Genomic DNA, 57,671 nt, shown 5'->3' with positions numbered 1-57,671 from the left:
GCTGGCCCCGACCGACCCGGTGCTGGCGGGCGACGTCGGCGTGCCGCACCCCGACGTCGAGCCGGATCTGGCCCGCAACAACGAAATCCGGTTCACGCTCACCACGGAGGCCGGGCTCAACGACGGCCTGACCATGCCGTTCGTCCTGCTCGGCCTGGCCGTGGCGGGCAGCAGGCCGAACCTGGACGTCTCCTGGGTGCTGGTGGACCTCCTGCTGCCCGTCGCGATCGGCGTGCTGGTCGGCCTGCTGGCCGGCCGCGGCCTCGGCTGGGCGATCTTCCACACCGCGTCGGACCGGTTGCGGCTGGCCGAGTACGGCGACGGCCTCGTCCTGCTGGCGTTGGCGTTCCTGCCGTACGCGCTGGCGGAAGTGGCCCACGGCAACGGGTTCGCCGCCGTGTTCGTCGCGGCCGTGGTCGTGCGCAAGCTGGAGCGGGAGCACGACTACCACGGCGTCCTGCACGCCTTCGGCCACCAGCTGGAACGGCTGTTCGTGCCGCTGGCGCTGCTGGGGCTCGGGCTGGCGATCGGCGACGGGCTGCTGCGCGGCCTGCGCGTGCTCGAAGTGGTGCTCGCCGTCGTCGCGGTCCTGGTCGTGCGGCCGGTGCTCGGCTGGCTTTCGCTGCTCGGCGGCTCCGCCGGACGGCCGGCCACCGCGGCGATCGCGTTCTTCGGCGTCCGCGGCATCGGCACGCTGTACTACCTGGCCTACGCGCTCAACCGGCTCCCGGTGCCGCAGCAGGACGTGCTCTGGCGGGTCGGCGCGCTCGCCGTCGCCGTGTCGGTGCTCGTGCACGGCATCCTCGCGGAGCCGGCGATCCAGCGGATCGAACGGATGGGCGGCCACTTGCCGTCGACCTGATGTGTAGACCCGCGACGGCCGGGTAACCGCCCGGCAAGGCCCTTTTGGCGACTGGCCGATCCGGAAATGTCGCCGCGACGGAAGGTGCACCCCGATGAACGACAAGTTCGAGAACAAGGGCGAAGAGCTCAAGGGCCGGGCCAAGGAAGCCGTCGGCAACGCCACGGACAACGAGCAGTGGCAGGCCGAGGGCAAGTCCGAACAGGCCAAGGGCTCGCTGAAGCAGGCGGGCGAGAAGATCAAGGACGCCGTGAAGGGCGTCACGAACAAGGACTGACCGGTTCTTCCGCGGCCGCACCCCCTGCCCGGGGTGCGGCCGCCTTTCGCGCTGGGGGCGATTCATGTTCGACGGCTTCACGCTCGACCACGTCGACGTCGGCGACGTCACGCTGCGAGTGCGCCACGGCGGCTCGGGCCCGCCGGTCCTGCTGCTGCACGGGCACCCGCGCACGCACACGACGTGGCACCGGGTGGCGCCTCGGCTCGCGGAGCGGTTCACGGTGGTGTGCCCGGACACGCGCGGCTACGGCCGCTCGACGAAACCACCGACCGACGCCCAGCACACGCCGTACAGCAAGCGCGTCATGGCGGCCGACTGCGTCGCCTTGATGGCGCACCTGGGGCATCCCCGGTTCTTCGTGGCGGGGCACGACCGCGGCGCGTACGTGGCGACGCGGCTGGCGCTCGACCACCCGTCGGTGATCCGCGGCGCGGCGATCCTGGACGCCGTCCCGATCGGCGAGGCCCTCGCCCGCTGCGACGCGCGGTTCGCGCGCGAGTGGTACCACTGGTTCTTCTTCGCCCAGCCGGAAAAACCCGAACGAGTGATCACCGCCGACCCGGACGCCTGGTACAACGTCGCCACCAAGAACACGCCCGAGCGCCTCGGCGCCGGGAACTTCGCCGACTTCCACCACGCGATCCACGACCCGGCGACGGTCACCGCGATGCTCGAGGACTACCGCGCGGGCCTGGGCGTCGACCGTGCCCACGACGACGCGGACCAGGCGGCCGGACGGCGGATCACCTGCCCGGCCCTGGTGCTGTGGTCGAGCGACGACGACCTGGAGGATCTCTACGGCGACGTCCTCGGTGTCTGGCGGTCCTGGACGACGGACCTGCGCGGGCACGCGATCAAGTCGGGGCACCACATGGCCGAGGAGAACCCCGAAGCACTGGCGACCGCGCTCGGCGACTTCTTCGGCGGGATTTAGCGGCTCCTGGACAGAGGTCCGGCACTGCGCCCCAAGGTGGCCTTGGTTGCGTCTGACGCACCGAAGGCCGCCTTGGGTGCGTCAGACGCACCGAAGGCCACATTGGGGCGCTCGTCCCGAGCGTCGATTTAGCGCAGGCGGCGGGTCCCGTCGCCGAGGGGTTCGGTGCGGCCCGCCGCGTCGAGGCGTTCCAGCAGCGGGATCATCACCCGCCGGGTGCTGTCGAGGGCTTTGCGCGCCTCGGAAACCGTGAACGGTCCCGGCAGGCGCCGCAGCCCGGCGACCGCGCGCTCCTCCGCGTCCGGGCCGAGCACGACCCCTTCGGCGAGGGCGGTCAAGCGCCCGAGCCGGACCGCCGCCGCCAGCTCGCGCCTGCCCAGGCCCAGCGCCCGCAGCTCGTCCGCCTCCGGCGCGCGGAACGGGTGCTCCGCGAGCCGCTTCAGCACCGTCTCCAGCGCCTCTTCGACCGCGGGGGCGAGACCGGCGCCGGGACGGCGGACGAGCCCGCCGGCCACCTCGAACCCGGTGCCCTCGAGCACGGGGACGACGAGTTCCGGCGCGGGCAGGCCGAGCCGCTGCCGCAGCGCCTCCACCGGCACGCCCGCCGCGGTCCGGTCCCAGCCGCCCACGACGTCGGCCGCCTCCGCGCGCAGGGCCGCGAACCGCTCCTGGTCCGCGCGCCAGCCGCCCAGGCGCTCGCCCGTCTCCGGCAGGCCCATCGCGGCGAAGTCCGCCGCGCGGACGAAACCGTGGCGGCGCAGGTACGTCCGGGCGAGGTCGGGGTCGGTCAGCTCGCGGCCGCGGTCCCGGGCCGCGCCGCGGCGGGACAGCGGGGGCGGGCGGACGTCCAGGACGTCGAACCCGGCGGCGATCCGGTGCTGCCCCGGGTCGCGCAGCAGGCCCCGGTCGCCGACGCGCAACGGCAGCGCGGTGCTCGTGGTGAGCCGCGCGGTGTCCGTCCCCAGTGGACGGACGCGCACCGGCCGCGCCACCGTGCCCAGGTGCAGCACCAGGTTCCGGTGCAGGTCGGCGGCGGCCGCGCCGCGCAGCCGGACGTCGAACTCGGCCGTGGCGCGCCAGCGGCCGGGCGTGAGCAGGACATCGCCGCGGCCGACGTCGCCCCGCGCGGTGCCGCGGAGGTTGACCGCCACCCTGGCCACGGCGGTGACCCGGTCGCGGGGCTCGCCGAGCGCCTGCAGCCCGCGGACCTTCACCGGCGTCGAGCCCAGCCGCAGTTCGTCGCCCACCGCTATCGTCCCGGCGGCCAGCGTGCCCGTCACGACCGTGCCCGCGCCGGACACCGTGAAGGCGCGGTCGATCCACAGCCGGACGTCGGCGTCCGGGTCGGGCGCGGGCAGGCCGGCCGTCAGCTCGGTGATCGCCGCCCGCAGCTCGTCGAAGCCCGCGCCCGTCCGGCCGCTGACCGCGACGCTCGGCACGGTGCCCAGCGACGTCCCGGCGATCTCGTGCAACGCGGCTTCGGTGGCGGCGGCCGGGTCGGCGCGGTCGGCCTTGGTGACGACCAGCAGGCCGCGGCGGACACCGAACGCGTCCAGCGCGGCGAGGTGCTCGGCCGACTGCGGCATCCAGCCCTCGTCCGCGGCGACGACGAACAGCACGGCCGGCGCGGGCCCGGCGCCGGCGAGCATGTTCGGGACGAACCGTTCGTGGCCCGGCACGTCGACGAACGCGACGTCCTCGCCGCCGAGCCGGGTCCACGCGAACCCGAGGTCGATGGTGAGGCCGCGGCGGCGCTCCTCGGCCCACCGGTCCGGCTCCATCCCGGTCAGCCGCCGCACCAGCGTGGACTTCCCGTGGTCGACGTGGCCGGCGGTGACGATCACCCGCATCGGCGCACGGCTTCCCGCAGCTTCGCGTCCTCGTCCGGCCGCACGGTCCGCAGGTCGAGCAGGCAGCGGTCGCGCACGACCCGGCCGACGACCGGCGGCTCGCCCGTCCGCAGGGCCACCGCGAACCGCGCGGGCAGGCTGACCGCGGCGCTGGGCAGCTCGACGCCGGGCGCTCCCCCGCCACCGACCGCCGCGGTCGACGCGACCGCTTCGGCGCCGAACTCCCGCAGGCTCTCGGCCAGGGTTTCGGCGCGGCGCCGCAAGTCCTCGACGGACGCTTCGAGCGCGGCGCGCACCGGCGGGAGGGGCCCGCGCAGCGTCGCTTCGAGGGCGGCGAGGGTGAGCTTGTCAACGCGCAGGGCCCGGGCCGCGGGGTGCCGCCGCAGCCGTTCGACGACGTCCTTCTCGCCGAAGATCAGCCCGGCCTGCGGGCCGCCCAGGAGCTTGTCCCCGCTGGCCGTGACGACCGCGGCGCCCGCTCGCAGCGCGGTCGCCGCGTCCGGTTCGCCGGGCAGGAGGGGGTGCGGGGCGAGCAGGCCGGAGCCGATGTCGGCGACGACCGGCACGCCGAGCTGGGCGAGTTCCTCGAGCGACGCCTCCGCCGTGAAGCCGGTGACGCGGTAGTTCGACGGGTGGACCTTGAGCACGAACCCGGTGTCCGGGCCCAGCGCGGCGGCGTAGTCGGCGGCCGTCGTCCGGTTCGTGGTGCCGACTTCCCGCAGCCGGGACCCGGTCGAGGCGAGGAGGTCCGGGATGCGGAAGCCGTCGCCGATCTCGACCAGCTCGCCCCGGCTGACGACGATCTCGCGGCCCGGCGCCATGGCGAGCGCGCAGAGCAGGAGCGCGGCGGCGTTGTTGTTGACGACGTGCACCGCGCCGGCGTCCGGCACGGCGGCGGCCAGCGCGGACAGGGCGCTCCGGCCGCGGCGGGCCCGGTCGCCGGTCGCGAGGTCGAACTCGACGTCGGTGGCGCCACCGGCCGCCACGAGCGCGTCGAGCGCGGCGGCCGAGAGCGGGGCGCGGCCGAGGTTGGTGTGCACGACGACGCCGGTCGCGTTGAGCACCGGCCGCAGAGAGGACGCGCTCCCGGGCAGCCGCGCGAGCACGGTGGCGGCGACGTCGGCCGGGGCGAGTTCCCCGGCGCGGGCGGCGCGCTGGACATCCTGGACGACGGATTTCACCAGGTCACGGCCGAGTTCCGCGGCGGCTTTCGCGATCCCGGGCTCGGCCAGGAGCGCGTCGGTGCGCGGGATCGCGCGGCGCGGGTCAGGCATGGCGGAGGCGGACGGGAATCGAACCCGCCAGCGGCAGGACCTGCCGCTCGGCGATTTTGAAGATCGCGCCGGTCACCAGGCCGGATACGCCTCCCTGCACCATGGCAGCCATCCTGCCAAGGACGCGGCGGACGGGCACGATGAACCCGTGGGTTACCGACTGACGCAGTACGCGCACGGCGGCGGCTGCGCGTGCAAGATCCCGCCGGGCGAACTCGAAGCGGCCGTCCGCGGCCTCACCGGCGCCGCCCCCGTCGATCCCCCGGGCGAGCTGCTCGTCGGCCTCGACACCGGCGACGACGCGGCCGCGGTCCGGATCTCCGGGGACACCGCGCTCATCGCGACGACGGACTTCTTCACGCCGGTGGTCGACGACGCCTACGACTGGGGCCGGATCGCGGCGGCGAACGCCCTTTCGGACGTCTACGCCATGGGCGGCACGCCGGTGGTGGCGGTCAACCTGCTGGGCTGGCCGCGCGAGACGCTGCCGTTCGAGCTGGCCGCCGAAGTGCTGCGCGGCGGCCTCGACGTCTGCGGCAAGGCGGGCTGCCACCTCGCCGGTGGGCACAGCATCGACGACCCGGAACCGAAGTACGGCCTGGCCGTCACCGGCGTGGCGAACCCGTCGCGGCTGCTGCGCAACGACGCCGGCCGCGCGGGGCTGCCGCTGACGCTGACCAAGCCGCTCGGTATCGGCGTGCTGAATTCGCGGCACAAGGCGACCGGGGAACGGTTCGAGCAGGCGATCGACGTCATGACCACGCTGAACGCTCCGGCCGCGCGTGCGGCGGTCGACGCCGGGGCCACGTGCGCCACCGACGTCACCGGGTTCGGCCTGCTGGGTCACCTGCACAAGCTGGCGCGGGCCAGCGGCGTCACGGCCCGGATCGACCCGGCGGCGGTGCCGTACCTCGACGGCGCGCGGGCGGCGTTGCGCGACGGCTACGTCAGCGGCGGCACTCGGCGCAACCTCGACTGGGTCGCGCCGCACGCCGACCTCGCGGTCCCCGCGGACGAGGCGTTGCTGCTGGCCGACGCGCAGACGTCCGGCGGGCTGCTGGTGGCCGGGGAGCTGCCGGGGTACCCGGTGATCGGGGAGCTGGTGCCGCGCGGGGCGCACACGATCGTCGTGGGCTGAGTTTCGGGCCGGGTGCGGCGGGTACGCGACGGGTATGTCCGCACCGGAACGAACCAGCCTCGAACACCACCTGGCCGAGACGCGGTACCCGTGCGGCCGCGACGAGCTCCTGCGCCGCGCGGCGGCGTCCGGCGGCGGTGACTCGGTGCTCGGCCCCCTCGGCGGCCTGCCCGACGGCGACCGGTACGACGACTTCGATGCCGTGTGGGAGGCCGTGTCGGCCAAGCACATCGGCGGGGCGCCGTAGGGGTTCAGCCGAGGCGCTCGACGGCGTCCTTGGCGTCTTTGAGGCCGGCGCCGGTGCGTTCGCGGTAGACCTTGATCGCCTGGATCTTCCGGCCCTCCCGCACCAGCGCGACGACCTCGTCGAGTCCCGGCTCCTCGACGGCGACCCCGAGCTTCGCGGCGATGGCGTCGAGCTTGGTCTCCACCCGGGCGAGCCGCCGATCGACCCGCGCCAGCCGCCGATCGGTGGCCGACGACCCGAGCGCGACGACCGCGACCAGCACGACCACACCCAGCAACAGCATCCCGTAGTCCATGGCGGGCCATGCTACTTCCGGAAATTGTCGGTGGTGGTGGCTATCGTTCCGCTCATGACCACATTGACCGACCGCACGAAGACCGCCCTGCTCGTCGTCGACGTCCAGAACGGGGTGATGTCCTCGGCCCACGACCGCTCGTCGGTGCTGGCCAACATCGTCACCCTGGTGGACAAGGCCCGCGCGGCAGGCACGGAAGTGGTGTGGGTGCAGCACACCAGCGCCGAGCTGCCGCGCGACAGCGAGCAGTGGGCATACGTCCCCGAACTCGCGAGGCGCGAGGCGGAACCGCTGGTGCACAAGGAGTACGGCGACTCGTTCGAGGCAACGAACCTGGAGGCGGTGCTGGCCGAGCGCGGCGTGGGCTCGCTGGTGGTGGCGGGCGCGCAGACGGACGCGTGCATCCGGTCCACGCTGCACGGGGCGTTGGCGCGGGGGTACGACGCGATGCTGGTGTCGGACGCGCACACGACGGAGGACCTGTCGGCGTACGGTGCGCCGCCGCCGGGTCAGGTGATCGCGCACACGAACATGTACTGGCAGTACCAGACGGCACCGGGCCGGACGGCGGGCACGTTGACCACGGAGGAGGTGGAGTTCGGGGTGACGACACCGGCTTGAGGGTGAGTGTTGGGCTGCCGGGCGCGGTCGCGGCGGGGTGGTGCGGTCCGGCGGCGGCCGGGATCGGCGGGCCGCCGGGTCTGGGCCAACGGCCGGGCTGCCGGCGAGGTTGATTCCGGGCTGGGTGAAATCGGCGGCGGGCGCCGTCCGGCGGCGCTCGACCGGCTGGATCGCGGGACGCAAGTCCGGTAGCCCGGCCCGCTGAGCCGCTGGGCGCGGCCCGGCCGGCAGGGCGCAGGGACCGGTCCGGCAACGCTCGTCCTCCCGCGGCCGCGGGCCGCCCGCTCGCGACCCCGCGGGATCACCGGGATGCGGTCAGGGGCCAAGCCCGGCAGGACCGCTCGGCGCGTCCCGGCCGCTCGGCGCGTCCCGGCCGCCGGGCGCAACTGACCACCGAGAGCCGCAGGCCGCGGGGCGCGGTCGGTGCGCGGCAACCCCGCGCGCGGCAAGCTCACCCGAGCCGTGCGGCCAGCTACTCCTGCCGCACGAAGCCGTAAGCGCGCTCCACCCTCGCCACCTCGATGTGGTAGTTCGCGTACCACGCCTCCCGCCCCCGCCGCTGCGCCTCCAAGTGCTCCGGGTGCTGCTTCCAAGCCGCGATCGACTCGGCATTCTGGTAATACAGCACCGTCAGCTCCCGCCCATCCGCGGCAGTACGCGACTCCCGGCCCAGATACCCCGGCTGAGCGCGCCCCAGCTCGGCCATCCGCTCGTCCATCGCCGCATACCCGTCCAGGTTCGACTCGTCCAAGGCGCTCGTGATGATGACCGCGTAGTACGGCGGTTCCGGTCTCGTGAAGGACACCGGCGGAGCCTAAGCCGACGGAAACCGGTGCCCCAAGCGGTTTTCTCACGCGCCGCGGAGGTGGTCGCGCAGGGCTCGGGCGACGCGGGACATCAGGACGTCCGCCTCCGGCTGGACGGCCGCCGGGACGCGGGATTCCGTCAGGGCCACCACGGCGAACACACCGCCGTCCGCGTGCTCGACCACGCCCGCCTCGTGGCGCATGTTCAGCAGCGTTCCCGTTTTCGACGACCACTTCGCCGCGTCGGAGGCGAAGTCCGGGGTCAGGCGGTGGCGGATCACGTTGTTCGCCATCAGGTCGCGGACACCCGCCGCCACCACCGGGTCGATCTTCGACGGGGTCCACAGCGCCTGCAGCAGCTCCAGCAGCGCCCGGGCGGACGCCGTGTTCGCGCGCGACACGTCGAGCTGGGCCAGGCGGTGGCCCTGGCCCGCCGTTCCCGCGCTGATCGCCAGCGCGTGGGCCAGGTCGGCCTCGGCCGCGTCGAAGCGCTCGGCCGGGGTGTCCACCAGGTCGCGCAGCTCGTGCCGCAGCGCGATGCCGGTCAGGCCCCAGCCGGTCAGCAGCGCCGCCACCTCGGCCGGGGGCGTCAGGCCGAACAGGACGTCGGCCGCCTGGCCGTCGCTGAGGCACGTGCTCAGGTACAGCAGGTCTTCGACCGCGATGCGGGCCGGGTGGCGGAAGCGGGTCACGCCGATCGGGCCGGGGGTGGTGACGCGGCCGGGCGGGACGTCCAGCTGGGTTGCGCCGTCGAGCTCGCCGCGGCGAATGCGCTCCAGCGTCGCCGCCGCCAGCGGGACCTTGACCAGGGACGCGATCGGGTACTCGCGGTCCGGGTCGATCCCGATCTCGGCGCCCGTCCGCAGGTCGCGCACCAGGAACGAGCCGCGCAGGCCGCCCTCGGCCAGCTCCGCCCGCAGGTCGCGCACCAGCGCTTCGGTACTCACGAGGCAGCCCCCAGACAACGCCCGACGGCCGCGTGCAGCACCGTGCGCAGCCGCTCGGCGTCTTCACCCAACGTCGCCGCCACACCGTAGCCGCGTGCCAGGTCGAGCTCGCCGATCGGCCGCCAGTGCAGGCCGAGCTCGCCGGCCTGCGCGACCGAGCAGAGCAGCAGGTCCGCCGACGCGAACACCTCCGCGGCCGCCGCCGTCAGCGAGCCGGCCACCGCGACCTGCGCCGGCTGGAGCCCGACGGCGTCGCGGACCCGCAGCACCCGGTCGCGGAGGTGCGGGACGTCGTCCTCGGGCTGGATCCACACGCGCCGGCGCGGACCGCCGGACCGGCCCGCCCGCAGCGTCTCCAGGTGCACGACCCGCGCCCGCGGCGGCGCCACCCCGGCGACGCCGAGCGGCACCGCCCACACGCCCTCCTCGGCCGGGACGGCGGCGAGCGCGGCCCGCACCTCGCTCGTGCGGACGAGTTCGGCCCGCTCCCCCGGCTCCGCGGCGCGGAACTCCAGGTGCACCTCGAGCGCGCGGGCTTCGGCGGCCAGCTCGGCGAGCTCCCGCACCCCGCTGGTACCCGGCACGGCCACGCGCATCGGCCGCAGCCGCGCGCGCTGGGCGTCGTGCTCCAGCGAGTCGGCCAGCCGGACAAGCCGCTGCGCCGCGGGCAGCACGTCGCGCCCGAACGCGGTCAGCCGCGCGCGGCGGGTGGTGCGGTCGAAGAGCCGCTCGCCGAAGTGCCGCTCGAGCGCGGCGATCCGCCGGCTCGCGACCGGCTGGGGAATGCGCGCGAGCGCGGCGCCCGCCGTGAAGCTCCCCGTCTCGCTCACGCTCACGAACGCCCTGCAGCCGCCGACCAGGTCCACGACCTCACCCTATGCGATTCCGGCATCAATCGGCGCGTTTCCGTCTTGGACAGCATGAGCGAACGCGGTGAGACTGCGGATGTCGATCAAGACCGGAAGGAAGCACCGTGCCGTTCCCCCACGTCCGGTGGGCCGCGCTCGCCGCGCTGGCCCTCGTCCCGCTCACCGCGTGCGCCGCGGAACCGCCGGCCGCGCCACCGGCGCCGGCACCGTCGTCGACGTCCTCGGTCGCGCTGCCCGACTTCGCGCCGCTCGAACGCGAATTCGACGCCCGCCTGGGCGTGTACGCGATCGACACCGGCTCCGGCCGCGAGATCGCCCACCGGGCCGACGAGCGGTTCGGCTACGCGTCGACGCACAAGGCGTTCTCCACCGCGGCCGTCCTCCAGCGCACGAGCATGGCGGGGCTGGCGAAGGTGCTGCCCTACACCAGCGCCGACGTCCAGCCGAACTCGCCGGTCGGCGAAAAGCACGTCGGCACCGGGCTGTCCCTGCGCGACGCGATCGACGCGGCGTTGCGCTACAGCGACAACACCGCCGCGAACCTGCTGTTCCGCGAGCTGGGCGGCCCGGCGGGGCTGGCCGCCGCGTTGCGCGGGATCGGCGACACGACCACGCACGTCGACCGGATCGAGCCGGGCCTCAACGACCTGGCCCCGGGCGACATCCGCGACACGAGCACCCCGCGCGCGATGGCGGCCGACCTGCGCGCGTTCGCCCTCGGCACGGCGCTGCCCGCCGAGCAGCGGACGTTCTACACGGACACGATGCGCGCCAACCGCACCGGCGACGCGGTGATCCGCGCGGGCACCCCGGCCGGCTGGACGGTCGCCGACAAGACCGGCACGGGCGCCTACGCGACGCGCAACGACATCGCGGTCGTCTGGCCGCCGGGGCGCGCGCCGATCGTGCTGGCGGTGATGTCCGACCGCAAGACCGCGGACGCCGAGCACGACGACCGCCTGATCGCGCAGGCGGCGAAGCTCACCCTCGACACCTACCGCTGACCGCCCGCAAGTCCGGGTGTCAGGACTCGGCAACGTCGAGCCGGCGCGGCGGCGCGCTTGAGCGGCCGTGCCACCGGTGTCGATCAGGTGTGGCGGCGGATCGCCCGCAACGGCCAACTCGGCGACCGGAACGGCCAACACACCGGAGACCCGGACGTGTTGGCCACTCCGGTCGGCGCGAACCCCGAATCGCCAACAGCATCGCCTGAGGAGATGAAAGGGTCGTTCATGGCGTCTGGCGACATGAACGACCCTTTCATGACATCCCCGCGGCGCCCGGCAGACCACGCGGCCAGGAGTCCGGGTGTGGTGACCGGCCAGAAGAGCCGCGCCACCTCCGCGTCGACCTCGTCGAGCCACGCCGCGCGGGTCTCGGCACCGGCGTCGGCCACCACCCGCAGCACAAGCCGCCGCACCTCCGGCTCGCCGAGGTACGGGGCGAGACACCGCCGCCAGATCGCGTCGAGCGGGTCGCCGAACAGCGTCCGCTCGCGCTCCTCTGTCGTGTCCGAAGTGTTCACCACCAGCAGCCGCCGCAGCGACAGCAGCGACTCGGGCGCGCCACCGGCGGAGGAGAGCCGGTACGCCACACCCGGGACGAGGATCCGGTCGAGCCAGCCGCTGAGGATCGCCGGCGGCTTGCCCCACCAGTTCGGGTGGATCGCGACGAGCCCGGCCGCGTCGCGCAGCTCCTCGCGGTGGCGCCGCACCAGCGGGTCCGGTTCGGCGGCGAGGAAGTCCTCCGCCCGGGTCCCGCTGGTGTAGGCCTCGTCCGCGGTCAGCACCGGGTCGAAGCCTTCGGCGTACAGGTCGTGGAACCGCACCGGCACCCCGGCCCGCTCCAGCGCCGCGACGACCCGGTCGGCCAGCGCGTGGTTGAAGCTCCCGGGCCGCGGGTGCGCGAGCAGCACGACGACCGGTGCGGTCATCCCGTCATCGCCACCAGGATGCGCCGCTTGCCGGTGAACGGCTCGCGGCCGTGGGCCATCAGCATGTTGTTGATCACCATGATGTCCCCGCTCTGCCACGGGAACGCGTAGCTGACCTCGTCGTAGACCTCGCGGACCTTCTCGAGGTCCTCGACCGGGATCGGGCTGCCGTCGGCGAAGTAGGCGTTGCGCGGCAGGTCGGCCTCCGGGTACAGCTCCAGCAGCGCCTCGCTGACCTCCTCGCCCAGGCTCGAGACGTGGAACAGGTTGGCCTGGTTGAACCACACGGTGTCCCCGGTGTGCTCTTCCACCACGAACGACGGCCGGACGTGCCGGGTGCGCAGCCCGTCCTCGGTCCACTCGAACGTCTGGCCGTTGCGCGCGCAGTAGTCCTCGACGACCGCGCGGTCCTCGGTCTGGAACGCCTCCTGCCACGTCAGCCCGAGACCCTCCCGGAACGCCCGCGTGTACGTGACGCCGCCGGCGAACCGCTCGCGGAGGTCCGCCGGCAGCAGCCGGAACATCGCCCGGCTGTCCGCGATCGGCGTGGCCCCGCCGGTTTCGGCGGCGGTGTCGCACAGGAAGAACAGGCGCGCGGGCCAGCTCGCCGAGTACGAGTTCTCGTTGTGCATCGGGATCGACTCGGCCGGCGGGTACTCCGTCGAGGTGTAGATGTTGCCCGCCACGTTCGAGCGCGGCGTCGACCGCTCGGTGTAGGTCAGCAGCGCGCCGCCGATCGTCTCGGTGACCCGGTTGAACAGGTCGAGGTCGGCGGGCAGGCCGCGCAGCAGGATCGCGCCGTGGTCGCGCAGGTGGTCCCGCACCGCCGGCAGCTGCGCCTCCACGGCCGCGAAGTCCGCGGCGGCGAAGACGGCGATCTTGGTGTGCTCGTTGCCCTGCAGCTGCCCCAGCGGCGCCGCGAGATCGGCGGTCATGCTTCCTCCAGTTCGAATCGGACAAGCTTCGCGGCTTCGGCGTGCAGCGCGGCCAGGTCGTCGAGGTCGGCGAACCCGGCGACGAGGACGTTGACGGCGTAGATCTCCTGGTCGTCGCTGAGCACCTGGCCGGGGGAAACGATGGTGACGACGTCGAGGACCTCCGGCAGGTCCGCGACTTCCGCGGTGCCCTCGACGCGCACCAGCCGCCCGGTGCCTTCGGCGTAGACGATCAGGTAGCCGACCGGCACGGGCAGCCCGGTCCCGCGCGCGGGCGGCGGGGTCCCCAGCGCCAGGGACACGGCTTCGGCGGTGACGTCGATGCCAGTCGCCAGCCGCAGCAGGGCCGGTTGCGCGCCCCCGGCGGGACGGCCGGCGTTGACCTCGACGACCACCGGCCCGAGCGCGGCGTCGTCGATCACTTCGACGTGCGCGCACGTCGAGTCCAGGCCCAGGGCCAGCACGGCCGCGGTCGCCGCCTCGGTGATCAGCCCGGCTCGCTCGCCGGAGAGCCCGAACGGCGGGCAGACCATGCCCAGCTCGAACTTCCGCTCGTCGATCAGCGGCTTGCCGACCACGGTGACGGGTTCGGCCACGCCGTCGCGGACGAGCACGTCCACCGCGTACTCCGGGCCGTCGAGCAGGCTCTCGACCAGGAAGACCCGCAGCGGGTCGAGCGGGCCCGGCAGCACCCGGTGGTAGCGCGCGTCGGAGTTCTCCGGCAGCCGGGTGGCCAGCAGGTGGTACGCCGCGACCAGCTCGTCCACAGTGGACACGGTGCGGACGAGGGTGCTCGCCGCGCCGTTGACCGGCTTGACGATCGCCGGGAGGCCGACCTCCGCGGCGATCCGCGGTGCCTCGGCCGGGTCGGCGAAGAGCGCGGCCCGCGGTCCCGGCAGCCCGGCCGCGGCCAGTGCCTGCCGGACGGCGAACTTGTTGTGCGCCCGGGTGAACACCGCCGCCGGGCAACGCGCGACGCCGAGCAGCTCGGCGATGCGGGCGGTGCTCGCGATGATCCCTTCCGCGGCGGTCAGCACCGCGTCCGGCTGCCGGTCCCGGAGCGCTTCGGCCACCGCGGGAGCGTCCCGGACGTCGTCGACCACGACGAAGCCGTCGACCAGCGACCCCAGCTCGGCCCGCTCGCCGTCGGCCAGGGGCTCGGTGACCAGCTCGGCCCGCCACCCGGCGGCGCGGACGGCGGCCGCGAAGTCGCCGATCCACTGCCCGCGCGTCTCGCGGACGATGAACGCGGTTTTCACGCGACCTCCAGGCGGATGAGCTTGCTGGCTTCGGCGTGCAGGGCGGCGAGGTCCTCGTGGTCGGCGAACCCGGCGACGACCAGGTTGACCGCGTACGTCTCCTGCTCGTCGGTGAGCACCTGACCGGGCGAGACCGTCGTGACGACGTCGACGACCTCCGGCAGCGCGGCGACCTCGTCGAGGCCGCCGATGCCGGTCAGCGTGCCGGACCCGGCCGCGTAGAGGATCAGCATGGCCAGCGGGATCGGCAGCTTCGCCGGTTCCCGCGCGGGTGGCGGGGCGCCGAGGGCGAGGGCGGTCAGCTCGGCGAAGACGTCGACGCCGGTGCGGAGCTTGGCCAGCAGCGGCATGATCGAACCCGCCGGGCGGCCCGCGTTGACCTCGACGATCGTCGGGCCGCGCCGCTCGTCGTCGATCACCTCGACGTGCGCGATCGTGTTGTCCAGGCCCAGCGCGAGCACCGCCGACGACGCTGCCGAAGCCACCAGCTCAGCCCGTTCGCCGGAAAGCCCGGCCGGCGGGCACGACAGGACCAGCTCGAACTTGCGCTCGTCGATCAGCGGCTTGTCGAGGATCTCGACCGGCTCGGCGACGCCGTCGCGGACCAGCACGTCGACCGCGTACTCCGGGCCCCGCAACAGGCTCTCGACGAGGAACGTCGCGGCCGGGTCGATCGTCCCCAGTGGACGGTGGTAGCGCGGATCCGCGGACTCGGGCAGCCGCGCCGCCAGCAGCTCGTACGCGGCCGCCAGCTCGTCCACAGTGGACACCGTGCGCACGAGGTTGCTCCCGGCGCCGTTGACCGGCTTGACGATCGCGGGCAGCCCGACCCGTTCGGCGACGGAGGCCGCTTCGGACGCCGAGGAGATCAGCGCCGCCGCGGGACCCGGCAGCCCGGCCGCCGCCAGCGCTTCCCGGACCGCGAACTTGTCCGCGCACAGGGCGAACACCGACGCCGGGCACCGCGCGACGCCGAGCAGCTCGGCGACCCGGGCGGTGCTCGCGATCGCCCCGTCGGAACCGGTCAGCACGGCGGCGGGCACCCCGACCGCCGAGCGGATCCGGGCGGCGACCGCTTCCGCGTCGTAGACGTCGTCGACCGCGATCACCTCGTCCACTACCCCGGCCAACGACGCCTCGTCCACCGGCGGCGCGAGCAGCACCGCGCGGTGCCCGGCGGCGTGCACCGCGGCGGCGACTTCGCCGACCCAGTGCCCGCGGGCTTCCCTGATCAGCACGACGTCGCTCACGCGGCCTCCTTCCCGGCGAGCTTGCGCTCCCGTTCCTGCGCGCCGACGAGGTCGTCCGGCAGCGAGTCCGGCACCTCGGTGTCGAAGCGGCGCAACAGCTTCACGGCGAACCCGCCGGCGTTGATCAGCAGCAGGATCAGCGCGTAGACGACGTACGCGAGCCCGACCCCGCGGCCCTCGCCGGTGCCCAAGACCGTGCCGACGGACCCGGCGAGCGCGCCGCCGGGGGCGAGCAGCGGCGAGAACCAGCCGACCGCGAGCGGGGCGAGCACGGCGAACCCGATCGGCAGCGTGGACCAGGTGATCGTCTGGTTGATGGCGAACACCCGGCCGTGGTAGCGCTGCGGCACCTTGACCTGCACCAGCGTCGCGTAGATCCCCTGCGACACCGCCATCGCCGCGGCCAGCAGGAACACGCCCGCGGCGACCACGACCAGCGACGGCCGCAGCCCCATCACGAGGCTGCCGAGCGCGATGCCGACGTTGCCCACGAGCACCCCGACCATGCGCCGCCTGCGCGGGCCGCCCCACAGCGCCATGCCGATCCCGCCGGCCACCGCGCCGACCGCTTCGGCGAGCGCGACCTGAGCGACGTCGGTGACCGTGCCGAAGGACAGCACCAGCGGCGAGACGAGGACCAGCGCGGGGGCCAGGAAGACGTTGGCCAGCGCGAAGTACAGCAGCATCGTGCGGAAGCCGCGGTGGTTCCACGAGTACTTCAGCCCGCCCGCGATCGCCGTCAGCAGCGGCTCGCGCGGGCGCCAGCCGAGCAGGTCGGGGAACCGGACGAACAGCAGGCTGACGATGGCGAACACGTAGCTCGCCATGTCGAGGATCAGGATGCCGCGCAGCTGGATCGCCGCCAGCAGCCCGGCGGCGATCACCGGCATCAGCAGCTGCGCGAAGCCGTTGGACAGCTGGGCGAGGCCCATCGCGTGGCCCAGGTACTGCTTGGGCACGAGCTGCGCCACCGACGACTGGTAGGCGATGCGCTGGATCGAGCCCGCGACCGAGCCGAGCGGGATCAGCACGTAGAGCCACCAGAGCTGGAGGTTCCCGACGGTCAGCAGCAGCGCGAGCGCGAGCTGGATGACGCCGGCGATCGCGCTGGCCGCGATCATGATCTTCCGCCGGTCGCCGCGGTCGACGAGCGCGCCCGCCACCGGCAGGACCAGCACCCCGCACAGCAGCGCCAGCGCCCAGAGCAGGCCGAGGTCGGTGACCGAGCCGGTCCGGGTGTAGAGCCAGATCGGGACTGCGAACGACGTCAGCGCCGAGCCGGTCGAGGACACCAGCTGGCCGATCGTGACCGTGACGAACCGGCCCATGCTCGGCTTCACCGCGGGCTTCTCGTCCACTTCGGACCGGTGGGTGTCGTGCACCGCCCAGCCCGCCGACTCCTCGCGCGCCGAAACGTGCAGGCCGCCGGGTTCGTCCAGGACGGGGTGCACCCGGGTGAGGATTTCCGCCAGCTCTTCCGCGCGGTAGCGGAGGAAGAAGTGCCCGGCCTGGTCCAGCACCACGAGCCCGGTGCGGTCGGTGAGGAACTCCCACTCGCGGTAGCGCTCGGCGTAGTAGTCGGTGACCGGGTCCTCCGAGCCGACGACCGAGATGATCGGCGCGCGCAGCTTGGCGACGCGGGCGTCGAGCAGGCCGCTGAAGTACTCCTCGGCGGCGCGGCTGTCGGCGCGCATGTTGCTGATGATCCGGTCGGCCTGCGCCGGGTCGAGGTCGTCGGTGTCGACGCCCATGCCCTTGAGCCAGTTCGCGTAGTACCGGTTGCTGCGCAGCTTCTCCAGCCGCGTCCGCAGCGTCCCGACCGCGCCCTTGATCCGCGCGAACGGGAAGATCGCGCCGATGTGCACGACCTCCAGCTCGCGGCCGCGCTCCTCGAGCCGCCGGGAGACGCCGACGGCGAGGGCGTTGCCGACCCCGCAGTGGCCGTAGATCGCCAGCGGCCCGTCGATCCGCTCGAGGACCTCGTCCGCGAGCCGCTCGACCAGTTCGTCGAAGGGCACGGCTTCTTCGGACAGGCCGACGTCGTGGCCGGGGATGGCGACCGAGAACAGCGAATACCCGCTGGGCAGCGCGTCCGCGAGGGGCTGGTAGACGATCGCGCTGCCACCACCGTACGGGAAGCAGACGTAGGTGAGCGTCGGCTTCGCGACCGGCTTGGTCAGCTCGTACAGCAGGTGGCCCGAGTCGTCGCGGTCGCCGTCGAGGAACACCGCCAGTTCGCGGATCGTGCGGTGCTGGAACAGGTCCATCACGCCGGCCTGGTGCCCGGCCTTTGCGATCCTCGCGACCACCTGCGTGGCGAGCATCGAATGGCCGCCGAGGTCGAAGAAGTCGTCGTCGACGCCGAGTTCTTCGACCTTGAGGACGTCCCGCCAGATGTCCGCGAGCAGGACTTCGAGCGGCGTGGACGGCTCGACCAGCGCGGTGCTAGCGTCCCGGCCGGCGACCGGCGCGGGCAGCGCCTTGCGGTCGAGCTTCCCGTTCGGCGTCAGCGGCAGCGCGTCGAGGGTGAGGAAGGACGGCGGCACCATGTAGTCCGGCAGCGTCTCCTTCAACGCGGTCCGCAGGCCGTCCGCGTCGCCGATCACGTAGCCGACCAGGCGCTTGTCCCCCGGCGTGTCCTCGCGGACGAGCACGACGGCGTCGGCCACGCCGGGTTGCTCCCGCATCCGGGCTTCGATTTCGCCGAGTTCGATGCGGAGGCCGCGCAGCTTGACCTGGTGGTCCAGGCGGCCGAGGAACGCGATCGTGCCGTCGGCCCGCCAGTGCGCAAGGTCACCGGTGCGGTACATCCGGCCGCCGTGGAACGGATCGGCGACGAACCGCTCCGCCGTCAGCTCCGGCCGGTTGTGGTAGCCGAGCGCGAGCCCGGCGCCGGCGATGTGGAGCTCACCGGGCACGCCGACCGGGCACGGGTTGCCGCGCTGGTCGAGGACGTAGATCCGGAGGTTGCGGATCGGCGCCCCGATCGGCACGGACGCGACGTCGGAGAGCGCTTCGGCGGTGCAGTGCCAGGCGGTGACGTCGATCGCGGCTTCGGTCGGGCCGTACAGGTTGTGCAGTTCGCAGTGCGGCAGCCGCCGGACGAACTCGCGGGCGGTGTCGAGCGGGAGTTCCTCGCCGCTGCAGACCACCCGGCGCAGCGCCGTCACCGACTCGATGCCGGGCTCCGCGAGGAACAACGTCAGCATCGACGGCACGAAGTGCGCGGTCGTGATCCCCTCGGTGTCGAGGAGTTCACGCAGGTACGCCGCGTCCTTGTGCCCGCCGGGTTCGGCCAGCACCAGCCGGGCACCGGTCATGAGCGGCCAGAAGAACTCCCACACGGAGACGTCGAAGCTCGCCGGCGTCTTCTGCAGCACCGCGTCCGAGCCGTCGAGCCCGTACTCGCGCTGCATCCAGTCGAGCCGGTTGACGATGCCGCGGTGCCCGTTCGGCACGCCCTTCGGCCGCCCGGTGGACCCCGAGGTGTAGATGACGTACGCGGGATCGTCCGCGCTCGCCAGGGGTTCCACCGGCTCGGCCGGACCGCTGATGTCGTCGAGGACGACGACGGTGGCGGCGCTCGGCGGGAGGCTCTCCCGGAGCGCGGCCTGGGTCAGGACGACCGGCGCGGCCGCGTCTTCGAGCATGAACGCGAGCCGGTCCGCGGGGTACTCCGGGTCGAGCGGAACGTAGGCGCCGCCCGCCTTCAGCACGCCGAGCAGGCCGGTGACCAGCTCGAACGAGCGGTTCGCGAAGACGCCGACCAGCGTGCCCGGTCCGACGCCCAGCTCACGCAGGCGGTGCGCCACGCCGTTGGCGCGGGCGTCGAGGTCCCGGTAGGACAGTGAGTCACCGCGGAACGTCAGCGCGGGCGCGTCCGGCGTGCGGGCCGCCTGCGCTTCGACGAGCGAGTGGAGCGTGCCCGGCGGGATCTCCCCCGCCGTGTCGTTCCAGCGGTTGAGGACCAGGTCGCGCTGGTCCCCCAGGATGTCCAGTTCGGACACCGGTCGTGTGGGGTCGGCGGTGATCGAGCGCAGCAGCGTGACCAGGCGCCCGGCCATCCCGGCGACGGTCTCCGCGCCGAACAGCGCGGTGTTGTACACGAACTTGGCGATCAGCCCGGACTCGACCTCGATGGCGTGGAACTCGAAGTCGAACCGCGTTGCGGGCAGGTCCATCGGCAGCCAGCGGAAGTCCACTTCGGACTTACCGGCCGTGCCCAGCCGGCCCATCTCGTAGTTCTGCAGCACGAACATCGCCTGGAACACCGGCGAACGGCTCACGTCCCGCGGGACGCCGAGGGCGTTCACCAGGCGTTCGAACGGGACGTCGGCGTGGTCGAACGCGTCGAGCACGTGCCGCCGGGTCCGCGTCAGCAGCTCGGTGAAGCCCGGGTCGCCGTCGAGCTGGGCGCGCAGCGGCAGCATGTTGATGAACATGCCGACCACGCCTTCCAGCTCGGGCAGCCCGCGCCCGGCCGACGACGAGCCGACGGCGAAGTCCTCCTGACCGGAGTACCGGGACAGCAGGACCTGGTAGGCGGCCAGCAGCGTCATGAACAGCGTGACGCCGTGCTCGCGGCTCAGGTCGCCGAGCGCCCCCACGAGGTCCTTTTCGACGAAGAACTCGTGGATCGCGCCGTCGAACGCCTGCGTCGCCGGCCGCGGCCGGTCGGTGGGCAGCTCCAGGGGTTCGACGCCGCGGAGGGTTTCCTGCCAGTGGTCGAGCTGCCGGTCCAGTTCGGCGCCGGTCAGCGTCCGGCGCTGCCAGTGCGCGAAGTCGCCGTAGCCGATGGACAGCGCGGGCAGCGCGGCCGCCGTCCCGTGGTAGGCCGCCGCGAGGTCGCGCAGCAGCAGGTCGACCGACCAGCCGTCGCCGACGATGTGGTGCGTGCACACGGCGAGGAGGTGCTCGTCGTCGCTCACGCGCACCAGGGTCGCGCGCAGCAGCGGGCCGGAAGCCAGGTCGAACGGCTCGGCCGCGGCGGCGTCGACCGCGGCACGGGCGGCCTCCTCGGAACCCGCGTCCACAATGGACAAGGGAACCGTGACGACCGGTTCCAGGCGGACGGACGGCTGGCCGTCGTCCCCGGCCGGGAACCGCATGCGGAGAGCTTCGTGCCGGGCCGGGAGACTGTCCAAAGCGGACTGCAGGACGCCGACGTCGAGCCGTCCGGTGAGCCGGATCGGCACCGGGATGTGGTACGACGTGGTCCCGGGCGCGAACTGCTCCATGAACCAGACGCGTTCCTGCTGGTACGACAGCGGGACGGGGTCGCCGTCCGGCCGCGGGGTGATGGTCGCGGCGGGCTCGGCGCGCCGCCGCAGCCGCCGTTCCAGCAGCGCCCGGCGCGCGGCCGCGCTGCTGGTCTCGTCGATCGTCGTCACGCCTGCTCACCTTCGGCCAGCTGGGCCCGGACCTCTTCGTCGCTGAGCTGCTCGAGGTCGGCTTCCAGGCGGCGTTCGACCTCGGCGGCGAGCCCGGCCACCGTGGTGAACGAGAACAAGCCGCGGACCGGCAGCTCGACGCCGACCTGCTTGCGGATCCGGGCCATCGCGCGGATCGCGAGGAGCGAATTGCCGCCGTGGGCGAAGAAGTCGTCGTGCACGCCGAGCTTCTCGATGCCCAGCAGTTCGCCCAGCACCTCGGCGACCAGCTCTTCGGCCGCGGTGCTCGGGGCCACGTACTCCGTTTCACCACCGAGTTGCGGATCCGGCAGCGCGGCCCGGTCGAGCTTGCCGCTCGCCGCCACGGGCAGCGCTTCCAGCGTGACGAACACGGTCGGGACCAGGTAGTCCGGCAGCGTGGCCCGCAGCGCTTCGGCCGCGCCGTCCGCGTTGCCGACGACGTACCCGACGAGGGCGCCCTCGCGGACCACCACCGCCGCGTCCCGGATCTCCGGCAGCTCGCGCAGCGCCGCTTCCACCTCGCCCGGCTCGATCCGGAAGCCGCGCAGCTTGACCTGGTCGTCGGTCCGGCCGAGGTACTCGAGGGTGCCGTCCCGGCGCCAGCGGGCGAGGTCTCCGGTGGCGTACATCCGCCCGTACGGGCCCTCCGGGAACCGCTCGGCGGTCAGTTCGGGCAGTCCCAGGTAGCCGTGCGCGAGCTGCGCCCCGGCCAGGTGGAGCTGGCCCGCGACGCCCGGCGGCACCGGCCGCAGGCGCTCGTCGAGGACATAAGCCCTGGTGCCGGGAATCGGGCGGCCGATCGGGACCGGCCCGTCGACCGGGCCGTCCAGGCGGTGCGCGACACAGCCGACGGTCGCCTCGGTCGGCCCGTACTCGTTGGTGACGGAGATCCCCGCGAACGGCCGCACGGCCTCACCCATCAGCGCTTCCCCGCCGAGCACCAGGTCCCCGGTGGGGTACGACTCCTCCGGCAGCACGGCGAGGTGCGTCGGGGTGGCCTTGACGAAGTCCGGCCGTCCGGTGTCCACGATGGAGCCACCGGCGGTGAGCGGGCCGAGCAGCGTCGTGACGGTCAGGTCGAACGACGCCGACGTGTGCAGCAGCGCGCGTCCCGCGAGACTCGGGTACGCCTCGCGCGCCCAGCCCAGGTAGGTGGCGAGCGCCCGGTGGCCGATCTGCACGCCCTTGGGGCGGCCGGTCGAGCCGGAGGTGTAGATGACGTAGGCGACGTCGTCGGCGCCCGGCTGGGCGGGGTTCTCGTCTGACGACTCCGCCCACACCGCCGGATCGTCGAGGGCGAGGGTGTCGGCGGCCAGGGTCACGGCACCCGCGGTCAGCACCACGCGCGCCCCGGCGTCGGCCAGGACGAGTTCCTGCCGCGCGGCCGGGTTGGCCGGGTCGAGCGGGACGTAGGCGGCGCCGCTCTTGAGCGCGCCGAGGATGCCCACGACGAGGTCCGCGGAGTTCGGCGCGCACACACCGACCACACCACCGCTCCCCACGCGGTGCGCGACCCGGTTGGCCCGCGCGTTCAGCTCGGCGTACGTCAGGACCGTGCCGCCGAGATCCACCGCGACGGCGTCCGGCGTCGCGCGAACCTGGTCCTCGAAGCGCGCCAAGAACAACGGCGCGTCCGAAGTGGACGAGCCGCTCCACGATTCCACCTGGGCGCGCTCGGCTTCCGACAGCAGCGGCAGGTCCGCCACGGCGATCGAGGCGTCCTCCACCGCGGCCACCAGCACCCGCAGGAACCGGTCCACCATGGACTCCGCCGTCTCGCGGTCGAACAGGTCGGTGCGGTAGAGCAGCCGGCCGCCGGTCGCGGTGAGGTCGATGGCGACGTCGTCCTTGGCGGTGGCGTAGCGGACCGGCTCGATGCCCGAGTCGGGGATGAAGTTGAAGCCGAGCTGGTAGAGCGCCTGCACCGCCGGGTCGCGTTCCGGGCGGACCTCGTCGGCGACCAGCTGGAACGGCACGCGGCCGTGCTCGATGGCGTCGAGCACCGCGGTGCGGACCCGGCCGACCAGCTCGGCGAACGCGGGGTCGCCACCGCAGTCGACGCGGATCGCGAGCTGGTTGACGAACATGCCGATCAGCGGCGCGAGCTCGGGCAGGTCACGGCCGGCGACCGGCACCCCGACGACGATGTCGTCCACTCCGGACAGTCGCGAAAGGAGTGCGGTGTACCCGGCGAGCAGCACCATGAACGGGGACGCCGACAGCTCGCGGCCGACTTCGGCGACCCGGTCGAGCAGGCCGTCCGGCAGGGTGAAGTCGACCTGGCCGCCGTCGAACCCGAAGTCCGCGGGCCGCGGCCGGTCGGTGGGCAGGCTGTGCACCGGCGGGAGCCCGGCGAGCCGCTCGCGCCAGTAGTCCAGCTGCGCGCGCACGACCGGGAGCTGGCCACGCTGCCACGCCGAGTAGTCCGCGTACTGGATGGCCAGTTCGGGCAGCTTGGGCAGCCGCCCTTCCGCCACCGCGTTGCAGGCTTCGTTCAGCTCGTTCGCCAGCACCAGCACGGATCCGGCGTCGAACACCGCGTGGTGCACGACGAAGGTCAGCAGCCAGTCGGCGTCGCCGAGCCGGCAGAGCTGGGCTCGCCACGGCGGCGCCGCGTCCAGCGGGATCGCGCGGCGGGCGATCGCCTCGGCCAGCTCGGCCGCCCTGGCTTCAGGCGCGGCGACGTCACGCAGGTCGTGCACCTCGACGTCGATCGGGACGTCGGCGTGCACCACCTGGACGAGCTCGCCGCCGTCCATCCGGAACGCCGTGCGCAGCGCCTCGTGCCGTCCGACGACCACGCCGAGCGCGGCCCGCCACTGCCCCTCGGTGAGCGGCAGGTCCTGCCGCACCTGGCAGGGCAGGTTGTACACCGGGGACGCCGGGGCGAGCTGGTTCGACAGCCAGATCCGCTCCTGCCCGAACGAGGCCGGGAACGTCCATTCCTTCGTGTCGGTCATGTCTCCTGCTTCAGCGCTCGAGCTTGGGGATGGTGGTTTCGGCCGCCCTTTCACGTGAAAGTGCGGCGTCGCGCAGCTCTTCGATGCGCTCGACGAGGGCGGCCACCGTGGAGGATTCGAACAGCGTCTTCATGGCCAGCCGGGCGCCGGTGGTCTTGCGGACCTGGGCGATGAGCTGGATGGCGACCAGGGAATTGCCGCCGAGGGCGAAGAAGTCGTCGTGGACGCCGATACGCTCGACCCCGAGCACCTCGGCCCACTGCCTCGCGATCTCGGCTTCGAGGTCGGTCCGCGGCGCGACGTAGTCGTCCTGGGACTGCGGCTGGACGACCTCCGCGACCTCTTCGGTTTCTTCGAGGGCTTCGGCGGTGACCCGGCGGGCGAACAGGTCGCGCACCGGGCGCGTGCTGATCACCACTTGGCCGCCCAGCCCCGGCGTCAACGCCCGGAGGAACGCCTCGGCGCCGTCGACCGGCCGGATGCCACTGGAGTCCACAGTGGACCGGGAAGCGGGCGCCGTGAGCCCGCCGCTGACCGCGCCCTCGTCGACCTGGCGGAGCACGAAGTCCTCGATCTCGACGAGGACGCGGCCGTCGTCGGCGCACAGCGTCAGGTCCGCGGCGATGACCTGGTCACCGCCGGAGTCGCGGTAGCGCAGGTGGCTGTGGAAGCTCGCCGGGAGCGCGTCGTGCACGACCACCCGGCCGTAGCTCATCGGCAGGTACGTGCCGCTCCCCCGGCCGCGGCCGAACGCGGTCGCGACGTCGAGCAGCGCCGGGTGCAGCCCCCAGCCGGGGTCGAAGACCGGCGCGACGAGCGACGCCAGCTCCTCGTGCGTGCCGACGTGGTGGGTGCGCAGCGCCGCCCACCGCGGGCCGAAGGTGACCATGCTGGTCCGGCCGGTGCCGAAGGCGTTGCCGTCGTCGAGCACGCTCGTCCTGGCCCGCACCGCGTCGAGGTCCACAGTGGACGCCGCGGGTGCCGGGACCCAGCCCGCCGAGCCGCGGACGTGCGTCTTCGTCACCCCGCCGGCGCGGCTGGTCACGGCGAACCCGTCACCGTCGAAGCCGACCCGGTACTCCGCGACCGTGCCTTCCGGCACCGAGAACGGCTCCAGGAAAGCGACATCGCGCAACTCGACGACGTGGCCGTCACCCGGCTTCGGCAGCGCCGCCTCGACGGCCGCCCGCACGGTCTCCAGGTGCCCGGTGCCCGGGACGACCGGGACGCCGGCGATGCGGTGCTCGTCGAGCAGCCAGTGCGCGGCCGCCGAGACCAGGCCGTGGCAGTCCTCGCCGGTGCGCGTGGTGAGCACCGGGTGCGCGATCGGGCCGTCCGCCTTCGTGCGGGTGGAGCGGATCGTGGTCGGCGCGGCCACTTCGGCGGCCATGCCGACCTCGTCCCAGCCACCCCAGTTGTGCGAGACGACCCGCGCCCGCCAGCCGTGGTCGCCGCGGGCGTAGGCGTCGAGGAAGTTGTTGGCCGCGCAGTAGTCGACCTGCCCGAAGTCGCCGGAGACCGCCGTGACCGACGAGCAGAGCGCGACGAAGTCCATCGGCAGGTCGGCGAACGCCGAGGCCAGCGCCAGCGTCCCGCCGATCTTCGGGGCCAGCACGGCTTCCGCGGCCGCCCGCTCCTTTACCTCCGCCACCCCGCCGCCGGGGAGCCCGGCCGCGTGCACGATGCCGTCGAGCCCGCCGAACTCCCGTTCGGCCAGCTCCCGGACCTCCCGCAGCCGCGCCGGGTCGGTGACGTCGGCGGCGACGACGTGCACCACCGAACCGGCCGCCTCCATCCGCCGGATCGCCCGGATCGCGCGCGCGGTCCGGTCGGTTCCGTCGCGGGTGTCCCACTCCTCGCGCGGCGGCAGTCCGGTGCGGGTCAGCAGGATCAGCTTCGCCCGGACGCGCAGGGCGAAGTCCTCGGCGAGGGTGACGCCGATGCCGCCGGTACCGCCGGTGATCAGGTACCGGCCGCCCTCGCGCAGCACCGGCGCCGCTTCGGGCACGGTGACCTGCGTGTGCTCCAGGACCCAGCGCCGGCCCCGCCGCAGGGCGACCTCGGCGTCGGCCGGGCGGAACAGCTCGGCGACGACCTCCTCAGTCACGGCCTCGACGTCGATCCGCCGCACGACCGTGCCGGGGACCTCCAGCGGCAGCACCCGCGCGATGCCCGCGAGGGTCGCGTGCTCGGGCCGGGTCAGGTCGGTGCCGGTGACGTCGGCGGTGCCGGTGCTCAGCACGTCGAGCCGCACCGGCTCGCCCCAGGCCTGGACCAGGTTGAGGACGCTGAAGAACCCGCGCTCCTGGGCGGCCATCCCGGTTTCGCCGCCGCCGAGGGCCCACGCGTGGACCACTCGCTCCGGCCGCTCGCCGAGGGCGGTGACCAGCTCGTCGTAGTCCGCCCGCACGCCCGGCCGCAGGGTGAACCCCGTCGAGGTGACGGCGAACTCGGCACCGGGCCGGACCTCGGTGACCACGACCCCGGCATCCCGCAGGAGACCGGGCAGGACGTCGTCGTCCACGAACGCGAGGCAGGACGCGAACGGCTCCCGCCGCAGGTCCGGACCGGCCTGGCGCCAGGACGGGACCGCGAACCACTCGTCGAGGGGCAGCGGTCCGCTCGGCTCCGCCGGCTGGACGACCGTCCCCTTCGGATCCGGGTCGACCCAGTACCGCTTGCGTGCGTAGGGATAGCCGGGCAGCGGGACGCGGTACCCGGACGTCGTGGGCTCGACGGGCACCCCGTGTGTCCACAGCAGACCGGCCGCGGCGTACAGGGTTTCGACGTCGCCCTCGCGGTCGGTGCGGCCGGGCAGGCTCGGCTGCGGTGCGGGCAGGCCCTTCGGCACCTGGCCGCGGGCGAGCCCGGCCAGCTGGTGGCCAGGGCCGCATTCGACGAGCGCCCACCGCTCGCCGCCGCCGACCAGCGTCCGCACGCAGTCGCCGAACCGGACCGCCTGGCGCAGGTGCGCCGCCCAGTACGCCGGATCCGTGGCCTGCTCGGCGGTGATCCAGCCACCGGTCAGGTTCGACAGGAACGGCAGCGACGGCGCCGACCGCGGCACGGCGGCCACGGCTTCGGTGAACTCGGCCAGGATCGGGTCCATCATCGGCGAGTGGAACGCGTGCGAGGTCACCAGTTCCCGGCACTGCACGTCACTCGACTTCAGCAGCGACGCGAAGTCCGCGACGGCGGCGGACGGCCCGGCGACGACGCACGTCCCCGGCCCGTTGACCCCGGCGATGGACAGCCCGTCCGGCAGCCGCTTCGCGACCGATTCTTCGTCGAGCTGGACGGCGAGCATCGCGCCGGCGGGCATCGACTGCATCAGCTCGCCGCGCCGCACGACCAGCCGCATCGCGTCGGCGAGGGTGAACACCCCGGCCACGGTCGCGGCGACGTACTCCCCGACCGAGTGCCCGAGCATCGCGCCCGGCCGCACACCCCAGCTGAGCCACAGCCGGGCCAGCGCGTACTCGACGGCGAACAGGGCGGGCTGGGTGTACCGCGTCTCGCGCAGTTCGGCGTCCCCGCCGCGGCCGAGGACCAGTTCCTTCAGGCCGGGCAGGCCGGAAAGCTCGCAGCACTCGTCGAACGCGGTCGCGAAGACGGGCTCGCTGCGGTACAGCTCGGCGCCCATCCCGGCGTACTGCGAACCCTGCCCGGAGAACAGGAACGCCACCTTGAGTTCGCCGGCCTGGCCGGTGGCGAGCCGACGGGGATCGCGCAGCCCGTCGACCGCGTCTTCGACGTCGCGCGCGACGACCACCGCGCGGTGCGGGTACTCGGTCCGACCCGCGGCGAGGGTGTGCGCGACGTCGGCGAGGTCGAGGTCGACGTCCCCGGCCAGCCGGTCGGCGAGCCGCTCGACGGCGGTGGCCAGGGTTTCCGGTGTCTTCGCCGACACCCGCAGCAGGTGGGCCGGGTGCGGGCGGCGGTGCCGCCGCGGCGCGGGCGCTTCCTCCAGCACGACGTGCGCGTTGGTGCCGCCGACGCCGAAGGAGCTGACCCCCGCCCGGCGCGGGGTGTCCGCGGCCTCCCACTTGGTCACGGTGGTGGCCGGGTGGAAGGGGCTGTTCGGGAAGTCGATGCCCGGGTTGGGTTCTTCGTAGTTGATGGTCGGCGGGATCAGCCCGTGCTCCATCGCGAGCACGGTCTTGATCAGCGCCACGACGCCGGCCGCCTGGGACAGGTGGCCGATGTTCGACTTCACCGAGCCGATCGCGCACCAGCCGGTGTCCGGCACGCCGTGGCCGTACACAGTGGACAGCGAGGTGATCTCGATCGGGTCGCCCAGCGCGGTTCCGGTGCCGTGCGCCTCGACGTAGCCGATCGTGCGCGGGTCCACCCCGGCCATGCCGACCGCCTGCGCGATGGCCTCGGTCTGCCCGGCGACGCTCGGCGCGGAGAAGCCGACCTTGGTGGCGCCGTCGTTGTTGATCGCGTTGCCGAGCACGACCGCGCGGATGTGGTCGCCGTCCTCCAGCGCCTGGGACAGCCGCTTGACCAGGACCACGCCGACGCCGCTGCTCCACACCGTGCCGTTGGCGCCGGCGTCGAACGCGCGCACGTGCCCGTCCGGGGAGGTGAAGCCGTCGACGCCCATGTACCCGATGCCGTGCGGCATCTCCAGGTTCACCCCGCCGGCCAGCGCGAGGTCGCACTCGCCGTTGCGCAGGGCCTCGCACGCCAGGTGCACCGCGACCAGCGACGTCGAGCACGCCGTGTGGATCGCGAGGCTCGGGCCGCGCAGGTTCAGCTTGTAGGACACCGACGTCGTCAGGTAGCTGGGCTGGTTGCCGGTGGACATCCCGATGCCGCCGTGCTGCGAGGCCATCACGCGCTCGTTGCGCAGCAGGTTTTCGATCAGGTAGCCGGTCCGCCCGGTGCCGCCGTAGACGCCGATCGCGCCGCCGTAGCGGGCCGGGTCGTAGCCGCCGTCGGTCAGCGCCGAGTGGCACGCTTCGAGGAAGACCCGGTGCTGCGGGTCGGTGATCTCGGCTTCGCGGCTGGTCATGCCGAACAGGTCGGCGTCGAACTCGTCGAAGCCCTCGACCACCGTGGTCGCGTTGACCCAGCTGGGATCGTCCAAAGTGGCCGGATCGGCACCGCGGGCGAGCAGTTCCTCGCGGGTGGCGGGCTTGATGGACTCGACCCCGTCGACGAGGTTGCGCCAGAACTGCCGGAGATCGCCGGCGCCGGGGACCCGGGCGGCCATCCCGACGATGGCGATGGGTTCGGCACCCGGTTCGAGGTCGTTCGTCACTGCGGTCGCTCCTGTTCGTGGCCGGTCGTGCCGGCACTGCGGCGGGGTCTTCTGGACGGGGTGCGCCCCCGGCGGGCGGCGACCCGCTCGGCGGCCCTGGCGAGTTCCGGGCTGGGCGCGGCCCCCGCGTGGAGGTGGGTGGCGAGGGCGCGGACGGTGGGGTGGGTGAAGAGGTCGACCATCGGGATCCGGCGGCCGAGCCGGGCGGTGACCTCGGCGTGCACCTTCGCGAGGGCGAGCGAATGCCCGCCGACGTCGAAGAAGTTGTCGGTCACCCGGACGGCGTCGAGGCCGAGCACCTCCCGCCAGGTCGCGGCGATCAGGGCTTCGGTCGCCGCCAGCGCGGCCGGGTCGACGGCGGGCGCGGGCTCGGCCTTCGGCGGCGCGGCCGCTTCCGGCGCGGGCGTCCGGACGGCCGCGCGCGGCAGCTCCGGCGCGCATGTCCCGGCCGGCTGGTCCGGCTCGGCGACCAGCGCCGCGAGCAGCGCCGTGAAGTCCTGAGCCAGCGCGGACATCCGGGCCGCGTCGAACAGGTCCGGGTTGTAGAGCAGCTCGACGCCGTGCTCGAGGACGTAGACGGTCAGGTCGAACGGCGAACCCGGCTTCTCGACCGGAAGCCACGTCCCCCGCACGCCGGGCAGGTCGAGCCGGGGCTCGGTGAAGCCGAGGACGTTGACCATCACCTGCACCAGCGGCGCCCGCGACGGGTCGCGGGGCACGCCGAGCGCGCCCACGAGCCGGTCGATCGGGGCCGCCGGGTGCGCGGTCGCGGCCAGCAGCTCGGCGCCGCTGTCGCGGGCGAGGGTGGTGAAGTCCGCGTCCCCGCCGCGCAGCCGCACCGGGACGATGTCCACGAAGAACCCGGCGACGTCCTGGGTTTCGGCCAGCTGCCGGTCCGCGACGACGGTGGCGACCAGGTGGTCGTCCCCGCCGGTCAGCCGGTGCAGCAGCTGCCCGAACGCGGCCAGCACGACACCCGCGCGGGTGGTCCCGGTGCGGGCGGCCAGCGCGCCGGCGGCTTCGGCGACGCCGTCCGGGAACGCCTCGTGGTGCGTCGCGCCGCGGTAGGTCTGCACGGGCGGGCGCGGCCGGTCGCGCGGGAGGTCCACTGTGGACGGCGCGCCCGCGAGGTGCTCGGTCCACCAGGCGAGGTCGACGGCTTCACGGCGACGGTCTCGGTCCGCGCGCCAGACCGCGTAGTCCGCATAGGACACCGGCAGCGGCGGCAGCGTCTCGCCGCGGTAGGCCGCGGCCAGGTCGGCGCAGAGCAGTTCCTGCGACCAGCCGTCGAACACGGCGTGGTGCAGCGTGCACCCGAGCACGTGCTCGTCGGGCCCCAGCTCGTAGAGCCGTACGCGCCACGGCGGTTCGCGGTCGAGGCGGACGGGCGCGGCCGCGTCGGCGGCCAGGCGGGCACCCACTTCGGCTTCGGTCACCGGGAGCACCGGCAGCTCGACGTCGCCGGGCGGCAGGCACTCCGCCCGCGGGACACCGTCGACGGGCCGGATCCGCCAGCGCAGCACGTCGTGCCGCTCGGCCACCGCGCGCAAGGCCGCGCGCAGCGCGCCGACGTCGAGCGGTCCGGTCAGCCGGAAGGCCATCGCGATGTTGTACGGCGCCGCGTCCGGGGCGAGCTGGTCGAGGAACCACAGCCGCCGCTGCGGCGGGGACAGCGTGGGCGCGTGCCCGGTGGTCAGGCCCGGGCCGGTGAGCGGAGCGGCCGCGGCGACCCGCCGCGTCAGCTCGTCCAGGGTCCGTGCCGTGAAGACGTCTTCGACGGACACGTCGGCGGCCAGGTCCGCGCGCAACGCCGCGACCAGGCGCATCGCCGTGATCGAATCGCCGCCGGAGCGCAGGAAGTCGGGTCCGGCACCCGGGCCGAGCACCTTCCGCCACACCGCGGCGACCGGCGAACCGCCCAGGTCCTCGACCGGCTCGTCGCCGGCCAGGGCACGCAGCGCGGGCCGGTCGATCTTCCCGGTGACGGGGTTGACCGGCAGCACGTCCAGGCGGCGGAGCACGGCCGGGCGCATGGCTTCGGTGAGCCGCTCGCCCGCGTACGCGTGGATGTCCGCATCGGACGGTGCGGACGCGGGGCTCACGAACGCGACCAGCCGGGTGCCGCCCGGCCCGGGCACGGCTTCCACGGCGACGGCACCGACGTCCGGGTGGGCGCCCAGCGCGGCCTCGACCTCGCCGAGTTCGATCCGCTGCCCGCGGATCTTCACCTGCCGGTCGGCGCGGCCGGCGAATTCCAGCCTGCCGTCGGGGCGGAGCCGGGCCAGGTCGCCGGTGCGGTAGAGCCGCTCCCCCGGCGTGAACGGGTCCTCGACGAACTTCTTCGCGGTCAGCTCCGGGCTGCCGAGGTACCCCGCGGCGAGACCGGGACCGCCGATCAGCAGCTCCCCGACTTCGCCCGGCGGGACCGGCCGCAGCTCGTCGTCGACGACGTGGGCGCGGTGCTCCGGCGTCGGCGTCCCCAGCGGCAGCGGGTCGGCGGGCACGCCGGTCACCTCGTCGGTGACCACGACGACGGTGGTCTCGGTGGGGCCGTAGACGTGGAAGAACCGGCGGCCCGCCAGCCAGCGGGCGACCAGCTCGGCGGGCACCGGCTCGCCACCGCAGGCCACTGTCCGCCAGCCGGGCACGTCGGCCGGGTCCACAAGGGACAGCAGGGTCGGGGTGATGAAGCCCCAGTCGACGTCGTGCTCGACGATGAATCGCCGCAGCCGCTCGGGGTCCGCCCGGTCCGCCGTCCCGGCCAGCTGCACCGAGCCGCCGACCGACAGCGGCACGAAGACGTCCATCGTGAACGCGTCGAACCCGAGTGAGGAGATGCCGAGGGTCCGGGTGCCGGGGCCGACGCCGAGCCGGGCGGCGAACCCGGTGACGAACGCGACGATGTTGCGGTGGCTGGTGAGCACGCCCTTGGGCCGCCCGGTCGAGCCGGAGGTGTAGAGCACGTGCGCGGTGGTGTCCGGCGTGGCCGGGCAGTGGCCGGGCGCGGCGGGCGGCGGGACGTCGAGCCCCGCCACCGCACCGAATTCCGCGACGGCCGCGTCGCCGATCACGAGGGAAACCCCGGCGTCGGCGGCGATCGCGCTCAGCCGGGCGCGCGGCCCGCCGGGGTCGAGCGGGACGTAGCAGGCGCCGGACAGCAGGACCCCGAGCACGGTGCTGACGAGGGCGGGCGTCCGGTGCGCGCACACCCCGACGCGGGTCTCCGGGCCGGCCCCGCGCTCGCGCAGCACGGCGGCGACGCCCCAGGCCGCGGCGACGAGCTCAGCGTAGGTGAGCCGGGTGCCGCCCTGCCGCACCGCGAGCGCGTCCGGCGTCCTTTCCGCCTGCGCCAGGACGAGTCCGGCGACCGTCGTGTCCGGGTAGGACAGTGGCGGGCCGTGCGTGCCCGCGACGGGCAGCGTGTCGGTCACGAAGAACTCCCCAGTTCGGCCCGGCCGCGGTGGCGGCCGGGTGGTGGTGCGTGCGGTTCACGGGTGGTGTCCCGGAACCGGTGGGTCGATCCAGCACCGCACGCGCTGGAACGGGTATCCGGGCAGCGGCACGCGCCCCGGCTCGGCGCCGTCGTGGCGGGCGGTCCAGTCGACGTCGGCGCCGGCGGTCCAGCGCGAGGCCAGCTCCCGCGCGGCACCAGGCGGTCCGGCCACGCTGCTGCCTTCGGCCAGGAGGGCGCCGAGGCCTTCGACGGCTTCCTCGGCCGTCGAAGCGACCACCGCCGCGCGGCAGGCGAACTCGCGGCGGCCCACCGCGAGGGTGTACGCGGCGTCGGCAAGGTCCAGCGGGTCGGCGGCGAGCCGGTCCCGCAGCGCGGAAAGGGCCTGGCGCAGGGCTTCCGGGTCGCGCGCCGACACCGGCAGGACGTGCGGCCCCTCGGCCGTCACGCGCGAGCCCGGCGCCGGTGGTTCTTCGACGACGACGTGGACGTTGGTGCCGCCCAGCCCGAACGCGCTGACCCCGGCCACCCGGCGGGGCGCGTCGGGCCAGTCGGTGGCCTTGACCGGCACGAAGCACGGGCCACCGGCCAGGTCGACTTCCGGGTGCGGCGCGGTGAAGTGCAGGTTCGGCGGGATCACGCCGTGGCGCACCGCGAGCACGGCCTTGATCAGGCCGGCCACCCCGGCGGCGGCGTCGAGGTGCCCGATGTTCGTCTTGACCGAGCCGAGCGCGCACGTGCCGGGCGGGACGTCGCGGTACACCCGGTTGAGCGCGGCGACTTCGATGGCGTCGCCCAACGGCGTGCCGCTGCCGTGCGCCTCGATCAGCTTCACCTCGGCCGGGTCCACTTCGGCCACGGCCAGCGCCTCCGCGATCGCGGCCGCCTGGCCGGCCGGGCTCGGCACGGCGTACCCGGCCCGGTCGGCGCCGTCGTTGGTCATCGCCCAGCCGGGCAGCACGGCGTGGATGTGGTCGCGATCGGCGAGCGCGTCGGACAGCCGCCGCAGCACCACGACACCGGCGCCGGAGCCGAACCCGGCGCCGTCGGCCGCCGCGTCGAACGAGCGGCACCGGCCGTCCGCCGACGCGAGGCCACCCGCGCGGTACCGCGGCCACGTGACGCTGACCCCGCCGGCGATCGCCAGGTCGCAGCGGTATTCGGCGAGGCTCTGCGCGGCCAGGCCGACCGCGGCGAGCGAGCTGGAGCAGGCACTTTGGACGGCGACCGCGGGCCCGGTCAGCCCCAGCCGGTAGGCGACCTGGCCGGGCAGGTGGTCGGTGAGCTGGCGGCCGAGCAGCCGTCCCTCCCAGTCGTCGGGGTCGACGTCGCCGGTGACGGCCGGGTTCCCGAAGAGGTGGAACAGGAAGTACCGGTTGACCCCGGCGGAGGTGAACACCCCGACCGGGCCGTGCTCCCGCGCCGGGTCGCGGCCCGCGTCCTCCAGCGCCCGCCACGCGGTCTCCAGGAACAGGCGGTGCTGCGGGTCGGTGCGCGCCGCTTCCTCCGCGGTGAACCCGAAGAACCCGGCGTCGAAGTCTTCGACCCCGTCGAGGCGGCCGCCGGCCCGCACGTGCGCGGGGTCGGCGCGCAGGCCGGGCCCGATGCCGAGCGCGGCCAGTTCGTCGTCGGTGTAGTCGTGGACCGCGTCGGTGCCCGCGCAGAGGTTCCACCAGAACGCGTCCGCGTCGGGCGCGCCCGGGAACCGGCAGGCGAGCCCGACGACGGCGATCAGGTCGCTGCCCGGCTCGTCCTCCTCGGCTCCGGCAGGTGCGGCACGGGGACCGTCCTCAGTGGCCGGTTCCAGGTAGGCGGCCTGCGCCGCGACCGTCGGGTGCTCCAGCAGGGCGAGCAGCGGGACGTCCACGCCGGCCGCCGCGGCCAGCCGCTGCTGGACCCGGCCCAGCAGCAGCGAATGCCCGCCGACGTCGAAGAAGGCGTCGTCGAGGCCGAACCCGTCGTGCCCGAGCACGGCGGCCCAGATCCCGTGCACCCGCCGCTGCGCCGCGGTCATCGGCCCGGCCGCGACGGGCGCGGGCGGGCGGGGGTCCGGAAGCGCTTCCTCGTCGAGCTTCCCGGTGACCGTCAGCGGGAACGCCGGGACGGCGACGACCGCGGACGGCACCGAATGCCCGGGCAGCACGGCGGCCAGCGCGGCCCGCAGCGCCGTCACGTCCGGCTTCCCGGCCGGCACGACGTAGGCGAGCAGCTCGCCGTCCCGCACGATCGCGCGGGCTTCGGCGACCCCGGGCTGTTCGCCGAGACGGGCCTCGATCTCGGTCAGCTCGACGCGGAACCCGCGCACCTTCACCTGCCGGTCGAGGCGGCCGAGGCAGACGACGGTCCCGTCCGGCCGGAGCTCGCCGAGGTCGCCGGTGCGGTAGCTGCGGACGCCGCCGGCAGTGATGCCGAACGCCGGGCCCGGCTGGTCGAAGTAGCCGTCGACCAGGTATTCGCCGCTGACTTCGAGCTCGCCGCCGTCGAGCACGGTGAGCGTGTAGCCGGGCAGCGCGGTGCCGATCGGCAGCGGGCCGGTGGCTCCGGCGGGGACGTCGTCGGCCCTCAGCCGGTACTGCGCGGCGAAGGTCACCTCGGTCGCGCCGTACCCGTTGACGTACACGCAATCCGGGGCGAAGCGGCCGCGGCGGACGTCGGCGTACGTGGCCTGCTCGCCACCCAGCAGGACGGTCCGGACCGACGGCAGGTCGCCGTCGAGCGCGTCCAGGAGGTGGCGGTAGACCGTCGGCGTCGAGTGGTAGACGGTGACCCGGTGCCGCGCGAGTTCGCGCGCGGCGTGGGCGACGCCGTGGGCCCGGACGTCCACCGGCACGACGGCGGCGCCGGTCAGCAGCGCCGGGTAGAGGTCCGGGATCGCCGCGTCGAAGCCGAAGGAAGCCAGCAGGCTGAGCCGGTCGGCGGCGGTGATGCCGAGCGTCGCGATCTGGTTGTCCACCACGTGCAGCAGGTTGCGGTGGGTCTGCGCGACCGCTTTCGGCGTGCCGGTCGAGCCGGAGGTGAACAGCACGTAGGCCGGCGCGTCCGGGTCCGGGTCGGGCACCGGCAGCGGCGCGGTGTCCGGCCCGGTCGCGACGACCCGGGCGGAAGTGCTGCGGCACAACGCTTCCGCGAGGCCGGCGTGCTCGGGGATGGTGAGCACGGCCGACACCCGCGCCGCCGCGACCTGGTGGGCGAGCCGGTCCCGCGGGAACGTCGGGTCGAGCGGGACGTAGGTGCAGCCCGCGGCCAGGGTGCCGAGGATCGCGGCGATCGCGCCGGTCCCGTGCCCGGTCAGCAGGCCGACGAACTCCCCCGGCCGGACACCGGCGTCGAGCAGCCGGGCGGCGTGCCCGCCGGCCAGCCCGGCCAGCCGCGCGTAGCTCACCGCCGAGCCGTGCTCGACGACCGCGATCCGGTCGGGCGACTGCCCCGCGATTCCCGCGAAACGTCTGATGCAGCCGTCTTGCGTCATCGCTCGGTGTCGGCCCCCGACGGCGAATGGGCGCGCGGAAACCACGGCGGTGACGTCGACTTCATCTCACTCCCCAGTGCGATTCATGGCGAAGAATCACGCAAGGTTAAGGCTCAAGTCGTCGCGTGGGGATACGCAATCCGCAGAGTTCAGCCGAATGACCTATCGATCCTGGACCAGACGCAGGAATTTCCCACGTGATCCACTCCCGAAGCGGGCCCACTTGCCACTGTGGACACTCGATCGACTACCGGCCGTGACGCATCCGAATTGCGTGGTTCGCCGGTCGGATATTCACCGACAACCCATTTCACGAAATCGATCCAGGATCGAGCGGCCGCGCGACCCGGGCCGCGGTGTCCACAGGGGATCGCGGGTTCTGCCCGCGACGAGGTTCCGGTCGTCGACGACCCGTCCTCGACCACGGCGCACGGGCGTCGCGCCGGCCGAAAACCGTGAATGCCACATCGAGCGACCCCGAGGGCCCTCGATGTGGCATTCACGGACACGCGGGGCCGGCGCGGCTCAGCCCGCGTTGGCCAGGAAGGTCCCGCCCGACGGCGCGTTCTCCATCAGGCACGCGTGGCAGGGCATCCCGCGCAGCCCGTCGAGCACCTCGGCCTCGCCGGGGAAGATCGCTTCGCCGCACAGCGCCGTCAGGTGGCCGGGGACCGGGCCGGTGGGCACGGGGATCAGGTGGCAGACGCGTCTGCTCTCGCCGACGACACCTCGGCGCAGCCGCACCAGCGCGAGCATCCCACCGTTCTCACCCATACCGGAACCGTAGGCCGAACGGCCGAGCACGGCTTCGTGCCCGCGACCCAACGATCACCGCGGGTGGTGGTCCGCGATACCAAAGTCACGCCGGGGTCAGCACCGCCGCGCCGAGCCGCTGGCACAGGTTGAGCGCCAGCTCGACGTCCAGCCGTCCCTCGGCCAGCCCGCGCGGCAGCAGCTCCTGGGCCTTGCGGACGCGGTACTGGACGGAGTTCTTGTGCATCGTCAGCTCGGCGGCCGCCGCCGTGTAGCTGCCGCCGGAGGCGAGGAACACCCGCAGCGTCTCGCGCAGCCGGCCGCAGTTCTCGTCGTCGGCCGACATCGGCCCGAGCGTGCTCGCCACCCACAGGCGCGCCGCGTTGAGGTCGCTCGTCATCAGCGCGACCGTGCCCACCTCGCGGAAGGTCAGGACGCGGTCGCAGTGCTCACCGGCGGCCAGCGCCAGCGCGTGCACCCGGCGGGCCTGCTGGTGGGTGTCGCGGAAGCCGTCGACGCCGGTGCCCGGGTCGCCGACGGTCACCCGCACGCCCGGGTCGGCGTCCGCGAGCGCCGCGTCGAGGTGCTCGCGGCGGACCGACGCGACCGGCAGCCACACCCACGCGCCGGCTTCGTCCCGGGGCACGAACAGCGGACGGCCCTCACCGCCGGCGCGCTCCAGCACCGCCCCGGCGACCGACTCCAGGTGCGACAGCACGTCGTGGGCTTCGGACGCGTGCCAGACGACCAGCCCGACGTGCGTGCCGCGCAGCCGGTAGCCGATCACCGCCTCGGCCGCGTCGACGTCGGGCGGGCCGCCGTTCTCGCCGAGCAGGTCCAGCACCTTGGCCGCCCGGGCGGCGCTCCGGTTGAGCAGCCAGCGGTCGCGTTCGTCCTGGTAGACGCCGACGAGCTGGCGGACCACCCGGGTGATGAACTCGTAGGCGACCTTCAGCAGCCGGCGCATCATGGCCCCAAGCAGCGCCGCGTCCGTGACCACGCGGATGCATTCCTGGAACCCGAAGTCGAGCATCGCGGCCTGGCCGAGGTCGTAGGCGCGGATCAGGTCGAACACCGGGGTGCCGCGCTGCGCCAGCCGCCGCGCGTACTCCATCGCCGCGGCCGGCGGCTCGACGGTCGCCGGGTCGATGCCGTGCCGGAAGATCTGCAGGGCGGTCTCGATGTTCTGGTAGACACTCGCCGACAGCAGGCTGACCATGCGCTCGTCGTCGTTGACCAGCTGCGGCAGGTCGGCGGCGTACAGCTGGATCAGTTCCCCGGTGAGCTCGCCCGCGCGGTCCGCGAGGGTGGCGGCGATCTGCCGGATGTGCTCCGAGACGACTTCTTCGTCCACCATGGAGCCACTCTACGGGGTCGTGGATCAAGCTAATCGAGGAACTCGTCGATCAAGTCGAACGTCGCACCGGGAGCCTGCAGCGCCGGCATGTGCCCGGCGCCCGGCACCACCTCGAACCGCGCGTCAGGGAATGCGGCCGCGTACGCCTTGCCGAAGGCCGGCGGGACGACGGTGTCGTCCTCGCCCCAGATGAGCAGCGCCGGGATCCGGACCCGCGCCAGGCGGCGCAGCAGCTTCGGGTCGGCCAGGCCGGGGCCGGCGTAGGTCCGGAACGCGGCCAGGTCGGCCGGGTCCGGGCCCGGCGCACCGGCCGGCGGCCGCGGCATCCGCACGGGGACGCCGTCGACCTCCGGGCCGATGGCGTCGAGCAGGACGAGCGCGCCGAGCCGCTGCCCGCGGTCGCGCACCGCCATTTCGGCCGCGACCCAGCCGCCGAAGGAACTGGCCACCACGGTGACCCCGGTGAGGCCTTCGTCCTCGAGGAGGTCGAGGTAGGCCAGCGCGAGGTCGTCGACGCCGGTGCACCAGTCCGGGCGCGGGGTGCCCGACCAGCCCGGGTGGGTCGGGGCGAGCACGCGGGCACGGGGCGCGAAGTGCTCGACGACCGGGGCGACGCCGCGGGGTCCGGCGCCGCCGTGCAGCACCAGGACGGTGCGGTCGCCGGTCCCGGTGTCGAGGAGGTCGAAGGTCATGGTGGTCCTTTCGTCAGTGGTCGGCGGAGAGCCGGGTCATCTGCTCGACCATCGCGGCGGGCGCGCCGGGGGCGAAGCAGGCTTCGAGGTTGTCCGCAGACTCCCGCGCGGCGGCTTCCGCGCGGGGGAACATCGCGGCTTCGTACGCCGAGAGAGCGCTTTCGACGTCGTCGTGGTCCGCCAGCGCGAGCGCCAGTTCGGCGGCGTCGAGCATGGCGAGGTTCGCGCCCTCGCCGGCGAAGGGCGACATCACGTGTGCGGCGTCGCCCAGAAGTGTCACACCCGGGACGCGCGCCCACCGGTGCCCGACCGGCAGGGCGTGGATCGGGCGCGGGACGAGCACGCCGTCGTGGTCCGCGATGAGCGCCCGAAGTTCGGGCGCGAAGTCGGCGAAGGCGTCGAGCAGCCGGTCCCGGTCGGAGAGTTCCGCGACCGCACCGGGATCCCCGGTCTCGACGGCGGCGTACACCCGGATCCACCCGCCGCCGGTGCGCTGGGCGATCAGCCCCTTCCCCGCGTCGAGCGCGAACATCGACCCGGGCCCGACCAGTGCCGCGAACCGTCCGTCCGCATCGGACAAGCGCGCTTCCACGAAGGACAGTCCGGAATAGACCGGGACGGCGTCCGACAGCAGCGGCCGGACCTTCGACCAGGCACCGTCGGCACCGACCACCAGGTCGGCCTCGACGACTTCGCCGGTGCCGAGGGTGAGCCGCCCCGGCGACACCGCGGTCACCTTCGCGCCCCAGCGGACGACGCCGCCGGGCAGGGACTCGACGAGGATCCGCTTGAGGGCACCGCGATCGATCTCGGGCCGGGTACCCCCGCTCGCTTCGGCGGTCTCCTCGAACCGGACGACGCCGTGGCGGTCGAGGATCCGCAGCGCTTCGCCTTCTTCGCGGGCGCAGGCCCGGAATTCGGCCAACAGGCCGGCCTCGGCCAGTGCGCGCAGCCCGGATTCCTCGTGCAGGTCCAGGGTGCCGCCTTGGTCACGGGCGCCGGGCGTGGCCTCCAGTTCGTACACGGCCGCGGCGATGCCACGGGCGTGCAGGACGCGGGCCAGGGTGAGCCCACCCAGGCCGCCGCCGGCGATGGCGATCGCGGGCATCAGGACTCCTCGATTCCGGGGCGCGGGGTGGCGAGCGCGCCGTTGAGCAGCGCGTCGAACGCCCACCTCGCGCGGACGGGGCCGGGGCCGGACACCAGGTCGGCGGCCAGCGCGGCGATGTGCGGGTGGGTCCGCGGCGACGCCGCCGCCACGGACTCGACCATGACCTCGTGCTCGCGAGCGGCGCCCGGCTTCTCCCGGCGGCTGCCGTGCTCGACGGCGGCCGCGGTCGCGCTCAGCAGCAGCACGTCCACCGCCCACGCCGCCTGCCCCGGCGCCATGCCGCCCTCGTCGAGCAGCGCCAGCACCGCCTCGACCAGCGCGAAGTAGTTCGGCCCGCTCAGCCGCGTCACCAGCGCGACCCGAGCCAGGCTCGGGTGGGCGAACAGCACCGCGCGGTAGGACTCCAGCACCGCCCACAGGCGTTCGCGCCAGTCCCCTTCGCCACCGAACTCGACCTCGGCGAGCAGTTCGTCGAGCACCGCGGCGTGCAGCTCCTCGGTGTCCTTGACGTAGACGTAGAGCGACGCGGCCCCGGTGTCGAGCTCCTTGGCGAGCCGCCGCATGGTGACGCGCTCGACGCCTTCGGCGCGCATCACCGCCACCGCCGTCGCGACGATGCCTTCACGCGTCAACGCCGGCTTCGCCGGGCGCTCCCGCCGGTTGTAAGTGCTGTCCGGAGCCATGCCCCCACCATAACGAACATGTTCGCGACGAACACGTTCGGGTGAGCCGGATCACGGCCAGGGTACGGAGTGGTCCTCAGAATTTTCTCAGAACAATGTCGCCTTGCGATTAATCCCGAAACATTCCCGAAACACGAAGCAGACCACTCCGCTAACTGGTCTGAACCACTGGAGCAAGATCACCCTGACGGCGGTTTTACGTTGCGCACAGCCGGAAAACCAGTGAATCACTTTACTTAATTATGCTTAACCGACGTTAGGACCTTGTGACGGGTGACGGACGGGCGGTATATGTGAGCGAACCGAATTCGCAGCGGCCGGTCCCTCCCCCGGCCGGTTCGATGCCGCCCGCACCGACACCGGAGGCACCATGCACCGCCTGAACCCGGCCCGCGAGCACGTCATCGGGCTGTACCGCATCGTCATCGGCTTCTTGTTCGCCTGCCACGGCCTCAAGACCCTGTTCGGCCTGTTCGGCGCGAAGGCCCCCGCGGCCGTCGGCGCCTGGCCGGGCTGGTGGGCCGCGCTGATCCAGCTCGTCTGCGGCGTGCTCGTCTGCGTCGGCTTCGGCACGCGCGTCGCCGCCGTGCTCGGCTCCGGCTCGATGGCCTACGCGTACTTCACCGCGCACGCCCCGGACGGCCTGTTCCCGATCCAGAACGGCGGCGAGGCGGCGACGCTGTTCTGCTGGTCGCTGCTCATCGTCGCGTTCGTCGGCCCCGGCCGCTTCGCGCTCGGCAACCTCACCACCCGGCAGCGGGAAGCGCAGCCGGAACGCGCCGGCGTCACGGCCTGACGAGGAGCCCGGCGGCGCCCCGCGCCGCCGGGCCGCCTAGCGGGAGATCCCCACGCCGCTGCGCGCGTCCGGGCCGTACTTCGCCAGCTCCCCCGCGAGGTCGAGCCGCCCGATGGCCGCGCTCTTCGCGCGGTCGTCGTCGGTCAGCAGCTCGCGCGGGATGATCCAGACCACCTCGAACTCGATACCGCTGGGATCCTTGGCGTACAACGACTTCGTGGTCCCGTGGTCGGACGACCCGACCAGCGCGCCCGCCTCGCGGAGCCGGCCGGCGATCCGCTCGAGGTCGCCGAGGGTGTCGACCTCCCAGGCGAGGTGGTACAGCCCGACCGACGTCCGCCCCGCGCCGGAATCCTCGGCGTGGGCCCCGATTTCGAACAGCCCGAGGTCGTGGTCGTTGGTCGAGCCGGGCGCCCGCAGGAAGGCCGCGCCGCGGTGGGCGTCGCCGCCCTCGATGTAGCCGAAGCCCAGCACGTCCCGGTAGAACGCGACGCTCTCCGCCAGATCCCGGACGTAGAGCACGGCGTGGTTCAGGCGAAAGATCGACATCGGGACTCCCGCGCGCGGCACGTAATCGATTGAAGTTTCAACTTCAGGCTACCACGAACGAAGCCACCCAGAGCCGCCCGAGCCAGGCCGCGTAGCGCTCGTCGGTCCACTCGCGCCGCTCGACGAGCTGGTGCCAGAGCGTCCCGTCCGTGGTCGACCACAGCACGTCGCGGCATTCGTCCTCGGCGACCGCCAGCTGCCCGGTCTCGGCGGCCGCGCGCGCGTGCCCGGCCATCGCCACCAGCCGCTGCCGCTCGAATTCGGCGAGCAGCTCCGCCGCCGCGGGGTCGCTCGCCGCCGCGCCGCGCACGGCGAGGTGCAGCCGCGCGGTCCGCCGCATGGTCGCGGTGTTGAAGACCGCGAACGCCGTGAAGCGCTTGCGCAGGTCGGGCTCGGCGAACAGGGCACGCAGCTCCGGGCGGTCGAACAGCGGGACGTCCTCGTCGTCCCCGCCCACGGTGACATCCCAGGTCCGGCGCAGCAGCGCCGGCTTGTTCTTGAAGGCCGCATAGACGGTCTCGGGCGCGACCCCGGCCTCGGCGGCGACGTCGGCGATGGTCGTCCGGCCGTAACCCTTCGTGACGAACAGCTCGTGCGCCGCGCCCAGGATGCGCCGCCGGTTCTCGCGCGCCTGCTCCTGCCGCCGGCTGGAGTCGTAGCGGCGCTTGACGGGCCCGTTCATCCGATACATCCTCACTGTATTGAAAACAGCACGACTGTATTGGAGTCATCATGCCAGCACCCACCGAAGCGTTCCTCGCCGACGTGCTGCCCAGGCAGACCGCCGCCGAACGCGCCATCCACAACGGCGACGCGGGCCCGCGCAGCGAGCTCTGGTCGCACGCCGACCCGGTGTCCCTGTTCGGCGCCTGGCTGCCGCTGCGCACCGGCTGGGCCGACGTCGGCGCGGCGTTCAAGCGCGTTGCCGCCCAGTTCTCGGACTCGCGCGACTACCGCTTCGAAGTCGTCGCGGCGGGCGCGAGCGGCGACCTCGCCTACACGATCGGCTTCGAGCACAACACGGTGTCGGTCAACGGCAAGCCCACGACGTACACGCTGCGCGTCACCCACGTGTACCGGCGCGAGGACGGCGAGTGGAAGATCGTCCACCGCCACGGCGACCGGCCTCCGGACGAACCCCCACCGGACGCGGAACTCGCTTCGTGAACCACTCTCGGTAGGTCCGCCGACCGACCGGGCGACAAACCTTCGACACCGCATCGAGGCCCTGTTCAGGCGGCCCGGCGGTTCGTAGGGTGGTTCCACCGCAGGACATCGTGTCAGCTGTCCCGCGGGCGGTGGCGCCCCCGGATCCGACCTTTCCCCGAAGCCAAGTCCGGGGGCCCACCGCGTCCTCAGCTGATCGTGCCGCTCTCCCACCACCAGCTCTGCGAGCCGTAGGGGTACTCGACCCGGCTGTCGACGTGCTGGTGCGCGTCCGACAGCGTGTACCGCTCCAGGCCGGAGAAGCCGCAGGCTTCCGCGAGGACGTAGACCTGCCGGGTGCTCAGCCCGCTGACGTAGATGTCGGCCGCGACCCCGTAGAGGTGCATGCTGTTCGACGCGCCGCCGACCGACTGGTTGTGCGCGATGCTGCGGAAGCCGGACGAGATCGTGATCGCGCGCCCGCCCGCTTTGAGCCGCAGGGCTTCGAGCTTGTACATCAACCGCCGGACGTTCTCCTTCACCGTGGCCGCGCCGACTTTGCCGCCGTCGAAGCCGGAGCCGTCCTTCGAGGTGAATTCGCCGAATTCGAAGTGGGCGGTCGAGCCGTCCGCCGACTCGAGGGCGTTGAGCGCGGCGAAGTCGTCGGAGTCCGCGATCCCGGTGGCGGGCAGGTGGTTCGCGACCTGGAACCGCGTCAGCGCGGCCGCCGTCCCGGGCCCGAAATCGCCGTCGACGGCCACGCAGGTCTGCTTCGGACCGTCGGCGGCCCAGCCGGCGACGCGGATCTGCAGTTCCTTCACCGCGGCCCCGGTCGAACCGGACCGCAGCGACGACGGCCACGAGTAAGCCGAGGCGACGCCGGGGAACGCCGTCATCACGGCGGCGCCGCCGGCGAGGACGACCCCGGTCTTGAGCAGGGTGCGACGGTCGAAAGTGGTCACGAAGGCCTCCGGAGTGGACGGCGACGGGGCCCGCAGCAGACACCGGACGGCCAAAGATCCGCCAACCGCGCGTACGCCACTCCGGCGCGGCCGCGGAGCGGTTCGTGAATTCTCCACCACCTCTTGCGCAGTTAGCTTAGCGCTAAGCTAGTCTCCTTAGTGCTAAGCAACCTCTCCGAAGGAGCCCCATGCGCATCACCGTGTTCGGCGCCGCCGGCAACGTCGGCCGCCGGGTCGTCGCCGAAGCCCTCAGCCGAGGCCACGAAGTCACCGCCGTCGCACGGGATCCCCGGCGCGCCAAGGGATTGCCGGTTCCCGTACGCCCGGGCGACGCCGCGAACCCCGAAGACGTCGCCGCGGTGAGCCGCGGCCAGGACCTCGTGATCACGGCGACCCGCCCCGCACCCGGCCGGGAGGACGAACTGGTCGAGGCGACCCGCGGTCTACTGAAAGGCCTGGCCGGGACCGGCGTGCGACTGCTGGCCGTCGGCGGCGCCGCCACGCTGACCACGCCGGCCGGGACCACCGTGCTCGACGCGCCGGACTTCCCCGCCGAGCTGCGCCCGATCGCCTCGGCGTGCCAGGCGCAGCACGACGTCTACCGGGCCGAGACCGCCGTCGACTGGACCTACGCCAGCCCGCCCGCACTCCTGGAGCCGGGTGAGCGAACCGGCCGCTACCGGCTGGGCCGTGACGACCTGCTCGTCGACGCCGACGGCCGGTCGGCGATTTCGATGGAGGACTTCGCGGTCGCACTGCTGGACGAGGCGGAACGGCCGCGCCACCACCGGACCCGCTTCACCGTCGCGTACTGAGCACATTTACATACATACACCATGTATGTAACCTGGCCCGCATGACGCAACGCAGCGAAACCCTGGGTCAGGAGCACCGCGTCCGGCTGCCCGCCGGCGAGGTGCGGTACTTCGAGCGGGGCTCGGGCGCCCCGGTGGTGTTCGTCCACGGCGTGCTGACGAACGCGGAGCTCTGGCGGAAAGTGGTCCCCGACGTGGCCGGCGGCGGGTTCCGGTGCCTGGCGCCGGACCTGCCGCTCGGCTCGCACGACCTGCCGATGCGCGCGGACGCCGACCTCTCCCCCACCGGCAACGCCGACCTGATCGCCGATTTCCTCGAGGCGCTCGACCTCCGCGACGTCACGCTCGTCGCGAACGACACCGGCGGCGCGCTGACGCAGATCATGCTCAGCCGCCGCCCGGAGCGGGTCGGGCGGGTGGTGCTGACGCCGTCCGACTGCTTCGAGTACTTCTTCCCGCCGATCTTCAAGGCGCTGCCGCCGATCGCGCGGGTGCCCGGGTCGATGGCCGTGCTCGGGCAGCTGCTGCGGATCCGGGCGCTGTACCGCCTGCCGCTGCTGTTCGGGTGGGTGACCAAGCGGCCGCTGCCGGACGCGGTCGCGCAGGCCTACCTCGGGCAGCTGCGGAAGTCGGCCGGGGTGCGCCGCGACCTGCGCAAGCTGCTCAGGGACGTCCACCCGCGGCACACCTTCGCCGCGGCCGAGAAGCTGAAGACCTTCGACCGGCCGGTGCTGCTGGCCTGGGCACCCGAGGACAAGCTGTTCCCGATCCGGCTGGCCCACCGGCTCGCCGCGCTGCTCCCGGCCGCGAAACTCGTGGAGGTGCCGGACTCCTACACCTTCGTCTCCGAGGACCAGCCCGCCGCGCTGGCCCGCCACGTCGTCGAGTTCGCGGGCGTCATGGCAGATTAGGCGGGTGCGACGTACCCAGCAGGACCGTTCCGCCGGCACGAAGGCCGCCTTGGTCGCCGCCGCACGCGAACTGTTCGCCGTCCGCGGCTACCAGGCCGTGCCGGCGGACGAGATCACCCGCGCGGCCGGGGTCACCCGCGGCGCGCTGTACCACCACTACGGCGACAAGCAGGGCCTGTTCCGGGCCGTCGTCGAGGAGCTCGAACGCGAGCTGACCGAGGAGGTCGAAGCCGCGTTCGGCGCCGCCGCCGACCCGCTGACCGGCATGCTGCGGGGGCTGGGCGTCTTCCTCGACGCCTGCCTGCGCGAGGAGGTCCGCCGCATCTCGCTCACCGACGCCCCGGCCGTGCTGGGCTGGGAGGTCTGGCGCGAGATCGAGGCGGAGTACGGCCTCGGCCTGCTCGTCACCGTGCTGGAGCAGGCCAGAGCGGACGGGCTGATCGTCGACCAGCCCGTCCGCGCCTTGGCCCAGCTCGTGCTCAGCGCCGTGATGGAAGCGGCGCGGATGATCGCCGCGGCGGACGACCCGGAACGGACCCGCGCCGAGGTCCAGCAGGTGCTGGGCGGCTGGCTCGGGAGCCTGCTGCGGACCTAGCGCGTCCGGTAGGTGCTCAGCACCGCCGGTCCGACCGCCGTCGTCGAAACCAGCCGCAGGTCCGCGGGCACCGCGCCGTCGAACAGCCGGCGGCCCGCGCCCACCAGGCTGGGGAACACGAGCAGCCGGTACTCGTCGACGAGGCCGCGCCGGGCGAGCGCCTGCGCGATGCCGATCGAGCCGATGACGACCAGGTCCCCGTCGTGGCGCTCGACCGCCTCGAGGAGATCCCCTTGCAGCAGCGAGGAGTTCCGCCACGCCGTCACGTCGGTCAGCGTCCGCGAGACGACCAGCTTGCGGGCCGCGTTCAGGCGGCTGGAGAACTCGTCGGTGCGGCCGGGCCAGAGCTTCGAGAAGAGCTCCCACGTTGTACGGCCGAGCAGCAGGGTCCCGGTTTCGAGCAGCGTGCCGAGGCGGAACTTGTCCCCGGCCACCGCCTCCGGCCCGTGCCGGAACGCCCAGCCGCCGATCGCCGTGCCGCCCGAACCGTCCGGGTCCTCGGCGACCCCGTCCAGGGTGACGAATTCGGTGACGATCACGCTCATGACTGCTCCCGGTGGTTCCCGCCGCGCCCCGTTGGCGCGGCTGCACCGGTACCTACCGGCGGCGGCCGCCGGATTCATCGGCCGCCGCCGGAGGAATTTTTTCCTACGCCGTGACCAGCGACAGGCCGTAGGTCTGCAGGATCTCGTTCACCGGCTGGAACCACGTCTCGCCACCGGAGCCGCAGTTGCCCCAGCCGCCGGAGGTGACGCCCTGGGCCTGGTCACCGGTGATGAACGAGCCGCCGGAGTCGCCGGGCTCGGCGCAGACGTTGGTCCGGGTCATCTGGTAGACCGCGCCCTGGGAGTAGTTGACGGTCTCGTTGAGCCCCAGCACCGTGCCGCAGTGCCAGTGCGTGGTCGAGCCCGAGCGGCACACCGACGTGCCGACCGGCGCGACCCAGGACCCGCGGACGAGCGCGTCGCTGACGGTGCCCCAGCCGAGCACGACCGGCGCGGTCCACCAGCCGTTGCCGATGCGGATGAACGAATAGTCGTTGCCGGGGAAGGAAGAACCGGCGAAGCTGCCCATGGCGGAGCCGTCCCAGCCGACGACCGAGCTGCCCGTCCCGCCGCAGTGCCCGGCGCTGACGAAGCCGCCCTGCACGGAGAACCCGATGGAGCAGCGGGTGTTGCCGTTGATGTAGTACGGGTCGCCGCCGACGGTGCCCGCCGAGAACGGCTGCGCGGCCGGCGCGTTCGCCACGGTCACCGGACCCGCTTTCGCGGCACGGGCGAGGAAGGCGTCGACGTCGGCGCCGCGCGCACCCGGTCGCACGGTGACCACGACGCTGCCGGCCCGCGGGTCCACGCGCCAGCCGCTGACGGCCGCCGGTGCGGGGTCCGCCTTGGCCGAGGCGTCGATCGCGGCCTTCGCGGCGTCGAGCTTCGCCGCGCTGACCCGGGCGGTGGTGGGTTCGGCGCCGGTCTTCCCGACGGCGTCGGCGGCGGCCGGGTCGGTCACGCCGACGACGAGCTTGCCGAGCGCGGGGTCGAACCACGCGCCGCCGAACGCGGCCCCGGCGGCCCGCTGCGCGGCGGGCATGATCCGCGCGGCGGACGTTTCCTGCCCGAGCCGGGCTTCGGCCTGGGTGGCGGTCAGGCCGAAGTCCCGCTGCATGGCGGCGATCAGCCCGGGCGACGCGACGGCCGGGCTCAGCGAGGCGGAAGCGAGGGAAGCGGTCAGGACGGCGGCGCCGCCGAGGGCGATGGCGATTCTTCGACGCATGGGGACTCCTCCGGGGGGAAAGAAACACACCGTGCGCCGAGTGTGCGGGGCGAGCTGCGACGGGTCCAGATTTGTCCGGTCTTCTGTCCGGAATTAGCGGGAGCGAACGTCTGTCCATTGCAGACTGACGGCGGAATTACCCTGGGAGGCAACGTCTTCCGGGCACGCGAAGAAGCGCGAACCGGGGCTCTCCCGTCCGCGCCAGACGAAGGTCTGGACCAAGTACAGCACGGCGGGGCGGGCGCCGGGCCCATCCGGGGACGACCGGGCAGCGAACGTGCACGACCGTCCCCTGCCTCAGCCCAACGGCACGACACCGTCCGGCCACCCGGGAAAGGGATGGCCGGACGGTTCCGTGCCCGAATCAGATTTCGTCGACCTCGTAAGCAACCACCCGCGCCGGCACGAGCAGCGCGCCCGAACATTCCGCGACCGCCGGGCCGAACCCGTACGGCACGAACTCCCCGACCACGAACCAGAACGCGTTGCCGTTCGCGCAGTGCGCGATCACCCGGTAGCCGTAGCCCTCACCGGGGAAGCAGTTGACCGAAACACCCTGCCCGAACAGGGTTCCGTACCGCTCGCCGAAGCAGCCGGGTGGCGCGAAGTCGCCGCCGGCGGCGGCCGCGGGCACGACCGTCAGCCCGAACAGCGAAAACAAAGCGACCCCGAGAACCGCCAATTTCCTTCGCATGCCTACTCCTCAACGCGGAGAAACCCGACGTTAATGAGCGTAGAAGTGCGGAAGAATTACCGGCAATTCATCGGGCCAGTGAATCCGCGCAGCGGAAAGTCACGACACTGCTCCATCCGGGCTAGCCCGCGCCCCTGGACGGATGGCGCGTTTCCGGAATTCCGAAGAGGACCGTCAGTGCGCGAACGCCGTGAGGAACCGGTCGCGGAACGAATCCATCTTCCACACCGGCGCCTGCGCGCCCGGGTGCAGGCCGTCCTGCCAGCCCCAGCCCGAGATCCGGTCCAGCACCTTCGGGTCCTTCGCCACGATCGTGATCGGCACGTCGTGCACCGCGCCCTGCGGGGTCACCACCGGCGGCTGGTGGTCGCCGAGGAAGACCAGGACCAGATCGTCGCCGCCGTAGTGCCGGACGAACGAGATGAGCGTCTTCAGCGAGTAGTCGGTGGCGTCGCGGTAGGCGTCGCGGATCTTCGCGGGGTCCTTCCAGACCGACTCCGGGGCTTCGCCCGCCGCCGGCATCGGGGCGAACACCGAGCCGTCGCCGACCTGGTTCCAGTCGACCAGCCAGGGGCGGGGCGACCACGGGGCGTGGCTGGACACGAGGTCGACCTCGGCCATCACCGGACGGCCGCCGCCGAGTTCCTTGCGCTGCAGCATCGACATCGTGAACTGGTCGGGCATGGTGGCGTAGGCGAAGCCGGGGCCGTGGTAGCCGATGCCGCGGGCGTCGTAGTACGCGTCCGGGTGGTAGAACCGCTGCCCTTCCGGCCAGTCCTTGGTGTGCGCGGGCACGTCCCACACGGTCCGCCAGCCCGCGCGCTGGAACGCACCCCCGAGGGTGAGCCGGTCGCTGGCGAGGAGGTCGTTGTAGCGCTGCTGGTTGTCGATCCACATGCCCGACTGCACCGTCGAGTGGGCCAGCCAGCTGCCGCCGCCGAACGTCGAGGACGACAGGAACGCGCTCCTCGCGCCGATGCCCGCCGCGCGCAGCTCCGCGGTGCCCGCGTCGAGCGTCGCGCCGATCTTCGGGCCGAACGCCGGGTCGTCGAGCGCGATGCGGCCGTAGCTCTCGACGAAGGTGAGCACGACGTTCTTGCCGCGCAGGCCGGTCAGCAGCTGGTCACCGGGCGTGCCGCGGAACGCGTCCGCCGCGGCCACTTCGCCGAACGGGCGCTGCTCCCGCAGGTCGGCGCCCACCTGGCGGAGGTCGCCGTAGGCCAGCGCGACGGCGCTTTGGGCGGCCACCGGCTGCCCCGGCGCGCTCTCGACGCCGAACACCGAGCACCCGATCCAGACGACCCCGAGCACCGCGACGACCCGGGTCGCCGCGGTCCGGCGCCCGGCGGCGACCCGCGCCAACCGCAACGCGGCCAGAACCATGAACACCACGACGGCCACCGCGAGCACGCCGGCCCCGATGAGCGCGGCCACAGCGGCCGCGTCCCCGATCTGGCCGGCCAGGAACTCGACGCCGGCGTGGAAGAAGCTCCAGTCGTATACCGGGTCGAACGGCTTCTCGAGGGTGGCGTAGAACCCGGTGTCGAGCGCCTTCATCAGGGTCAGCAGCCCCAGCACCAGGCCGAAGAGGACGGCGACGACGCTGCGCGCCCGCGGCGGCAGCACCAGCGCGAAGGCCGCGACGACGACCCCCTCCACCGGCACCCGCACGAGCGCGCCTGCCGAGAACGCGGTGAGGTCGTCCGGCGCGAGGAGCCCGAACAGCACGAGCAGCGCAGCCAGTGCCGTGAGCACCCCGCCCGCGACGGCGTGCCGCCGGCCGAGCCGGGGCAGGCCGAAGTCGGGCAGGGGCGCGGCCGGGGCGGTCTTTCCAAGCATGGCGGGGCCTCACGTCGTCGTTCGCGGCGGCGACCGGCCCGTGCGGCGGGGCCGGCGATCCTCACCCGGTATACGGGCCGCGGCCCCGAGCGGTTCACGCCCTACCCCGAACCCCGCGGCCCAAACCCCGCACACCACCTTTCACCCGCGAAAACACCCGAAATCCCCGCGACGGGTGCCTGGTGGTTGCGGGGCGCGGGAGCCGGTGTTCTCCTCGGGACGACCGATGATCGAATTCCGGACGGAGGCACGACCGATGAACCTGTTCGACAAGGCCAAGGAAGCGCTCGGGAAGAACCCGGAGCAGGCCGATCAGGGTGTCGACAAGGCCGCCGAAGCCGCCAAGCAGCGGTTCGGCGAGCACTCCGACAAGATCGACCAGGGCTCCGACAAGGTGAAGGACTTCCTCCACAAGCAGGGCGGCGGGCAGCAGGACGCACCGCCGCAGTGACCGCCCGCCGGTGAAACCCAGCCGTCCGGGCGAGGCACGCTTCACGCCTCCCGCGGCTGGGTACCACCGGCTCCGTGGTCGCCACCTACCTCGTCCCCGTCCGCACCGCCCTCCTCCTCTTCCCGCTCGTCGCGCTGGCCGTCATGCTGCCGGCCGCGTTCGTCAGCTACCGCCGCCGCGGCCGCGCCGGCGGGTGGCCGACGTTCGTCTTCTACGCGTTCCTCTTCTACCTGCTGGCGATCGCGACGCAGACGGTGCTCCCGCTGCCCGCCGATCCGGCGTACTGCGCGGGACACACGTACGCGAGTTCTCCGCAGCTGCGGCCGTTCTACTTCGTCGAAGTGGTTTCGCAGCGCGCCCGCGGGCACTGGAGCCCCGGCGCGCTGCTGCACAACCCGGCGGTCTGGACCACGGCGCTCAACGTCGTGATGCTCGCGCCGCTCGGCTTCTACGTCCGGTACGCGCAACGGATGCGGCTCGTGCCCGCGACCCTGATCGGCTTCGGCGTCTCCCTGTTCTTCGAACTGACGCAGCTGACCGGCTTGTGGTTCGTCTACCCGTGCCCGTACCGGCTGTTCAGCGTCGACGACCTGATCCTCAACACGGCGGGCGTCGTCGCCGGCTGGCTGCTCGCCGGTCCCCTCGGCCGCCTGCTGCCCGCACTGGAACCGGAGCACGACCGGCGCCGCTACGCCGCGAAGGTCACCTTCACCCGGCGGCTCTTCGCGCTGGCCACCGACCTGCTCGGGTTCGCCGCGCTGCTCGGGTTCCTCTTCGGCCTGCTCACGCTGTTCGGCGAGGACCTGCGCCACCGCGACACCCCGGTGGTGATCCTCGCCGTCGTCTGGTTCGTGGTGCTGCCCGCCGTGACCGGCTCGACCCCCGGGAAGCGCGCGATGCTGCTGCGGGTGACGCGGCGCAGCGGCCGCCGGGCCGGGCCGGTCGCGCTGCTGGTCCGCAACGGCGTCCTGCTCTCCCCGCTGTGGGTCGCGTGGTGGGTGCTGGACCTCGACCGCTGGGACCTCGGCGCGCACCCCGGGCAGCTGCTCCTGCCCGTGGCGCTGGCCGCGTCGGTGTTCGTGGTGGGGATCTGGACGCCGCTGGCGGTGCTGCTCGACGACGAGCACCGCGCACCCTACGAACGGCTGACCCGCACGGTGAACACCGCCATCGTGCCGCCCGGGGCCGCGGCCCCGGAACCGGCGGCCGGGCCGCCGGACCGGCAGCCAGTCCTCAAAGGACAGTGACAGGGCACCGCGCTGCCCGCGACGGGCGGCTTTGGTAGATTGCGCCTGGAACGGGTTGAGTCGCCAGCCCGTCTCCCGATCCCCCGACCTGGAGTCCCCATGACCACCGACGCAGCGCGGCCACGGCAGCGGTTCTCCGGCGACGGCTGGTCCCTGGACAGCTCCGAAGACGGCGACCTGGGCGTTTACACCCTGCGCGGCGAGTTCGACTTCGCGGTCTCCGCGCGGCTCGCCGACCTGGTGCCCGCGAACCCCGGCGCCGCGCGGATCGTCGTCGACATGACCGGGGTCGAGTACTGCGACTCCAGCTGCCTGCAGGTGCTGCTGCGCCTCGCCCGGCAGGTCCACCGCGCGGGCGGCCGCTTCGCCGTCGTCACGACCGCGCCCGCCGTGACCCGGCCGATCGAACTGCTGGGGCTCGGCGACGCCATGCCGGTGCACCCGACCCTCGAAGCGGCCCGTTCTTCCTGGGGCGGAGCATGACGACCTCCGATATCCGTGTGGGCGGCGCCGGATCCGGGCATGAAGAAGGAGAAGGCCTCTCCAGGGGGTCCGGTACGGCGAAGGAGGCGGCGGTGAAGCTCCGCGGTGTGCGGCACGAGCTGGGGATCTCCGCCGAGCTCACCGAGCTGGCCAGGGTCCGGCACTGGGTGCGCTCGGTGCTGTGCGGCCTGCCGGCGAACGTCGTCAGCACCGCCGTCATGGTGGTGGACGAGCTGACGTCCAACGCGCTGCGCCACGGCCGCGCGCCCTACCACGTCCGGCTGCTGCCGGGCGCCGCCAAGCTGCGGATCGAGGTCGACGACGGGGGCGGCGAGGCCGCCCGGCGCCGGACGCCGTCCGACGACGGCGGCCGCGGGCTCCTGCTGGTCGAGCGCTGCGCGGCGGCGTGGGGACAGCTGCGCCGGGCCGGCGGCAAGACCCTCTGGGCCGAGCTGGTCACCGATCCGGACCCGGCCGGCGCCCGTGGCTGACCGCGCGCGCACCGCGCCCGCCACCCCGGTCGACGACGGGCGCGAGTGGGCCACCGCCCCCGTCGCGGCGCTGGCGGTCGACGGTTCCGGGGTCATCCGGTCGCTCAACGAGGCCGCCCGCCTGCTCTTCCCCACCGCCGAACCGGGCCGCGCGCTCGAGGGCACGGTCGCGGACTGGCTCGCCGCCGCCCACGGCCCCGACGGCGTCGCCCGCGGCGAGGTCGGCGCGCGGTCGTTCGCCGCGCACCCGATTCCGCACGGCGACGCCGTGACGTGGTGGCTCGTCGACGAAACCGACGCCCGCTCCGCACGCGAGGCGCTGGCACGCGAGCAGGAGCGGACCGCCTTCTTGAGCGACGCCTCGGCCGCCCTGCTGGGCTCCCTCAACCTCGAACGCTGCATGGAGGTCGCCGCGCGGCTGGCCGCGGCGCACCTGGCCGACGCCGCGCTGGTCCTGGCCCCCAGCCACGGCGGGGCCTTCCCCGCCGTCACCTGCGTGCGCGGCGGCGAGCCCGCCCGGTCCCGGCTGGCGATCGACCCGGACGACCTGCCCGGCCTCGGCGAGGCCCTGCAGGGCTTCCCGCCGGTGCCGTCGCGCTGGCTCGACCCGGCCGCGGCCCCCGGCTGGGTGCTGCCGGACGGCTTCGGCCCGGTCGGCTCGATCGTCGTGACGCCGCTGCCGGGCCACGGCGTCCCGGCCGGTGCGCTGGTGCTGCTGCGCCGCGGCGACCGGGCGTCGTTCACCGGCCAGGAAGAGCTCTTCGCGCGGCTGTTCGCGGCCCGCGCGGGCGCGGCGATGTCGGCGGCGCGGGTGTTCGCGCTGCAGGCGTCCATCACCGACACGCTGATGCGCGAGCTGCTGCCGCCCACCCTCGAACAGCTCGGCGGGGTCGAGTTCGCCGGCCGCTACCGCCCGGCCCGCGACGGCGAGCGGATCGGCGGCGACTTCTACGACGTCCATTCGGCGATCACCGCCGACGGCGACGAGTCGCTGGCCGTGCTCGGCGACGTCTGCGGCAAGGGACTGGACGCCGCGGTGCTGACCGGCAAGATCCGCACGACGCTGCGGGCGCTGCTGCCGATGGCGGGCGACCACCACCGGCTGCTCGACCTGCTGAACCGCACGCTCGGGGACAACGCCGACGCGCGGTACGTCACGCTGGTGCTCGCGTCCGCGCGGCGCGAGGGCGCCACCGTCAAGCTGCGCGTCACCGCCGCCGGGCACCCGCCGCCGCTGATCGTGCGGGCCGACGGCCGGGTCGAGGAGGCCGCCACGCGCGGCAGCCTGATCGGCGTCCTGCCCGAGATCGAGTCGGTGAGCGCCGAGGTCACGCTCGCCCCGGGCGAGACCTGCCTGCTCTACACCGACGGGATCGTCGAGGCGAAGGGCGGCCCGCTCGGGGACGAGATGTACGGCGAAGAACGGCTCCACCAGGTCCTCGCCGAATGCGCGAACATGCCCGCCGACGCCGTCGTCGAGCGCGTGCAGATGCTCGCCTCGCAGTGGATCGGGCGCGGCACCCACGACGACATGGCCGTGCTGGCGATCACCGCGCCGCGCGGGCAGCACCTCGCCGCCGTCGGCGGGCACGGGCGCGGCAGGTACACCGCATGAGCACCGCGGTGGCCGAGCACGCCGAGCGGCTCTGGAACGCCGTGACGACCGGCGACGAATACACCGCCGGCGACGTCGTGGTCCAGGCGCTGGGCGCCGGCACCGACCCCGAGAGCGTGCTGCTCGACGTGATCGGGGCGGTGCAGCGCCGGGTCGGGCAGGAGTGGGCGGCCAACCGCCTGACCGTCGCCCAGGAGCACGCCGCGACCGCGATCAACGACCGCGTCATCGCCACCTTCGGCTACCTGCTGAAGCGCCCGGAACCGCACCTCGGCCGCGTGACGGTCGCGTGCGTCGACGGCGAATGGCACGCGATGCCGGCCCGGCTGCTCAGCGAAGTGCTGCGCCTGCGCGGTTTCCAGGTCGACTACCTCGGCGCGCAGGTGCCCGCCCCGCACCTGGTGGCCCACCTGCACCGCACCGGCCCGGACGCGGTCGCGCTGTCCGGCTCGCTGGCGACCCGCCTGCCGACCGCGCACGCCACGATCACCGCATGCCAGGCGACGGCGACCCCGGTCATCGCGGGCGGCGCCGCCTTCGGCCACGACGGCCGCTACGCGCGTCTGCTGGGCGCCGAAGCGTGGGCGCCCGACGCCCGGGCGGCGGCCGACCGGCTCGCGCGGCCGCTCCCCCGCCCGCACGCCGGGCACCAGCCGCTCGACGACCTGCCGCACCTGGCCGACCAGGAGTACACGCTGGTCACGCGCAGCTCCGGCCGGCTCGTGAAGACGGTGCTGGCCGGGCTGGCGGAGCGGATCCCGGCCATGCGGACCTACACCGACCTGCAGCGCCAGTACACCGCCGAGGACCTCGCGCACATCGTCGAGTACCTGGCGACGGCGCTCTACGTCGGCGACGAAGAGCTGTTCACCGGATTCCTGACGTGGACCGCCGGAATCCTCACCGCGCGAGGCGTCCCGGCCGCCTCGCTGGTCCCCGCTCTCGAACTCCTCGAGGCGGAGCTGCGCGACTTCCCGCGGGCCACCGGCCTGCTCCGCGCCGCGCACACGCGTTTGGCGGAACCGGCCGCCGGATCGGAGCTCTCCGCATGACCAGCGGGCTGACCTGCACCTGGAGCACCCCCTCGGCGGACACCGCCCGCGTCGAGGTCGTCGGCGACCTCGAATTCGCCACGGCGGGCCTGCTCCTGCGCCTGGTCACCGACCGCCTGGCCGACCACCCCGGCGTCCGGGAGGTCCACCTCGACTGCGGCGAGATCGGCTTCTGCGACTCCTCCGGGCTCTCGGAGCTGCTGAAGGTGCACCGAGCGGTCGTCGGCACGGGCCGCCGGCTGCGCCTGGACAACCGGAAGCCCGCGCTCGACCGCCTGCTCGCCCTCACCGGGACGGCGCGGTACCTGACGGGCGAGACGACGGACTCCCGGGTCGTCCGCGACTCCTGAGACCGCGCTCCGGCTCGAGGGTCGTGGGGCGGCCGCCGGACTCCTACTCCTCCGCCCGCGCCAGCTTCGACGGCCACCAGATCCGCCGCCCGACGTCCACAGTCAGCGCGGGCACCAGCAACGACCGCACCAGCAGCGTGTCCAGCAGCACCCCGAACGCCACGATGAACGCGATCTGCGCGAGGAACAGGATCGGGATCACCGCGAGCGCCGAGAACGTCGCCGCCAGCACCACCCCGGCCGACGTGATCACCCCGCCGGTCAGCGAAAGCCCGCGCAACGTGCCCTCGCGCGTCCCCCGCGTCAGCGCCTCCTCGCGGACCCGCGTCATCAGGAAGATGTTGTAGTCGATCCCCAGCGCCACCAGGAAGACGAACCCGAACAGCGGCACCACCGGGTCCGCGCCCGGGAAGCCGAAGACGTGGTTGAACACCAGCGCCGACACGCCCATCGTCGCCGCGAACGACAGCACCACGGTGGCGATCAGCAGCAGCGGCGCGAGCAGCGACCGCAGCAGCAGGGCCAGCACGAGGAAGATCACCAGCAGCACGATCGGGATGATCAGCGCGCGGTCGTGCTTCGACGTCTGCTGCGTGTCCAGCTGGATCGCGGTCGGGCCGCCGACCTTCGCGTTCGCGCCGGGGATCGCGTGGACGGCGTCGCGCAGCTTGCCGACGGTCGCGACCGCCGTCTCGGAGTCCGCCGGGTCGTTCAGCACGGACAGGACCTGCACCCGGCCGTTGACCACCTTGGGCTGCCCGTCAGGGCCGGGTAGCGGGAACGACTGCGCGACACCGTCCATTGTGGACGCCTTGAGCACCTCAGGCAGCGCGCCGGCGTCGGCGATCGTGATCGCGGGCGCGCCGAGCCCGCCCGGGAAGTGGCGGCCGAGCACCTCCTGCCCCGTCCGGGATTCGACCTGGGTGAGGAACACGTCGGACTGCGCCGTGCCGGAGGCCTTGAGCTGCGGCAGGAACGCGACGCCGACGCCGAGCACGAGCGCCGTCACCACCCAGACCGCCCGCGGGCGGCGGCCGACCAGCCGGGCCACCCGGCCCCAGCTGCCGGACGTCTCCGGGTGCGGCGAGCCGAGCGCCGGCTTGAACGGCCAGAACGCGCCGCGGCCGCACAGCGCCAGCGCCGCGGGCAGGAACGTCGTCGACGCCAGCAGCGCGGCACCGATGCCGATCGCCGCGACCGGGCCGAGTCCCTTGTTGGAGTTGAGGTCGCTGAACAGCAGGCACAGCAC

47 protein-coding genes and 1 tRNA gene (2 of these 48 only partly in view) are annotated in these 57,671 nt (G+C 73.6%); 19 read left to right on the top strand and 29 right to left on the bottom strand.

The window, feature by feature from the left end; translation table 11 throughout:
• The 3 genes from EIY87_RS45055 to EIY87_RS45045 form a co-directional block, all read left to right on the top strand.
• A protein-coding gene (locus EIY87_RS45055) for a cation:proton antiporter domain-containing protein (RefSeq protein WP_125316219.1) crosses the window boundary here: on the top strand, positions 1–862 show its 3' portion. 398 nt of this gene lie to the left of the window's left edge; 862 of the gene's 1,260 nt are visible here — the last part of the coding sequence; the start codon falls outside the window, past its left edge; its stop codon occupies positions 860–862.
• A 94-nt stretch (positions 863–956) separates the two neighbouring features.
• Positions 957–1,139, top strand: a complete 183-nt coding sequence (locus EIY87_RS45050) for a CsbD family protein (RefSeq protein WP_125316218.1) — start codon at positions 957–959, stop codon at positions 1,137–1,139.
• A 64-nt stretch (positions 1,140–1,203) separates the two neighbouring features.
• Positions 1,204–2,076 carry an alpha/beta fold hydrolase gene (locus EIY87_RS45045; protein WP_125316217.1) on the top strand — a complete coding sequence of 291 codons (873 nt, stop codon included), beginning with the start codon at positions 1,204–1,206 and terminating at the stop codon, positions 2,074–2,076.
• A 128-nt stretch (positions 2,077–2,204) separates the two neighbouring features.
• Here the strand turns inward: EIY87_RS45045 and selB are convergent, their stop codons facing one another.
• The 3 genes from selB to EIY87_RS45030 all read right to left on the bottom strand — a co-directional run bounded on the left by selB (position 2,205) and on the right by EIY87_RS45030 (position 5,294).
• Positions 2,205–3,926, bottom strand: coding sequence for a selenocysteine-specific translation elongation factor (selB, locus tag EIY87_RS45040; protein ID WP_125316216.1), 1,722 nt, complete (start codon positions 3,924–3,926; stop codon positions 2,205–2,207).
• Positions 3,917–5,200, bottom strand: a complete 1,284-nt coding sequence (selA, locus tag EIY87_RS45035) for an L-seryl-tRNA(Sec) selenium transferase (RefSeq protein WP_125316215.1) — start codon at positions 5,198–5,200, stop codon at positions 3,917–3,919. Before selA ends, selB begins: the two co-directional genes overlap by 10 nt.
• A tRNA-Sec gene (locus EIY87_RS45030) sits at positions 5,200–5,294 on the bottom strand. The genes selA and EIY87_RS45030 overlap by 1 nt, the downstream gene beginning before the upstream one ends.
• 54 nt (positions 5,295–5,348) lie before the next feature.
• On the opposite strand from EIY87_RS45030, the gene selD reads away from it, so the two are divergent.
• Together selD and EIY87_RS45020 are read left to right on the top strand one after the other, a co-directional pair.
• Positions 5,349–6,338 carry a selenide, water dikinase SelD gene (selD, locus tag EIY87_RS45025; RefSeq protein WP_125316214.1) on the top strand — a complete coding sequence of 330 codons (990 nt, stop codon included), beginning with the start codon at positions 5,349–5,351 and terminating at the stop codon, positions 6,336–6,338.
• Positions 6,339–6,372: 34 nt separating this feature from the next.
• Positions 6,373–6,585: a DUF2795 domain-containing protein gene (locus tag EIY87_RS45020; RefSeq protein ID WP_125316213.1), complete on the top strand. Its 213-nt coding sequence runs from the start codon at positions 6,373–6,375 to the stop codon at positions 6,583–6,585.
• 4 nt (positions 6,586–6,589) lie between these two features.
• Here the strand turns inward: EIY87_RS45020 and EIY87_RS45015 are convergent, their stop codons facing one another.
• On the bottom strand, positions 6,590–6,880 hold the full coding sequence (locus EIY87_RS45015) for a ribosomal protein L7/L12 (protein WP_125316212.1): 291 nt from the start codon (positions 6,878–6,880) through the stop codon (positions 6,590–6,592).
• A gap of 54 nt (positions 6,881–6,934) precedes the next feature.
• Between EIY87_RS45015 and EIY87_RS45010 the strand changes: the two genes are divergently transcribed.
• The gene (locus tag EIY87_RS45010; protein ID WP_125316211.1) at positions 6,935–7,501 is read left to right on the top strand and encodes an isochorismatase family protein; all 567 of its coding nucleotides are present in this window, start codon (positions 6,935–6,937) and stop codon (positions 7,499–7,501) included.
• A gap of 472 nt (positions 7,502–7,973) precedes the next feature.
• Here EIY87_RS45010 and EIY87_RS45005 read toward each other — a convergent pair whose 3' ends face one another.
• From EIY87_RS45005 to EIY87_RS44995, 3 genes are read right to left on the bottom strand one after another with little or no spacing between them, the layout of a single operon-like run.
• Positions 7,974–8,306, bottom strand: coding sequence for an antibiotic biosynthesis monooxygenase family protein (locus EIY87_RS45005; protein WP_125316210.1), 333 nt, complete (start codon positions 8,304–8,306; stop codon positions 7,974–7,976).
• 45 nt (positions 8,307–8,351) lie between these two features.
• Entirely contained in the window at positions 8,352–9,254 is a 903-nt protein-coding gene (locus tag EIY87_RS45000; RefSeq protein WP_125316209.1) for a serine hydrolase, read from the bottom strand.
• The gene (locus EIY87_RS44995) at positions 9,251–10,120 is read right to left on the bottom strand and encodes a LysR family transcriptional regulator (RefSeq protein WP_125316208.1); all 870 of its coding nucleotides are present in this window, start codon (positions 10,118–10,120) and stop codon (positions 9,251–9,253) included. Before EIY87_RS44995 ends, EIY87_RS45000 begins: the two co-directional genes overlap by 4 nt.
• Before the next feature lie 107 nt (positions 10,121–10,227).
• On the opposite strand from EIY87_RS44995, the gene bla reads away from it, so the two are divergent.
• The gene (gene bla, locus EIY87_RS44990; RefSeq protein WP_125316207.1) at positions 10,228–11,127 is read left to right on the top strand and encodes a class A beta-lactamase; all 900 of its coding nucleotides are present in this window, start codon (positions 10,228–10,230) and stop codon (positions 11,125–11,127) included.
• Positions 11,128–11,210: 83 nt separating this feature from the next.
• Here bla and EIY87_RS44985 read toward each other — a convergent pair whose 3' ends face one another.
• The 14 genes from EIY87_RS44985 to EIY87_RS44920 all read right to left on the bottom strand — a co-directional run bounded on the left by EIY87_RS44985 (position 11,211) and on the right by EIY87_RS44920 (position 40,656).
• The gene (locus EIY87_RS44985; protein WP_225440425.1) at positions 11,211–12,056 is read right to left on the bottom strand and encodes an NAD(P)H-dependent oxidoreductase; all 846 of its coding nucleotides are present in this window, start codon (positions 12,054–12,056) and stop codon (positions 11,211–11,213) included.
• Positions 12,053–12,991: a TauD/TfdA family dioxygenase gene (locus tag EIY87_RS44980; RefSeq protein ID WP_125316206.1), complete on the bottom strand. Its 939-nt coding sequence runs from the start codon at positions 12,989–12,991 to the stop codon at positions 12,053–12,055. The genes EIY87_RS44985 and EIY87_RS44980 overlap by 4 nt, the downstream gene beginning before the upstream one ends.
• Positions 12,988–14,250 (bottom strand): ATP-grasp domain-containing protein, encoded by a 1,263-nt coding sequence (locus EIY87_RS44975; protein WP_125316205.1) that lies wholly within the window; start codon positions 14,248–14,250, stop codon positions 12,988–12,990. The genes EIY87_RS44980 and EIY87_RS44975 overlap by 4 nt, the downstream gene beginning before the upstream one ends.
• Complete coding sequence (locus EIY87_RS44970) at positions 14,247–15,500, bottom strand: ATP-grasp domain-containing protein (RefSeq protein ID WP_125316204.1); 1,254 nt, start codon at positions 15,498–15,500, stop codon at positions 14,247–14,249. Before EIY87_RS44970 ends, EIY87_RS44975 begins: the two co-directional genes overlap by 4 nt.
• Positions 15,497–20,890, bottom strand: a complete 5,394-nt coding sequence (locus tag EIY87_RS44965) for a non-ribosomal peptide synthetase/MFS transporter (RefSeq protein WP_125316203.1) — start codon at positions 20,888–20,890, stop codon at positions 15,497–15,499. The genes EIY87_RS44970 and EIY87_RS44965 overlap by 4 nt, the downstream gene beginning before the upstream one ends.
• Complete coding sequence (locus EIY87_RS44960; protein WP_125316202.1) at positions 20,887–23,871, bottom strand: non-ribosomal peptide synthetase; 2,985 nt, start codon at positions 23,869–23,871, stop codon at positions 20,887–20,889. The genes EIY87_RS44965 and EIY87_RS44960 overlap by 4 nt, the downstream gene beginning before the upstream one ends.
• 10 nt (positions 23,872–23,881) lie before the next feature.
• Positions 23,882–29,140, bottom strand: coding sequence for a type I polyketide synthase (locus tag EIY87_RS44955; protein WP_125316201.1), 5,259 nt, complete (start codon positions 29,138–29,140; stop codon positions 23,882–23,884).
• Complete coding sequence (locus EIY87_RS44950) at positions 29,137–32,571, bottom strand: non-ribosomal peptide synthetase (protein WP_125316200.1); 3,435 nt, start codon at positions 32,569–32,571, stop codon at positions 29,137–29,139. Before EIY87_RS44950 ends, EIY87_RS44955 begins: the two co-directional genes overlap by 4 nt.
• Positions 32,572–32,628: 57 nt before the next feature.
• On the bottom strand, positions 32,629–36,060 hold the full coding sequence (locus tag EIY87_RS44945) for a beta-ketoacyl synthase N-terminal-like domain-containing protein (protein WP_125316199.1): 3,432 nt from the start codon (positions 36,058–36,060) through the stop codon (positions 32,629–32,631).
• 525 nt (positions 36,061–36,585) lie between these two features.
• Positions 36,586–36,834 carry a hypothetical protein gene (locus tag EIY87_RS44940; protein WP_225440424.1) on the bottom strand — a complete coding sequence of 83 codons (249 nt, stop codon included), beginning with the start codon at positions 36,832–36,834 and terminating at the stop codon, positions 36,586–36,588.
• 85 nt (positions 36,835–36,919) lie between these two features.
• A complete protein-coding gene (locus EIY87_RS44935; RefSeq protein WP_125316198.1) occupies positions 36,920–38,170 on the bottom strand; it encodes a PucR family transcriptional regulator in 1,251 nt (416 codons plus the stop codon).
• Between the two features lie 29 nt (positions 38,171–38,199).
• Positions 38,200–38,862 carry an alpha/beta fold hydrolase gene (locus tag EIY87_RS44930; protein WP_125316197.1) on the bottom strand — a complete coding sequence of 221 codons (663 nt, stop codon included), beginning with the start codon at positions 38,860–38,862 and terminating at the stop codon, positions 38,200–38,202.
• A gap of 13 nt (positions 38,863–38,875) precedes the next feature.
• Positions 38,876–39,970, bottom strand: a complete 1,095-nt coding sequence (locus EIY87_RS44925) for an FAD-dependent oxidoreductase (protein ID WP_404800160.1) — start codon at positions 39,968–39,970, stop codon at positions 38,876–38,878.
• Positions 39,970–40,656: a TetR/AcrR family transcriptional regulator C-terminal domain-containing protein gene (locus EIY87_RS44920; RefSeq protein ID WP_125316196.1), complete on the bottom strand. Its 687-nt coding sequence runs from the start codon at positions 40,654–40,656 to the stop codon at positions 39,970–39,972. Before EIY87_RS44920 ends, EIY87_RS44925 begins: the two co-directional genes overlap by 1 nt.
• Before the next feature lie 370 nt (positions 40,657–41,026).
• On the opposite strand from EIY87_RS44920, the gene EIY87_RS44915 reads away from it, so the two are divergent.
• Positions 41,027–41,452 carry a DoxX family protein gene (locus EIY87_RS44915; RefSeq protein ID WP_125316195.1) on the top strand — a complete coding sequence of 142 codons (426 nt, stop codon included), beginning with the start codon at positions 41,027–41,029 and terminating at the stop codon, positions 41,450–41,452.
• A gap of 36 nt (positions 41,453–41,488) precedes the next feature.
• Here EIY87_RS44915 and EIY87_RS44910 read toward each other — a convergent pair whose 3' ends face one another.
• Positions 41,489–42,001 carry a VOC family protein gene (locus tag EIY87_RS44910; RefSeq protein WP_125316194.1) on the bottom strand — a complete coding sequence of 171 codons (513 nt, stop codon included), beginning with the start codon at positions 41,999–42,001 and terminating at the stop codon, positions 41,489–41,491.
• Between the two features lie 43 nt (positions 42,002–42,044).
• Positions 42,045–42,683, bottom strand: a complete 639-nt coding sequence (locus EIY87_RS44905; RefSeq protein WP_125316193.1) for a TetR/AcrR family transcriptional regulator — start codon at positions 42,681–42,683, stop codon at positions 42,045–42,047.
• 50 nt (positions 42,684–42,733) lie between these two features.
• Here EIY87_RS44905 and EIY87_RS44900 point away from each other — a divergent pair, with 50 nt between their 5' ends.
• On the top strand, positions 42,734–43,168 hold the full coding sequence (locus tag EIY87_RS44900) for a YybH family protein (protein WP_125316192.1): 435 nt from the start codon (positions 42,734–42,736) through the stop codon (positions 43,166–43,168).
• Between the two features lie 188 nt (positions 43,169–43,356).
• Here EIY87_RS44900 and EIY87_RS44895 read toward each other — a convergent pair whose 3' ends face one another.
• Positions 43,357–44,109 carry a D-Ala-D-Ala carboxypeptidase family metallohydrolase gene (locus EIY87_RS44895; RefSeq protein WP_225440423.1) on the bottom strand — a complete coding sequence of 251 codons (753 nt, stop codon included), beginning with the start codon at positions 44,107–44,109 and terminating at the stop codon, positions 43,357–43,359.
• A gap of 188 nt (positions 44,110–44,297) precedes the next feature.
• Here EIY87_RS44895 and EIY87_RS44890 point away from each other — a divergent pair, with 188 nt between their 5' ends.
• From EIY87_RS44890 to EIY87_RS44880, 3 genes are read left to right on the top strand one after another with little or no spacing between them, the layout of a single operon-like run.
• Positions 44,298–44,924 carry an NAD(P)-dependent oxidoreductase gene (locus EIY87_RS44890; protein ID WP_125316191.1) on the top strand — a complete coding sequence of 209 codons (627 nt, stop codon included), beginning with the start codon at positions 44,298–44,300 and terminating at the stop codon, positions 44,922–44,924.
• Between the two features lie 41 nt (positions 44,925–44,965).
• A complete protein-coding gene (locus EIY87_RS44885; protein WP_125316190.1) occupies positions 44,966–45,835 on the top strand; it encodes an alpha/beta fold hydrolase in 870 nt (289 codons plus the stop codon).
• Between the two features lie 4 nt (positions 45,836–45,839).
• Positions 45,840–46,430 carry a TetR/AcrR family transcriptional regulator gene (locus EIY87_RS44880; RefSeq protein WP_125316189.1) on the top strand — a complete coding sequence of 197 codons (591 nt, stop codon included), beginning with the start codon at positions 45,840–45,842 and terminating at the stop codon, positions 46,428–46,430.
• Here the strand turns inward: EIY87_RS44880 and EIY87_RS44875 are convergent.
• From EIY87_RS44875 to EIY87_RS44860, 4 genes are all read right to left on the bottom strand, one after another.
• Entirely contained in the window at positions 46,427–46,975 is a 549-nt protein-coding gene (locus EIY87_RS44875) for a dihydrofolate reductase family protein (protein WP_125316188.1), read from the bottom strand. The two genes, EIY87_RS44880 and EIY87_RS44875, sit on opposite strands and share 4 nt — an antisense overlap.
• Positions 46,976–47,078: 103 nt before the next feature.
• Positions 47,079–48,200, bottom strand: a complete 1,122-nt coding sequence (locus EIY87_RS44870; protein WP_125316187.1) for a S1 family peptidase — start codon at positions 48,198–48,200, stop codon at positions 47,079–47,081.
• Positions 48,201–48,564: 364 nt separating this feature from the next.
• Positions 48,565–48,894 carry a hypothetical protein gene (locus EIY87_RS44865; RefSeq protein WP_225440422.1) on the bottom strand — a complete coding sequence of 110 codons (330 nt, stop codon included), beginning with the start codon at positions 48,892–48,894 and terminating at the stop codon, positions 48,565–48,567.
• A 174-nt stretch (positions 48,895–49,068) separates the two neighbouring features.
• Entirely contained in the window at positions 49,069–50,733 is a 1,665-nt protein-coding gene (locus EIY87_RS44860; RefSeq protein ID WP_125316186.1) for an alkaline phosphatase family protein, read from the bottom strand.
• Positions 50,734–50,989: 256 nt separating this feature from the next.
• Between EIY87_RS44860 and EIY87_RS44855 the strand changes: the two genes are divergently transcribed.
• The 7 genes from EIY87_RS44855 to EIY87_RS44825 all read left to right on the top strand — a co-directional run bounded on the left by EIY87_RS44855 (position 50,990) and on the right by EIY87_RS44825 (position 56,422).
• A complete protein-coding gene (locus EIY87_RS44855) occupies positions 50,990–51,184 on the top strand; it encodes an antitoxin (protein ID WP_125316185.1) in 195 nt (64 codons plus the stop codon).
• A 74-nt stretch (positions 51,185–51,258) separates the two neighbouring features.
• Positions 51,259–52,431, top strand: a complete 1,173-nt coding sequence (locus EIY87_RS44850) for a VanZ family protein (RefSeq protein ID WP_125316184.1) — start codon at positions 51,259–51,261, stop codon at positions 52,429–52,431.
• A gap of 99 nt (positions 52,432–52,530) precedes the next feature.
• The gene (locus EIY87_RS44845) at positions 52,531–52,914 is read left to right on the top strand and encodes an STAS domain-containing protein (RefSeq protein ID WP_125316183.1); all 384 of its coding nucleotides are present in this window, start codon (positions 52,531–52,533) and stop codon (positions 52,912–52,914) included.
• A 92-nt stretch (positions 52,915–53,006) separates the two neighbouring features.
• Positions 53,007–53,405 carry an ATP-binding protein gene (locus EIY87_RS44840; RefSeq protein ID WP_125316182.1) on the top strand — a complete coding sequence of 133 codons (399 nt, stop codon included), beginning with the start codon at positions 53,007–53,009 and terminating at the stop codon, positions 53,403–53,405.
• Positions 53,398–55,020: a PP2C family protein-serine/threonine phosphatase gene (locus EIY87_RS44835; protein WP_125316181.1), complete on the top strand. Its 1,623-nt coding sequence runs from the start codon at positions 53,398–53,400 to the stop codon at positions 55,018–55,020. The genes EIY87_RS44840 and EIY87_RS44835 overlap by 8 nt, the downstream gene beginning before the upstream one ends.
• Positions 55,017–56,072 (top strand): cobalamin B12-binding domain-containing protein, encoded by a 1,056-nt coding sequence (locus EIY87_RS44830; protein WP_125316180.1) that lies wholly within the window; start codon positions 55,017–55,019, stop codon positions 56,070–56,072. Before EIY87_RS44835 ends, EIY87_RS44830 begins: the two co-directional genes overlap by 4 nt.
• Positions 56,069–56,422, top strand: a complete 354-nt coding sequence (locus EIY87_RS44825) for an STAS domain-containing protein (protein ID WP_125316179.1) — start codon at positions 56,069–56,071, stop codon at positions 56,420–56,422. Before EIY87_RS44830 ends, EIY87_RS44825 begins: the two co-directional genes overlap by 4 nt.
• Before the next feature lie 43 nt (positions 56,423–56,465).
• Here EIY87_RS44825 and EIY87_RS44820 read toward each other — a convergent pair whose 3' ends face one another.
• Positions 56,466–57,671: the 3' portion of an MMPL family transporter gene (locus EIY87_RS44820; protein WP_125316178.1), read on the bottom strand. 858 nt of this gene lie beyond the right edge of the window; 1,206 of the gene's 2,064 nt are visible here — the last part of the coding sequence; the start codon falls outside the window, past its right edge; its stop codon occupies positions 56,466–56,468.

Source organism: Amycolatopsis eburnea, assembly GCF_003937945.1.
GTDB lineage: Bacteria > Actinomycetota > Actinomycetes > Mycobacteriales > Pseudonocardiaceae > Amycolatopsis > Amycolatopsis eburnea.
Note: the sequence above shows the minus strand (reverse complement) of the source record. Positions and strands in the feature narration are given on the sequence as shown.

Coding starts and splice junctions, on each gene's coding strand:
- EIY87_RS44960 (WP_125316202.1), bottom strand. CDS start 23,871: ATGACCGACACGAAGGAATGGACGTTCCCGGCCTCGTTCGGGCAGGAG.
- EIY87_RS44830 (WP_125316180.1), top strand. CDS start 55,017: ATGAGCACCGCGGTGGCCGAGCACGCCGAGCGGCTCTGGAACGCCGTG.
- EIY87_RS44910 (WP_125316194.1), bottom strand. CDS start 42,001: ATGTCGATCTTTCGCCTGAACCACGCCGTGCTCTACGTCCGGGATCTG.
- EIY87_RS44980 (WP_125316206.1), bottom strand. CDS start 12,991: ATGACCGCCGATCTCGCGGCGCCGCTGGGGCAGCTGCAGGGCAACGAG.
- EIY87_RS44925 (WP_404800160.1), bottom strand. CDS start 39,970: ATGCCCGCGATCGCCATCGCCGGCGGCGGCCTGGGTGGGCTCACCCTG.
- EIY87_RS44940 (WP_225440424.1), bottom strand. CDS start 36,834: ATGGGTGAGAACGGTGGGATGCTCGCGCTGGTGCGGCTGCGCCGAGGT.
- EIY87_RS44935 (WP_125316198.1), bottom strand. CDS start 38,170: ATGGTGGACGAAGAAGTCGTCTCGGAGCACATCCGGCAGATCGCCGCC.
- EIY87_RS44855 (WP_125316185.1), top strand. CDS start 50,990: ATGAACCTGTTCGACAAGGCCAAGGAAGCGCTCGGGAAGAACCCGGAG.
- EIY87_RS44860 (WP_125316186.1), bottom strand. CDS start 50,733: ATGCTTGGAAAGACCGCCCCGGCCGCGCCCCTGCCCGACTTCGGCCTG.
- EIY87_RS44945 (WP_125316199.1), bottom strand. CDS start 36,060: ATGACGCAAGACGGCTGCATCAGACGTTTCGCGGGAATCGCGGGGCAG.
- selB (WP_125316216.1), bottom strand. CDS start 3,926: ATGCGGGTGATCGTCACCGCCGGCCACGTCGACCACGGGAAGTCCACG.
- EIY87_RS45010 (WP_125316211.1), top strand. CDS start 6,935: ATGACCACATTGACCGACCGCACGAAGACCGCCCTGCTCGTCGTCGAC.
- EIY87_RS44885 (WP_125316190.1), top strand. CDS start 44,966: ATGACGCAACGCAGCGAAACCCTGGGTCAGGAGCACCGCGTCCGGCTG.
- EIY87_RS44870 (WP_125316187.1), bottom strand. CDS start 48,200: ATGCGTCGAAGAATCGCCATCGCCCTCGGCGGCGCCGCCGTCCTGACC.
- EIY87_RS45050 (WP_125316218.1), top strand. CDS start 957: ATGAACGACAAGTTCGAGAACAAGGGCGAAGAGCTCAAGGGCCGGGCC.
- EIY87_RS44845 (WP_125316183.1), top strand. CDS start 52,531: ATGACCACCGACGCAGCGCGGCCACGGCAGCGGTTCTCCGGCGACGGC.
- EIY87_RS44905 (WP_125316193.1), bottom strand. CDS start 42,683: ATGAACGGGCCCGTCAAGCGCCGCTACGACTCCAGCCGGCGGCAGGAG.
- selA (WP_125316215.1), bottom strand. CDS start 5,200: ATGCCTGACCCGCGCCGCGCGATCCCGCGCACCGACGCGCTCCTGGCC.
- EIY87_RS44890 (WP_125316191.1), top strand. CDS start 44,298: ATGCGCATCACCGTGTTCGGCGCCGCCGGCAACGTCGGCCGCCGGGTC.
- EIY87_RS45015 (WP_125316212.1), bottom strand. CDS start 6,880: ATGGACTACGGGATGCTGTTGCTGGGTGTGGTCGTGCTGGTCGCGGTC.
- EIY87_RS45020 (WP_125316213.1), top strand. CDS start 6,373: ATGTCCGCACCGGAACGAACCAGCCTCGAACACCACCTGGCCGAGACG.
- EIY87_RS44915 (WP_125316195.1), top strand. CDS start 41,027: ATGCACCGCCTGAACCCGGCCCGCGAGCACGTCATCGGGCTGTACCGC.
- EIY87_RS44825 (WP_125316179.1), top strand. CDS start 56,069: ATGACCAGCGGGCTGACCTGCACCTGGAGCACCCCCTCGGCGGACACC.
- EIY87_RS45045 (WP_125316217.1), top strand. CDS start 1,204: ATGTTCGACGGCTTCACGCTCGACCACGTCGACGTCGGCGACGTCACG.
- EIY87_RS44985 (WP_225440425.1), bottom strand. CDS start 12,056: ATGACCGCACCGGTCGTCGTGCTGCTCGCGCACCCGCGGCCCGGGAGC.
- EIY87_RS44930 (WP_125316197.1), bottom strand. CDS start 38,862: ATGACCTTCGACCTCCTCGACACCGGGACCGGCGACCGCACCGTCCTG.
- EIY87_RS44875 (WP_125316188.1), bottom strand. CDS start 46,975: ATGAGCGTGATCGTCACCGAATTCGTCACCCTGGACGGGGTCGCCGAG.
- EIY87_RS44900 (WP_125316192.1), top strand. CDS start 42,734: ATGCCAGCACCCACCGAAGCGTTCCTCGCCGACGTGCTGCCCAGGCAG.
- EIY87_RS44865 (WP_225440422.1), bottom strand. CDS start 48,894: ATGCGAAGGAAATTGGCGGTTCTCGGGGTCGCTTTGTTTTCGCTGTTC.
- EIY87_RS44920 (WP_125316196.1), bottom strand. CDS start 40,656: ATGGCTCCGGACAGCACTTACAACCGGCGGGAGCGCCCGGCGAAGCCG.